Annotated in this window: 46 protein-coding genes (2 of these 46 only partly in view); 27 read left to right on the top strand and 19 right to left on the bottom strand. The window is 64.4% G+C overall.

Going from position 1 to position 57,358, the window contains the following annotated elements:
- Nucleotides 1-7,353, top strand: partial view of a hemagglutinin repeat-containing protein gene (locus NK214_RS15765; RefSeq protein WP_371926276.1) — the 3' portion only. The gene continues 1,539 nt to the left of window position 1, outside the view; only the last 7,353 of its 8,892 coding nucleotides appear in the window; its start codon lies off the left edge, out of view; its stop codon occupies nucleotides 7,351-7,353.
- 11 nt (nucleotides 7,354-7,364) lie between these two features.
- Complete coding sequence (locus tag NK214_RS15760) at nucleotides 7,365-7,844, top strand: hypothetical protein (RefSeq protein WP_253314951.1); 480 nt, start codon at nucleotides 7,365-7,367, stop codon at nucleotides 7,842-7,844.
- Nucleotides 7,845-7,915: 71 nt separating this feature from the next.
- Here the strand turns inward: NK214_RS15760 and NK214_RS15755 are convergent, their stop codons facing one another.
- The 3 genes from NK214_RS15755 to NK214_RS15745 form a co-directional block, all read right to left on the bottom strand.
- Nucleotides 7,916-8,350 carry a hypothetical protein gene (locus tag NK214_RS15755; protein WP_253314950.1) on the bottom strand — a complete coding sequence of 145 codons (435 nt, stop codon included), beginning with the start codon at nucleotides 8,348-8,350 and terminating at the stop codon, nucleotides 7,916-7,918.
- Nucleotides 8,351-8,734: 384 nt separating this feature from the next.
- On the bottom strand, nucleotides 8,735-9,640 hold the full coding sequence (locus tag NK214_RS15750) for a hypothetical protein (RefSeq protein WP_253314949.1): 906 nt from the start codon (nucleotides 9,638-9,640) through the stop codon (nucleotides 8,735-8,737).
- A gap of 117 nt (nucleotides 9,641-9,757) precedes the next feature.
- Nucleotides 9,758-10,537 carry a helix-turn-helix transcriptional regulator gene (locus NK214_RS15745; protein WP_107798728.1) on the bottom strand — a complete coding sequence of 260 codons (780 nt, stop codon included), beginning with the start codon at nucleotides 10,535-10,537 and terminating at the stop codon, nucleotides 9,758-9,760.
- Nucleotides 10,538-10,707: 170 nt separating this feature from the next.
- On the opposite strand from NK214_RS15745, the gene leuC reads away from it, so the two are divergent.
- From leuC to accD, 15 genes are all read left to right on the top strand, one after another.
- A complete protein-coding gene (leuC, locus tag NK214_RS15740) occupies nucleotides 10,708-12,114 on the top strand; it encodes a 3-isopropylmalate dehydratase large subunit (RefSeq protein WP_253314948.1) in 1,407 nt (468 codons plus the stop codon).
- A gap of 19 nt (nucleotides 12,115-12,133) precedes the next feature.
- A complete protein-coding gene (locus NK214_RS15735; protein ID WP_081544472.1) occupies nucleotides 12,134-12,271 on the top strand; it encodes an entericidin A/B family lipoprotein in 138 nt (45 codons plus the stop codon).
- 92 nt (nucleotides 12,272-12,363) lie between these two features.
- On the top strand, nucleotides 12,364-13,002 hold the full coding sequence (gene leuD / locus NK214_RS15730) for a 3-isopropylmalate dehydratase small subunit (RefSeq protein ID WP_235089035.1): 639 nt from the start codon (nucleotides 12,364-12,366) through the stop codon (nucleotides 13,000-13,002).
- A 13-nt stretch (nucleotides 13,003-13,015) separates the two neighbouring features.
- Nucleotides 13,016-13,795, top strand: a complete 780-nt coding sequence (locus NK214_RS15725; protein ID WP_253314947.1) for a class I SAM-dependent methyltransferase — start codon at nucleotides 13,016-13,018, stop codon at nucleotides 13,793-13,795.
- Nucleotides 13,792-14,103 carry a hypothetical protein gene (locus NK214_RS15720; protein WP_107798732.1) on the top strand — a complete coding sequence of 104 codons (312 nt, stop codon included), beginning with the start codon at nucleotides 13,792-13,794 and terminating at the stop codon, nucleotides 14,101-14,103. Before NK214_RS15725 ends, NK214_RS15720 begins: the two co-directional genes overlap by 4 nt.
- Nucleotides 14,104-14,116: 13 nt before the next feature.
- Nucleotides 14,117-15,181 (top strand): 3-isopropylmalate dehydrogenase, encoded by a 1,065-nt coding sequence (leuB, locus tag NK214_RS15715; protein ID WP_043592101.1) that lies wholly within the window; start codon nucleotides 14,117-14,119, stop codon nucleotides 15,179-15,181.
- 180 nt (nucleotides 15,182-15,361) lie between these two features.
- Complete coding sequence (gene asd, locus NK214_RS15710; RefSeq protein ID WP_227103618.1) at nucleotides 15,362-16,474, top strand: aspartate-semialdehyde dehydrogenase; 1,113 nt, start codon at nucleotides 15,362-15,364, stop codon at nucleotides 16,472-16,474.
- Between the two features lie 152 nt (nucleotides 16,475-16,626).
- Entirely contained in the window at nucleotides 16,627-17,637 is a 1,011-nt protein-coding gene (locus tag NK214_RS15705; RefSeq protein WP_107798734.1) for an aspartate-semialdehyde dehydrogenase, read from the top strand.
- A gap of 218 nt (nucleotides 17,638-17,855) precedes the next feature.
- Nucleotides 17,856-20,141, top strand: a complete 2,286-nt coding sequence (locus NK214_RS15700) for a FimV/HubP family polar landmark protein (RefSeq protein ID WP_253314946.1) — start codon at nucleotides 17,856-17,858, stop codon at nucleotides 20,139-20,141.
- A 435-nt stretch (nucleotides 20,142-20,576) separates the two neighbouring features.
- Nucleotides 20,577-23,036, top strand: a complete 2,460-nt coding sequence (locus NK214_RS15695; RefSeq protein WP_253314945.1) for a FimV family protein — start codon at nucleotides 20,577-20,579, stop codon at nucleotides 23,034-23,036.
- Nucleotides 23,037-23,268: 232 nt separating this feature from the next.
- Complete coding sequence (gene truA / locus NK214_RS15690; protein ID WP_107798735.1) at nucleotides 23,269-24,060, top strand: tRNA pseudouridine(38-40) synthase TruA; 792 nt, start codon at nucleotides 23,269-23,271, stop codon at nucleotides 24,058-24,060.
- Nucleotides 24,061-24,062: 2 nt separating this feature from the next.
- The gene (locus tag NK214_RS15685) at nucleotides 24,063-24,692 is read left to right on the top strand and encodes a phosphoribosylanthranilate isomerase (protein WP_227103612.1); all 630 of its coding nucleotides are present in this window, start codon (nucleotides 24,063-24,065) and stop codon (nucleotides 24,690-24,692) included.
- The gene (gene trpB, locus NK214_RS15680; protein ID WP_107798737.1) at nucleotides 24,679-25,881 is read left to right on the top strand and encodes a tryptophan synthase subunit beta; all 1,203 of its coding nucleotides are present in this window, start codon (nucleotides 24,679-24,681) and stop codon (nucleotides 25,879-25,881) included. The genes NK214_RS15685 and trpB overlap by 14 nt, the downstream gene beginning before the upstream one ends.
- 9 nt (nucleotides 25,882-25,890) lie before the next feature.
- Complete coding sequence (gene trpA, locus NK214_RS15675; protein ID WP_107798738.1) at nucleotides 25,891-26,679, top strand: tryptophan synthase subunit alpha; 789 nt, start codon at nucleotides 25,891-25,893, stop codon at nucleotides 26,677-26,679.
- A 74-nt stretch (nucleotides 26,680-26,753) separates the two neighbouring features.
- On the top strand, nucleotides 26,754-27,623 hold the full coding sequence (gene accD / locus NK214_RS15670) for an acetyl-CoA carboxylase, carboxyltransferase subunit beta (protein ID WP_107798739.1): 870 nt from the start codon (nucleotides 26,754-26,756) through the stop codon (nucleotides 27,621-27,623).
- 46 nt (nucleotides 27,624-27,669) lie between these two features.
- Here the strand turns inward: accD and NK214_RS15665 are convergent, their stop codons facing one another.
- The 3 genes from NK214_RS15665 to tsaD form a co-directional block, all read right to left on the bottom strand.
- Entirely contained in the window at nucleotides 27,670-28,428 is a 759-nt protein-coding gene (locus tag NK214_RS15665; protein WP_253314944.1) for an ABC transporter substrate-binding protein, read from the bottom strand.
- A gap of 208 nt (nucleotides 28,429-28,636) precedes the next feature.
- Entirely contained in the window at nucleotides 28,637-30,541 is a 1,905-nt protein-coding gene (locus NK214_RS15660; RefSeq protein WP_253314943.1) for an ATP-binding cassette domain-containing protein, read from the bottom strand.
- Nucleotides 30,542-30,596: 55 nt separating this feature from the next.
- Nucleotides 30,597-31,622: a tRNA (adenosine(37)-N6)-threonylcarbamoyltransferase complex transferase subunit TsaD gene (tsaD, locus tag NK214_RS15655; RefSeq protein ID WP_227103606.1), complete on the bottom strand. Its 1,026-nt coding sequence runs from the start codon at nucleotides 31,620-31,622 to the stop codon at nucleotides 30,597-30,599.
- A gap of 121 nt (nucleotides 31,623-31,743) precedes the next feature.
- Here tsaD and NK214_RS15650 point away from each other — a divergent pair, with 121 nt between their 5' ends.
- A complete protein-coding gene (locus NK214_RS15650; protein ID WP_107798743.1) occupies nucleotides 31,744-32,160 on the top strand; it encodes an OsmC family protein in 417 nt (138 codons plus the stop codon).
- Here the strand turns inward: NK214_RS15650 and NK214_RS15645 are convergent.
- The gene (locus NK214_RS15645) at nucleotides 32,129-32,566 is read right to left on the bottom strand and encodes a hypothetical protein (protein ID WP_146176588.1); all 438 of its coding nucleotides are present in this window, start codon (nucleotides 32,564-32,566) and stop codon (nucleotides 32,129-32,131) included. The genes NK214_RS15650 and NK214_RS15645 overlap by 32 nt on opposite strands.
- 222 nt (nucleotides 32,567-32,788) lie before the next feature.
- On the opposite strand from NK214_RS15645, the gene NK214_RS15640 reads away from it, so the two are divergent.
- The 3 genes from NK214_RS15640 to NK214_RS15630 all read left to right on the top strand — a co-directional run bounded on the left by NK214_RS15640 (nucleotide 32,789) and on the right by NK214_RS15630 (nucleotide 37,154).
- Complete coding sequence (locus NK214_RS15640) at nucleotides 32,789-33,385, top strand: MFS transporter (RefSeq protein ID WP_107798745.1); 597 nt, start codon at nucleotides 32,789-32,791, stop codon at nucleotides 33,383-33,385.
- A complete protein-coding gene (gene hslO / locus NK214_RS15635; RefSeq protein WP_107798746.1) occupies nucleotides 33,382-34,263 on the top strand; it encodes an Hsp33 family molecular chaperone HslO in 882 nt (293 codons plus the stop codon). The genes NK214_RS15640 and hslO overlap by 4 nt, the downstream gene beginning before the upstream one ends.
- Nucleotides 34,264-34,487: 224 nt before the next feature.
- Nucleotides 34,488-37,154, top strand: a complete 2,667-nt coding sequence (locus NK214_RS15630; RefSeq protein ID WP_235089022.1) for a collagenase — start codon at nucleotides 34,488-34,490, stop codon at nucleotides 37,152-37,154.
- 54 nt (nucleotides 37,155-37,208) lie between these two features.
- On the opposite strand, the gene NK214_RS15625 is transcribed toward NK214_RS15630, so the two are convergent.
- On the bottom strand, nucleotides 37,209-38,285 hold the full coding sequence (locus tag NK214_RS15625) for a hypothetical protein (protein WP_235089021.1): 1,077 nt from the start codon (nucleotides 38,283-38,285) through the stop codon (nucleotides 37,209-37,211).
- Nucleotides 38,286-38,395: 110 nt separating this feature from the next.
- Here NK214_RS15625 and NK214_RS15620 point away from each other — a divergent pair, with 110 nt between their 5' ends.
- Together NK214_RS15620 and ribA are read left to right on the top strand one after the other, a co-directional pair.
- Complete coding sequence (locus NK214_RS15620; protein WP_253314942.1) at nucleotides 38,396-39,121, top strand: GAF domain-containing protein; 726 nt, start codon at nucleotides 38,396-38,398, stop codon at nucleotides 39,119-39,121.
- Nucleotides 39,122-39,217: 96 nt separating this feature from the next.
- On the top strand, nucleotides 39,218-39,799 hold the full coding sequence (gene ribA, locus NK214_RS15615; protein ID WP_107798750.1) for a GTP cyclohydrolase II: 582 nt from the start codon (nucleotides 39,218-39,220) through the stop codon (nucleotides 39,797-39,799).
- 64 nt (nucleotides 39,800-39,863) lie between these two features.
- On the opposite strand, the gene NK214_RS15610 is transcribed toward ribA, so the two are convergent.
- From NK214_RS15610 to lptF, 5 genes are all read right to left on the bottom strand, one after another.
- Nucleotides 39,864-40,508, bottom strand: a complete 645-nt coding sequence (locus tag NK214_RS15610) for a HugZ family protein (RefSeq protein ID WP_253314941.1) — start codon at nucleotides 40,506-40,508, stop codon at nucleotides 39,864-39,866.
- A gap of 99 nt (nucleotides 40,509-40,607) precedes the next feature.
- Nucleotides 40,608-42,236 (bottom strand): protease pro-enzyme activation domain-containing protein, encoded by a 1,629-nt coding sequence (locus NK214_RS15605; protein WP_107798752.1) that lies wholly within the window; start codon nucleotides 42,234-42,236, stop codon nucleotides 40,608-40,610.
- A 429-nt stretch (nucleotides 42,237-42,665) separates the two neighbouring features.
- Nucleotides 42,666-45,239: a [protein-PII] uridylyltransferase gene (locus NK214_RS15600; RefSeq protein ID WP_227103596.1), complete on the bottom strand. Its 2,574-nt coding sequence runs from the start codon at nucleotides 45,237-45,239 to the stop codon at nucleotides 42,666-42,668.
- A gap of 1 nt (nucleotide 45,240) precedes the next feature.
- A complete protein-coding gene (gene lptG, locus NK214_RS15595) occupies nucleotides 45,241-46,317 on the bottom strand; it encodes an LPS export ABC transporter permease LptG (RefSeq protein WP_253314940.1) in 1,077 nt (358 codons plus the stop codon).
- Between the two features lie 7 nt (nucleotides 46,318-46,324).
- Nucleotides 46,325-47,425 carry an LPS export ABC transporter permease LptF gene (lptF, locus tag NK214_RS15590; RefSeq protein ID WP_107798755.1) on the bottom strand — a complete coding sequence of 367 codons (1,101 nt, stop codon included), beginning with the start codon at nucleotides 47,423-47,425 and terminating at the stop codon, nucleotides 46,325-46,327.
- Between the two features lie 201 nt (nucleotides 47,426-47,626).
- Here lptF and NK214_RS15585 point away from each other — a divergent pair, with 201 nt between their 5' ends.
- Genes NK214_RS15585 through NK214_RS15570 form a run of 4 tightly spaced genes read left to right on the top strand, consistent with a single transcriptional unit; the run spans nucleotide 47,627 to nucleotide 53,138 of the window.
- Entirely contained in the window at nucleotides 47,627-49,192 is a 1,566-nt protein-coding gene (locus NK214_RS15585) for a leucyl aminopeptidase (protein WP_107798756.1), read from the top strand.
- Entirely contained in the window at nucleotides 49,179-49,601 is a 423-nt protein-coding gene (locus NK214_RS15580; protein ID WP_048412222.1) for a DNA polymerase III subunit chi, read from the top strand. Before NK214_RS15585 ends, NK214_RS15580 begins: the two co-directional genes overlap by 14 nt.
- 2 nt (nucleotides 49,602-49,603) lie before the next feature.
- Entirely contained in the window at nucleotides 49,604-52,585 is a 2,982-nt protein-coding gene (locus tag NK214_RS15575; RefSeq protein WP_253314938.1) for a hypothetical protein, read from the top strand.
- Nucleotides 52,578-53,138: a cob(I)yrinic acid a,c-diamide adenosyltransferase gene (locus tag NK214_RS15570; protein WP_253314937.1), complete on the top strand. Its 561-nt coding sequence runs from the start codon at nucleotides 52,578-52,580 to the stop codon at nucleotides 53,136-53,138. Before NK214_RS15575 ends, NK214_RS15570 begins: the two co-directional genes overlap by 8 nt.
- Nucleotides 53,139-53,244: 106 nt before the next feature.
- On the opposite strand, the gene NK214_RS15565 is transcribed toward NK214_RS15570, so the two are convergent.
- From NK214_RS15565 to glnE, 6 genes are all read right to left on the bottom strand, one after another.
- Nucleotides 53,245-53,853, bottom strand: a complete 609-nt coding sequence (locus NK214_RS15565; RefSeq protein WP_107798759.1) for a hypothetical protein — start codon at nucleotides 53,851-53,853, stop codon at nucleotides 53,245-53,247.
- Between the two features lie 123 nt (nucleotides 53,854-53,976).
- Complete coding sequence (locus NK214_RS15560) at nucleotides 53,977-54,570, bottom strand: TetR/AcrR family transcriptional regulator (RefSeq protein ID WP_107798760.1); 594 nt, start codon at nucleotides 54,568-54,570, stop codon at nucleotides 53,977-53,979.
- Nucleotides 54,570-55,607, bottom strand: coding sequence for a lipopolysaccharide heptosyltransferase II (gene waaF / locus NK214_RS15555; protein WP_253314936.1), 1,038 nt, complete (start codon nucleotides 55,605-55,607; stop codon nucleotides 54,570-54,572). Before waaF ends, NK214_RS15560 begins: the two co-directional genes overlap by 1 nt.
- Before the next feature lie 130 nt (nucleotides 55,608-55,737).
- On the bottom strand, nucleotides 55,738-55,938 hold the full coding sequence (locus NK214_RS15550; RefSeq protein WP_019104039.1) for a zinc-finger domain-containing protein: 201 nt from the start codon (nucleotides 55,936-55,938) through the stop codon (nucleotides 55,738-55,740).
- Nucleotides 55,939-55,981: 43 nt separating this feature from the next.
- Entirely contained in the window at nucleotides 55,982-56,905 is a 924-nt protein-coding gene (locus NK214_RS15545) for a branched-chain amino acid transaminase (protein WP_107798762.1), read from the bottom strand.
- Between the two features lie 244 nt (nucleotides 56,906-57,149).
- Nucleotides 57,150-57,358, bottom strand: the 3' end of a protein-coding gene (glnE, locus tag NK214_RS15540) for a bifunctional [glutamate--ammonia ligase]-adenylyl-L-tyrosine phosphorylase/[glutamate--ammonia-ligase] adenylyltransferase (protein WP_253314935.1). The gene runs 2,482 nt beyond the window's last position; 209 of the gene's 2,691 nt are visible here — the last part of the coding sequence; its start codon lies beyond the right edge, outside the window — the gene reads right to left on this strand; its stop codon occupies nucleotides 57,150-57,152.

Below are 57,358 nucleotides of genomic sequence, written 5' to 3'. Positions count from 1 at the left end.
CTGGAGTTAAGCGGCCAGCTGGACAACAGTCTGCAGGGCAAGGTGCTGTCCAACGGTCAACTGCAGGTGACGGCGGCGGGCCTGCTGAATGCTGGCGGCACGCTCAGCAGTCAGGGCGATCTGCAGCTCAGCGCGAGTGGAGTGCTGGACAATCGCCAGGGGGCTTTGGGCAGCAACGGCGCCTTGAAGTTGGACAGCGCCAGCGTGGACAACGCCGGCGGCCTGATCCAGGCCGGCCACACTTTGGCCTTGGACAGCGGCAGTCTGCTCAACCAGGGCGGCAAGCTGTTGGCGCTGGGCAGCGGCGACAGCCGTGTGACCCTCAGCGGGCAATTGAACAACGGCGGCCAGATCGCCGGCAACGGCGATTGGCGGATCAAGGCGCAAGGACTGGACAATGCCGGCGGCAGCCTGCTGAGCGTGGGCAGCCTGGGCATCGACACCGTGAGCCTGGGCAATTCCGGCTCCTTCCTGGCTGGCAAGGATTTGAGCCTGACCCTCGCCAGCGACTTCATCCACGCGTCGGGCAGCAAGCTGCAAGCCAATGGCAAGCTCAGCATCAGCAGCGGCGGAAATCTGATCAACAGCGGCCAGTTGCAGGCCGGCGGCGATTTGGTTTTGAACGGCGTCAGCTGGACCAATAGCGGCGAGGTCAACGCAGGCGGCAAACTTAGCACTGCACTGAGCCAGGCGCTGAGCAATAGCGGCAAGCTCAGCGCCGGCAGTTTGCAACTGAACGCCGCCAGCGTGCTGAACACCCACTCCATCACCGGCGGCGATATCTCCATCCAGGCCGCCAGCCTGGACAACGGCGGCAACCAGGGGCTGATCGCCTCTGCCGGCAATATGGTGCTGGATATCGGACAAACCTTGAATAATCACGACGGCAGCTGGTTGTATAGCCAGGGCGATATGCGCATAGGCAAGGCAGGGGCGGCCACAGGGCAGGTGATTAACCATGTGGCGACCCTGCAGTCCGATGGCAATATGTTTATTGATGCGGGGAGGGTGAGTAATGAGGCAAATCCAGTAGAAGTGCTGCCAAGTAAAGAAAGTGTCGAAAGCTATAGAAAAACATTATATATGCTTCCTTCTGTGGTTTATGAGCATGTGAGTTGTGGAAAGGATGGCGCTGGTCAATGTGATCGCAGCATGTCCTATGTTGGCTTTGTTTCTTTGAATGGGGTGGCATCAGTTGATGAGGAAAGAAAGTATATTACTGTTAAAGATTCTGTTGGCTCTAAGTTGGTGTCAATTCCATATTTTTTAAAGGTGGGAAGTGGTTGGCAGGCAGGTTATTATTATTTGCCGGGTTATGATCCTAAAAAACATATTCTACCGACTACTTCACGTCAGCTGCTGTCGGGTAATTTGGATCCAATGATTTTTGGTTATGGTGTGGCAGAGTCATTTATATCTGGTGGTGTTGTTGATGGTTATAGCGCCGCGCCGAAAATAAATATTTACCCGCTACCTATTTCAGTGGCTGGTAGGGATGAGGTTGGCGTTCCAGGTGAAATGGCAAGGAATTACTCGGTTTCAGTTAAGACCGATATGGCTGCTGGGGGAGGGGGCGTTGCGAGACTGTTGGTTGCAGGTGATTTATCTATTCAGTCTTCAGGTGTTTTTAATAAATATAGTTCAATTTCAGCTGGCGGTGACTTGGTTTTGGTGGCTGGCAATCAAGTAAATAATGTTGGTCAAAAGCTGTTGAAGACAGTAACCGAAACGACTCAAGCTGTTTTCCCTGCTGGTAGAGTGGGGGCTACAACCGTCACAACGCGTACTGAAGTCCTAGCCTCACTGGACGCGACCATTAGCACCGGCAAAAAACTCACACTACAAGCCCCCACCATTTCCAACGGCAAGGCTTCGCAACTCGATATCTCTCTAACTACCGGCGATAGCCAGTCCAAAGCGACGGCGGTAAACACCACGGCGGGCAAGGCTTTGGCGCAAGCCGATGGCGACATGGCCAGCGCGGGCAAGAATCTGGGCGGCAAGCCGCTGGATGCCGTCGCCTCCGCGCAAACCTTGGTCGGGCAGCTGACTGGCGCGCAAGCGGCGGCGGATCTGCAAAAATCAGCGGTGGGCGGCCTGGCCGGCGCACAGTGGGATGGAGCCAAAGCCGCGGTGCTGCCGCAGCAAGTATTGCTGGAGTCCGCCGGCACCAAGGCGGCCAACCCGGTGGCGGACGGCTATAGCTTGCCCAATAACGGCCTGTTCCAGACCCGCCCGGCGCCGGCGCAGCCTTATTTGGTGGAAACCGATCCGCGCTTTACCCAATACGGCAATTTCATTTCGTCGGATTATCTGCTCAAACAATTGGGCTACGACCCCAGCCGCGTGGAAAAGCGCCTGGGCGACGGTTTCTACGAGCAGCAGCTGGTCAGCCGCGCGGTGACGGAACTGACCGGCAAGCGCTTCATCGGCGGCAACGCCAACGCGACGCAGCAATACCAGCAATTGATGAGCCAGGGCGCGGAATACGCCAAGCAATTCCAATTGACGCCGGGCGTGGCGCTGTCCGCGGAGCAGATGTCCCGACTTACCGCGGACATGGTGTGGCTGGTCAAGCAGAATGTCGACGGTCATGACGTGCTGGTGCCGGTGGTGTACCTGGCCAAGGCGCAGGAGCAATCGCTGCGAGGCCAGGGCGCGGTGCTGGCCGGCAGCCATATGGAGCTGCTGGCCGATGGCTCGCTGATCAATAGCGGCACCCTGAAGGCGGACAACAGTCTGTTGGCGCAGGCGGGCGATATCCGCATCGAAGGCGGCAAAGTGCTGGCCGGCGGCGATCTGGGCCTTGGCGCTCGCCACAACCTGAGCGTTAGCGACGACAAGCAACACAGCCAGGCCGGCAGCGTGATCCAGGCGGGCAGCTTGCAGCTGCAGGCCGGCAATGATCTCAAGCTGCAAGCCGCGCAGCTGCGGGTCAGCGGCGACGCGCAACTGCAGGCTGGCCGCGATCTGGACATCGCCAGCCGCGAAAATCGTTACAGCTATGCGGCCAACACCGGCCGCAGCCAGTACAGTTACCAGCAGGTCGACCATGTCGGCAGCACGCTGCAAGTGGGTGGCAGCCTGAGCTTTAACGCCGGGCACGACCTCACGCTTAGCGGCGCGGACGTCAAAGCAGGCGGCAAGCTGCTCGCCGTGGCCGGCAATGAGCTGACCCTGCAATCCACATTGGACAGCAAGCAAGGCCAGGGCAGTTGGAATGGCTGGGGTTGGGGCGCGTACTCGACGCTGGACCAGATCCGCCATGCCACCCAGCTGCAGGCCGGCGGCGATATGCTGCTGCAAGCCGGCGGCAATCTAGCCCTCAACGGCTCCCAGGCCCAGGCCGGCGGCGGCCTGCTGGCGCTGGCCGGCAAGCAGTTGACCGTACAAAGCGAAGCCAACAGCCGGCAAGATCGTCTCAATGTGCAGATGGGTTCCAAGGGCTATGGTCACAGCTGGCAAACAGACAGCCTTACCGTGGCTGGCCTGACCAGCCAGGGCAATCTGCAATTGCAAGCCGGCGACGCCGCCGTACTGAACGGCGCCAGCCTAGGCAGCCATGGCGGTTTGACGCTGAATGTAGGTCAGGATATTCGCCTGGGGGCGGTGGCTACCCAAAGCCGCAGCGACAACTACTACACCAATGGCGATATCCACAACAACTACGACCTTAGCCAGCACGGCAGTGCGCTGTCCGGCGCCAGCGGTTTGACCCTTAATGCAGGCCGCGATATTGCAACTCAGGCGGCCAACATCATCAGTGACGGTCAATCGGTTTTGTTGGCTGGGCGTGATATAGAGCTGGGTACTGCGGACAATAGACATAGCGACTACCACAAGACCGTGCGTAGTTCCGGGGGCGCGTTTAAGAAAAAAACCGTCACCGATATTAGCTCACACGACAGCACCACGGCGCAGCAGACACTGTTATCCGCCGATGCCATCGTGGCGAAAGGCGTACGCGACATTCGGGCCGTAGGCGCGCAGATTGTCGCTAACAACGATGTGGCTTTGATTGCGGGACGTGATATTACGCTGGACAGTGCCATAGACCGGGCGCGCTCCGAACATATTCATATAGAAAAAACCAGCGGCATGTTCGGCAGCAGCGGAGGCGGTTCGTTCGGCGTTACCGTGGGCAGCCGTACTAAAGGGCTGGAAGAACTGCAGAACAATGCCACTCATGTACAAGGGGTTGTTGGCAGTAACGCCGGCAGTCTGCTGATTCAGGCCGGAGGCAAAATCGACCTGATCGGCACTCAGTTGCAAGCGGCCAAAGATATTCAGATTGATGGTCGAGATGTAAGCGGAGTCGCGGTGGTGGATGCATTGGACAGCCGCACGCTTAGTTACACCGAATCCAGCGGTTTGCGTATCGGAGCCAAAAGCACGGTCAGCCAGGCAGCGGCCAATCTGATGAGCACCGCGGACCGCGGCTCGCAAGTCAGCGACCCTAGGCTTAAAGCGCTTTATGCCGCCAAAGCGGCTTACGCCGCCAAAGACTTGTCCACCATGATGCAGTCCGTCAGTCAAAGCACGGACAAGGGCGGCGGTTTGAAAGGCAGGGTTTCCATCGGCTATGGCTATAGCCGTGAAGAAAGCGAGAGCATCTCCCACGTTGATGTGGTGAAGAAAGCGCAAGCTGCGGCTGGTGGCGAAATAGATATTCGGGCGCGGGGCGATGGGAGCGGAGAAAACGGAGACATCACGCTGACCGGAACGGCTTTGACTGCCAACGCAATTGCGTTGAACGCCGCTCGAGACCTGATTACCCATAGCCAGGAGGCCATCAGCAGCCAGGAAAGCACCTATCGCAAGCTGGATCTGGAGGCGGGGGTCTACATTGGCGGCAGCGTAGGCAAAGGCGGCGGCAAAGGCGGGATTGGCGCTTACGGCTCTGCGGCAATGAGCCAGAGCAGCACCAAGATCAGCAGTCTGACGCATGAGGAAACCACGCTGGACGCCACCGGCAAAGTGCAAGTCAAAACCGGTCGCGACGTTAGTCTGACGGGGACAACCGTACGCGGCGACAGCATCCAATTTGAGGTGGGCAGAAATCTTACATTGACCAGCGAGCAAGATCGGGATCAATACCGGCAAAAGAGCTGGTCCGGTCAGATTGAAGGGCGTTATGCCTATGGCAACGATAGCGGAGTGGACGGCAGTCTGAGCTTCAGTCAAACCAAGAGCGATTGGCGCAGCGTGCAGGAGCAGACTGGTTTGTTTGCCGGAAAGGGTGGTTTTGATGTCGCCGTGGGCGGGCATTCCCAGTTGAATGGCGCGGTGATCACGAGCACGGCGGACGCCGCCAAAAACACGCTGCTTACTAATAGCCTGGGCTTTGCCGGGCTGGAAAATTCCGCGGAATACTCCGCCGTCAGCTTCAGCGCCAGTTTCAGCTCCGGCGGGGATGGCATGGGCGGCGCGCCAAAGGGCGGCATGGTGATGCCAGGTTTGGGCGTTCCGCAGCAGGAGTCCAAATCCAGTACCACGAACAGCGCGATAGCCGGCGGCAGCATTACCGTCAAGCAAGATCAGAGCAGCGGACAGGACAGTACGGCCGGTTTGAGTCGCGACGCCGCAAGCGCAGGTGGGCAATTGGAGCGTATCTTCGACGCCAAGAAAGTTGCGGAGCAGCAAGAGTTCAGCCGCGTTTTGGGGGAAGTCGGTTTCCGCGCCGTGGGCGACTTGTCTAAGGAAATGGGCTGGAAGGACGGTAGTCCGGAAAAAATGGCGTTGCATGCGTTGATGGGGGCGCTGCAGGCTAAGGCGGGCGGGGGCAATATGTTGGCGGGCATGGCGGCGGCCGGCGCCAATGAGTGGATAGGCAGCCAAGTGGCCGATTATCTGCAGAGCAATACCCAGTTGGACGAGCCGCAACGCAAAGCCATTCAGCAATGGGCGGCCGTCGCCACTGGTGCGGTAGTGGGCGGATTGAGCGGCGGCGATGCTGGCGCGGCATTGTCGGGAGGCGCGGTGGCGCTGGATGGGGAAAAGTTCAATAGGCAGCTGCACCCCAGTCAGACCAAGCTGGTGAAGGAAAAAGCAAAACAGTTGGCGGGGAAAGAGGGACTAAGCGCCAAACAATGGGAGGCTCGCCTGTTGGAGCAACTGGCCTTCCAAAATAGCGAGATGTACATTAGCTACCGCAATGACCCGCAGGCGGAAGCCATTTTGAAAGACCTGCAAGGGAGTAGCGGTGTTCGTCTGGATTATCGTGGAACCGCGGACTATAAGAACGATGCATTGAATCTACAGTATCTGCCTCAGATGGCGGATGCTTATGCTCAGTTGCCGCGGCTTAATGGCAGGATGAACCAGGAGCAATTTGCTCGCTATGTTGGGTTGGTGACCGGCGATTTTGCGCATGTTTCCAAGGCGGAGCAAAAACAGGTGGTGTTGCAGTTGCAGGAGGAATATACAGCAACGTTCAAGCAACAATTGGACTTGTATAAAAGCGGAAAAACCGCCTCGCCGCAAGTGATTCAGTTAGATAAGCGTCTGGATCAGCTGAACAAGTTGTTGGGCGCGGCGGAACACGTGGCGGTGACAAGCGGGGCGATTAACGAGTCTCAAACCAGCTTGATGCAAAGGGCAATCGCATCGGGCCTGCTGTTTTCCACCAATGGCGTCGCCCCCAAGCCGCAGGGCAGGCCGGTTGGCGGCGGGACGCTGGTAAAAGCAGGGCCGGCAAAGGAGAAGCCGGACTACCTGTCCGCATCGCCAGTGCCAGCAAAAACGCAAACCAAGCTGAATGCCAACCGAGATGGGGAAAGCTATCATGCAGAAACTTGGTCGTCGTTGAAGGCGGAGGTGGATCAAATCCGGAAGCAGTTGCCTATGATGGATGAGAAAGGGCGTCCCGTTGGCAATGCAGCGGCAGCGGAAATTAATGTCTATGGGGAAGGTAGCTATAGTGTGAAAGCGCATTCCAGGATAGGGAACAATGCGGAGGGGCAAAGAGATGGGTTTGTTAGCTTACCCCCTCGAGAGGATAGAATGTTGAGTCCTGTGTTGGATCCACGTTACCCCATTCCGCGTGAGGTGGATACTGAGTTTAAAATACTGGAGGCTTTTTCGCAAAAATATAGGGGCAATCCACATGTGGCTGGGAGTATTAATCTCTTTACGGAACGCGCACCATGTTATAGCTGCTCTGCAGTAATATCTGAACAATTTTCGAAGCTATTCCCTAATGTGGAAGTGCGTCTCTATCATAATAATGGAAGGGTGGCTGTTTATGAAAGAGGGGGTGGGGGCTATGTTGTGCCATCAGGGGCAGGGGAAAATAAGAAAAAATGGCCGGTGGCGCCGGATTTATCGTACGTGTCCGCAAAACCTAAAAAATAATTGAGGTGTATATGTTTCCAGGAATTGAGGTTGAATCCTTGCTGAAGGATGATGTTTATTTGTTTCCTGCGAGGGATGATATATATCTACGATTTTTAAAGTATTTTGTTGAGTTATTTGACTATCCAAGGGCGAGAGCTGTCTGGGATCAGTCAAACGCTGAAGAAAGAAGTGATAGGTTGTGGTGGGTTATTAATGAGACTTGGGGGTTGTATTGTAAAGCCAATGAGAATCTTCCTGTTATATGGCTGGCTACCGCCAAAAAAGCCTTAGAGTGGGATCACGTGCCGATCAATTTTCATCCTTGGGCCTTGGCGATATTGGAGCATTTTGACTTGGAGCGTTATCATGCGGCCTATCATTTGCCACGGGACGAGTACGAGGCGATTGCCCATGATTTGCCGATAGTGCTGGAAGGTCTGCGCAATTATCCAACGGAAAAGCTGGCTGCGCCGATAGATGAGGATAATTGGGGCTATATCGATTATTAGAGGCTGAAGTTTGCGGCCTTCTATGGCCATGAAAGCGGCGCGCCAATCCGGCGCGCCGCTTTTTTTACGTCTTAGCTATTGCGGCCGGGCGTCTTGCCTTCCAGCTCGGTTTTGGCGACTTGCGCGCGTTGCATCGCGTGCACGCTGTCCACGTGCTGGAAGACGTCGCAGCGCAGCGCGCCCAGCAACATCAGCTGCTCCGCGTAGTTGAAGAAGCCCACCCAATAGCCGCGGGCGTGGTGAGGGTCGCGGAAGTCGATGTCGTAGGCGATTTTGCCGAGCAGGCCCTTGTTGTGGCGGTCCGGATTGTCTTTCAGGTATTGGGCCAGGTGGGCGGCACATTCGCGGCCGTAGGCGCAGGCGTCGACGTAGTCGTCGGCGGGCGGCATCTGCCAATGGTGGGGCTGGCCGCGTTGCGGCAGGTGGCGGACGAAGGGCAGCTGCGTGGCCTGGGTTTCGTGAGGCTTGGGACGGTAATGACGGCGCGGGGGAAGTGCTTGGGACATTAGGGAGACTCCTATGAGAGTGTGCATGATGTCCCCGCTTCTCGGTTCCAGTCGGGAGGCGGGCGCAAGACCACGGGACTGGAACACCGATCACTCTCTTCTCGGCACGGCCGAAGCCGTTCCCGCAGCCTGCGCCCGCCGTATGGGCGTGCTCAGGCGGCGAACAATAAGGGCCGCAAAGCGGCCCGTTCGCTGAGAGTGAAGTTTTTTGGGGTTCCAGTCCCAGTGCCGGATGTGGATCGGCACGCAGGCGATTGTGGCGGCGCGGGCGGGGCGGGTCAAGGGCACGCGGCCGCCAAGTTTTGGGCTTGGGCTTGCGGCCAAGCCGCCCCGGTCCCAGCCGCCGGCGATGCGGCGGGTGCTGGGCGGGGCTTTAGGACGGGCTTAGCCGGCGCGCTTGCCCAAGGTGGTCCGGCGCTGGGCGAAGGCTTCCCGGCTCAGGCGGATGGAGTCGTAATGACGGCGGCTGAGACGGGCGCCGCCGGCGCGGCGCAGCGACAGCCCCAGCGTGTTCTGGTCATTGGCTTCGCGTTCGCCGGATAAGGTTTGGGCGGCGGCTTGGCAGGCGGCTTGCCGGCGGGTGGCGGCCGGGTGCGCCTGGTAGGCGTTGCTGGCCTGTTCCAGCGCTTTGCGCAGCAGTTGCGGTTTGGTTTGCTCCAGCGCGTCGGCTATTTGGTCCGCCGTGGCGCGTATCAGCTCTTGCAGCGCCTGCTGTTGCAGCGGGCGTTTGTTGCTGCAATCCAGCCCTGCCTGCTGGCTGAGTTGCTCCAGTTGCTGGCTGAGGGTGCTGACGCCGCCCTGGCGGAAGCGCTCGGCTTGTTGCGGGTAGAGTTGGGCGGCGGCGGCGATCATGGCTTCGCGGTAAGCCTGGATCAGGGCCTTGGCGTCCGCGCCGGGCATCCTGGCCAGGTCGCGGCGCGCCATGTCTTCGGTGTGGGCGTCAATGAAGGCGTGCACTTCGCGGGCTTGGTGATTGTGCAGCAGTTGGCGCCAGGTATTGAGCGGTTGCTGGTTAAGCCAGTGGGCGAAGCGTTGCTGGGCGGGTTTGAACGCCGGGTCCACGCCGGCTGGCGTGGCGGTGGCGAAGCGGCGTCTGGCTTGGTTCAGCGCGCTGTCGTGGGCGCGGGAGCGAGCGGCGCTTGGGCTGGGCGCGGCGCGCAGCAGGGCGGCGTTGGCGTCGCTGTTCTGCGCGCGTTTGAGTTCGCCGGCCAGCGCGGTTTGCGGCGGAGTGTCCGGGTCCGCGGAACCGCGCGGGTGAATGCAGCTGAGCAATAGGTCTGAAATTTTCATAAGCGCTCCTGAGGCGGGATGGGCGGCGTTTAGCGCCGCCTTTTTGTTGGTGCGGCGCAGTGTGCCCAAACCCGGGAGCGTTCAATATAAAGAAATGGCCATGTCTCCGGCATGCGCTCAGAGCAGCATCACCAGCTTGTACTCCGGCGCCTGGGCCAGTTTGAGGGTGATTTGCTGGTGCTCGATGCGGCCGGCGCTGGGGTGGTGGAACACGCGGCTGCCGCCTTCGCGGCCTTGCACGTCCTGCTGTTGCCAGTATTGGCGGAATTCCGGGCTTTTCGCTTCCAGCGCCGCAATCATCGCGGCCATGGCGGGCTGATTCAGCCGCGGGCTGAGATCGGCGCGCAGTTCTGCGACGATGCGGCCGGCGCGCTCCGCCCATTGGTCGATGAAGCTGCGCGCTTCCGGGGCCAGGAAGATGAAGTCCAGCAGGCTGCGGCTGGCGTCCGGCCGGCCCAGCCAGTCCCGGAACAGCCTTTGGGCCGGCGGGTTCCAGGCTACGGCGCGCCATTCGGCGTCCAGTACGTAGGCGGGGGAATCGATATGGGCGGTGGCCTGCTTTAACAGCGCCTTGGCCTGTTCGGATGGGCCGCGCCATTCCGGTTCCGGGTCTTTGAGGCCTGCCAGATTGAACAGGTAGTCGCGCTCGGCGGCGGTCAGGCGCAGCGCCTCGGCCAGCCGGGCCAGGGTGGGCGCGGACACGGATTGGGTGCGGCCTTGTTCTATCCAGGTCAGCCAGGTGGTGCTGATGTCGCACAGCGCGGCCACTTCTTCGCGGCGCAGGCCTTTGGCGCGGCGGCGCTGGCCGGGCGGCAGGCCGGCTTGTTCCGGGCTCAGGCGCTCGCGGTGGGCGCGGATGAATTGGCCCAGCGGCGCGCTGTCTTTGCTGGCGGTCATGGGCGTAGGGCTCTGGGTATTAGTATCGCTACTAGTATAAGCAACTGGCTTGTTGCTGGGAAAGTTTGGCTCCAAGATAAGTCCACGGAGCAGAGCCTTGTGCCCGGCGCGCGGAAACCCGCGGCGCCGGCGGCAGTCTCAAGTTGAATAACCGGATTCGAGCAAACACCATGACCGCACAGACCTTGTACGACAAATTATGGAACAGCCACGTGGTGCGCCAGGAGGCGGACGGCACGGCCTTGCTGTACATCGACCGCCACCTGGTGCATGAGGTGACCAGCCCGCAGGCGTTCGAGGGGCTGAAGCTGGCGGGCCGCCCGCTGTGGCGCGTGGATTCGGTGGTGTCCACCGCGGACCACAACACGCCCACCGATCATTGGGACGAGGGCATCAAGGACCCGATCTCGCGTCAGCAGGTGGAAACGCTGGATGCCAATATCAAGGCTTTTGGCGCGCTGGCGTATTTCCCGTTCAAGGACAAGGGCCAGGGCATTGTGCATGTGATGGGGCCGGAGCAGGGCGCCACGCTGCCGGGCATGACGGTGGTGTGCGGCGACAGCCACACTTCCACCCACGGCGCTTTCGCCGCGCTGGCGCATGGCATCGGCACCTCCGAGGTGGAGCATGTGATGGCCACGCAGTGTCTGGTGGCCAAGAAGTCCAAGAATATGCTGGTGCGGGTGGATGGCCAATTGGGCCGCGGCATCACCGGCAAGGATGTAGCGCTGGCCATCATCGGCAAGATCGGCACCGCCGGCGGTACCGGCTATGCGATCGAGTTCGCCGGCGAGGCCATCGAGAGCCTGTCGATGGAAGGCCGGATGAGCTTGTGCAATATGGCGATCGAGGCCGGCGCGCGTTCGGGCATGGTGGCGGCGGACCAGAAGACCATCGATTATGTAAAAGGCCGGCCGTTTGCGCCTAAAGGCGAGCAGTGGGAGCAGGCGGTGGCGTATTGGCGCACTTTGCGTTCCGATCCGGGCGCCGTATTCGACGCGGAAGTGGTGCTGCGCGCGGAGGAGATTCTGCCGCAGGTGACCTGGGGCACTTCGCCGGAGATGGTGGTGGATATCGACGGCGCGGTGCCGGACCCGGCGCGGGAAAGCGATCCGGTGAAGAAAAACGGCATTGAGCGCGCGCTCAGCTATATGGGTTTGCAGGCCAACACCCCCATCCACGACATCGCGGTGGACATCGTCTTCATCGGTTCCTGTACCAATAGCCGCATCGAGGATTTGCGCGAGGCCGCCAGCGTGGCCAAGGGCCGCCACAAGGCCGCCAATGTGAAGCAGGTGCTGGTGGTGCCGGGCTCCGGCCTGGTGAAGGCGCAGGCGGAGGCCGAGGGTCTGGACCAGGTGTTCCTGGCCGCCGGCTTCGAGTGGCGCGAGCCGGGCTGCTCCATGTGCCTGGCGATGAACGCGGACCGCCTGTTGCCGGGCGAACGTTGCGCGTCCACGTCCAACCGCAATTTCGAGGGCCGTCAGGGGCAGGGCGGCCGCACGCATCTGGTCAGCCCGGCGATGGCGGCGGCCGCCGCCGTCACTGGTCATTTCGTCGATGTGCGTTCGTTGTAACCGTTCCAAGGAGAGAATCATGCAAAAACTGCTGTTGTTGGTACTGGCCGCGCTGACCCTGAGCGCTTGCAATACGGTGAAGGGCGTGGGCCAGGACGTGTCCAAGGGCGGGCAGGCGATTGAAAACGCCGCCAAGGACGTGTCCAACAAAATGTGATGCGGCGGCCCGCCCCCGGCGTCCGCCGGGGCGGTTGTCTCCTCGCACTCTCTAATGAAGGCGGGCGCTAGCGCCCGGAAACGGCATTGACGATGAAAGCATTTACCACCCTGACCGGTTTGGCCTGTCCCTTGGACCGCGCCAATGTGGATACCGACGCCATTATTCCCAAGCAGTTCTTGAAATCCATCAAGCGCTCGGGCTTCGGTCCCAATCTGTTCGACGAATGGCGTTACCTGGACCACGGCGAGCCGGGCATGGACAACAGCAAGCGGCCGCTGAACCCCGATTTCGTGCTTAACCTGCCGCGCTATCAGGGCGCGCAGGTGTTGCTGGCGCGCGAGAACTTCGGCTGCGGCTCCAGCCGCGAGCACGCGCCGTGGGCGCTGGACGACCAGGGCTTCCGCGTGGTGATCGCGCCCAGTTTCGCCGACATCTTCTTCAACAACTGCTACAAGAACGGTCTGCTGCCCATCGTGCTGGCGGCGGACGCGGTGGATCAGCTGTTCCGCGAATGCGCGGCCGCCGAAGGCTATCAACTGACCGTGGACCTGGCGGCGCAGACGGTGAGCACGCCGGCCGGGCAGGTGTTCTCCTTCGACATCACAGAGCACCGCAAGCACTGCCTGCTGGGCGGCCTGGACGAGATTGGCCTGACCCTGCGGCATGCGGACGAAATCAAGGCTTTCGAAGCCAAGCGCCGCGGCGAGCAGCCGTGGCTGTTCGCCTGAACGGCGGCCGGCGATGAGCGCGCTACAGCAGGGCGGCCACGCGCATAAGCAGCACGTGGAGCAGCAGTTCGGCGGCCAGGCCGCCGCCTATCTGAGCAGCCAGGTGCATGCGGAAGGCGCGGAGTTCGCCGAGCTGCGCCAGGCGGCGGCGGAGCATGGCGCGGCGCGGGTGTTGGACCTGGGCTGCGGCGCCGGCCATGTCGGCTTTCAGGTGGCGGAGGCGGCGCAGGAGGTGGTGGCTTACGATTTGTCGGCCGCCATGTTGGAGGTGGTGGCGGCGGAAGCGGCCCGGCGCGGCCTGGACAGTCTGAGCACGCAGCAGGGCGCGGCGGAGCGGCTGCCCTTTGCCGACGGCGACTTCGATCTGGTGTTCAGCCGTTATTCCGCCCACCACTGGAGCGACGTTGGCCTGGCGCTGCGCGAGGCGCGGCGGGTGCTGAAGCCGGGCGGCCGGCTGGCGTTGATCGACGTGATGTCGCCGGGGCAGCCCTTGCTGGACACGCATCTGCAGGCGGTGGAGGTGTTGCGGGATTCCAGCCACGTGCGCGATTACAGCGCCGGAGAATGGCTGACGATGCTGGCCGAGGCCGGCTTCGCGGTGGACAGCCTGCGCCGCCAGCGGCTGCGGCTGGCCTTCGACGCCTGGACCGCGCGCATGCGCACGCCGCCGGAGATGGCCGCGGCCATCCGCCTGCAGCAGCAGCGCATGGGCCGGGAGGTGCGCGATTATTTCGCCATCGAGGCGGACGGCAGTTTCAGCGCCGACGTGATGGTGTCGTGGGCCAGAACATGAACGCCGCCCGCGGCGACGGCCGTCGCGGCGCGATGGCCTGGCTGCACCGCCATCCCTGCTGGGCCTTCGCGCTGCTGGGTTTGAGCTTTCTGGTGTTCGGCGCGGGCACGGTCAATCTGGCCCTGTTGTTGCAATTGAATTTTAAGCTGTGGCTGGACGCCGGCTGGCAGGCGGCGATGGACGGCGCGTTGCGCCAATTGCTGGAACTGCTGGCGTCCGGCTATGCCGCGATGGCGGCTTATATCGTATTCAAATGTTGCGAGCGGGCGCTGGTGGAGCGGCTGACCCGGCGCGGTCCTCAAGACTGAAAAGGAAAACAGTATGAAAATCGCCATTTTGCCGGGTGACGGCATCGGTCCGGAAATCATCGCCCAGGCGCAGCGCGTGCTGGAAGTGCTGCGCAAGGACGGTCTGCCCATCGAAACCGAACAGGCGCCTTTGGGCGGGGCCGGCTACGACGCCTTCGGCCAGCCGTATCCGGAGTTCACCCAGAAGCTGTGCCGCGAATCCGACGCGGTGCTGCTGGGCGCGGTGGGCGGCCCGGCCTACGACAAGCTGGAGCGTCCGCTGCGGCCGGAGCGCGGCCTGCTGGCCATCCGCAAGGATTTGAACCTGTTCGCCAATCTGCGCCCGGCCATTCTGTACCCGGAACTGGCCAACGCCTCCACGCTGAAGCCGGAAGTGGTGTCCGGCCTGGACATCATGATTGTGCGGGAGCTGACCGGCGACATTTACTTTGGCCAGCCGCGCGGCATCGCCGTCAACGAGCTGGGCGAGCGCGAGGCCTATAACACCATGCGCTACAGCGAGGGCGAGGTGCGCCGCATCGCCCATGTCGCCTTCGGCATCGCGATGAAGCGCGACAAGCGCTTGTGCTCGGTGGACAAGGCCAATGTGCTGGAAACCACCGAGTTCTGGAAAGAGGTGATGATAGATGTGGCCAAGGAGTATCCGCAGGTGGAGTTGTCCCATATGTACGTGGACAACGCGGCGATGCAGCTGGTGCGCAATCCCAAGCAGTTCGACGTGATGGTGACCGGCAATATCTTCGGCGACATCCTGTCGGACGAGGCCTCGATGCTGACCGGCTCCATCGGCATGTTGCCGTCGGCCTCGCTGGACGAAAACAACAAGGGCCTGTACGAGCCCTCGCATGGCTCGGCGCCGGACATCGCCGGGCAGAATCTGGCCAATCCGCTGGCCACCATCCTGTCCGCGGCGATGATGCTGCGCTACACCTTCGGCCTGGAAGACGCGGCGCAGCGGGTGGAAAACGCGGTGAAAACCGTGCTGGCGCGCGGCCTGCGCACCGCCGACATCTACGAGGCCGGCTGCGAGAAGGTCAGCTGCTCGGCGATGGGGGATGCGGTGGTGTCGGCGCTGTAAATGGCAGTGGTCCGCCCGGCTTGCGCCGGGCGAACCGTCTGTTCTGATTTGAATACAATAAAAACGAAATACCCCATTGCCTGACGCTTTATCGCGCTGCACAATGGGGTGACAACATTACAGCCGCCCGCCGCACAGGCGGGCGCGACGATTTGACAGACAGATACCAGGAGAGACCCAGTGAGAGTAGGTTTTGTTGGCTGGCGCGGCATGGTGGGTTCCGTGCTGATGCAGCGCATGCGCGAAGAGAACGATTTTGCGGCGATCGCCGAGCCGGTGTTCTTCACCACCTCCAATGTGGGCGGCAAAGCCCCCGACATCGGCCGCGACGCCCCGGCGCTGAAAGACGCGAAGGACATCGCCGAACTCAAGACCATGGACGTGATCGTCACCTGCCAGGGCGGCGATTACACCAATGAAGTCTATCCGCAGCTGCGCGCCGCCGGCTGGAACGGTTACTGGGTGGACGCGGCTTCCGCGCTGCGCATGGAAGACAATGCCATCATTATCCTGGACCCGGTCAATAAAGCGGTGATCGAGCAGGGCCTGGCGCGCGGCGTCAAGGATTACGTCGGCGGCAACTGTACCGTGTCGCTGATGCTGATGGCGCTGGGCGGCCTGTTCCAGAACGATCTGGTGGAGTGGGCCACCTCCATGACCTATCAGGCCGCCTCCGGCGCCGGCGCGCAGAATATGCGCGAACTGCTGTCCGGCATGGGCGCGATCAACGCCCAGGTGTCCGGCCTGTTGGCGGACCCGGCGTCCGCCATTCTGGATATCGACCGCAAAGTGTCGGACTTCCTGCGCGCGGACGATTTCCCCAGCCAGAACTTCGGCGTGCCGCTGGCCGGCAGCCTGATCCCTTGGATAGACAAGGACCTGGGCAACGGCCAATCCAAGGAAGAATGGAAGGGCGGCGTGGAAACCAACAAGATCCTGGGCCGCTCCGCCAACCCGGTGCCGGTGGACGGCTTGTGCGTGCGCGTGGGCGCGATGCGTTGCCACAGCCAGGCCTTGACCATCAAGCTCAAGCGCGATGTGCCGCTGGACGAGATCGAAGCCATGCTGGCCGCCGCCAATCCCTGGGCCAAAGTGGTGCCCAATACCCGCGAGGCCTCGATGGCCGAGCTGACCCCGGCGGCGGTGACCGGCACGCTGGCCACGCCGGTGGGCCGCCTGCGCAAGATGGCGATGGGCGGCGAATACCTGTCCGCCTTCACCGTGGGCGACCAACTGCTGTGGGGCGCGGCCGAACCGCTGCGTCGCATGTTGCGTATCCTGATTGAGCGCTGACAGGGTAGAATGGCGGCAGCCTGAGGCTCGCCTTGGCGAGCACCTACTGCCGAGCCGCGCGTCAAACGCGCGGCCTAGTTGAAAAGGGCACTGAGGTGCCCTTTTTTGCGCGCGGTATTCTGTTTGCAATGATTGATTGAGAAAGTAAAGCGATGTCGAACTCTATTCAGCTCGCCGTAGTCGGCGCCACCGGCCTGGTGGGCCAGGCGGTACTGGAACTGCTGGCCCAGCGCCAATTGCCCGTTGGCCGGGTCTTTGCCGTGGACGCGGCGGACAAGGAAGGCGAGACCGCCGCCTACGGCAATCTGGAGCTGGACGTGCATCCTATCGACGGTTTCGCCTTTGAAAACGTGGCGTTGGCCATCTTCGCGGCTGGCAGCGAGCTGGCGCGCGAGTACGCGCCGCTGGCGCGCGCGGCCGGCGCGGCGGTGGTGGATTTCAGCTCCGCCTTCCGCGAGGACGACAGCGTGCCGCTGGTGATCCCCGCCATCAACGGCGCCTTGCTGGCGGACGCCGGCGAAGCCGCGCTGGCCGCCGCGCCCAATTGCACGGTAACGCCGCTGGCGCTGGCGCTGGCGGCGCTGCGCCCGTTGGGCTTGCAGCGCGTGTCGGTGGCTACCTATCAATCGGTGTCCGGCAGCGGCCAGGCGGCGATGGAAGAGCTGGCGGACCAGACCACGGCGCTGTTCTCCCAGCGCGAGACCGAAAGCCGGGTCTACGACAAGCGCATCGCCTTCAACGTGTTGCCGCAGATCGGCGCGCTGGACGCGGACGGCGCGTCCGAGGAAGAGCGCTCGGTGGAGCGCGAATTGACGCGGCTGCTGGATCTGCCGCAGCTGCAAGTGGAGGCCACCTGCGTGCGCGTGCCGGTGTTCTTCGGCCACGCCTGGGCGGTGAACGCGGCATTCGAACATGAATTTGACATGGAGCAAGCGCGCAAACGTCTGCTTGCGGCAGGCTTGCAAGTGGTGGCCGCGGACAAGCTGGGCGGCTATGTGACGCCGATGGAAGCCACCGGCAACGAGGCGGTGTGGGTCAGCCGCCTGCGCGGCAAGGGCCGGACGCTGAGTTTCTGGCTGGCCGCCGACAATGTGAAGGCCGGCGCCGCGCTCAATTGCGTGAATATCGCCGAAACTCTGTTAAAGCAGAATGGCTTGATCTGATCCGGCGGTTTGGCTGAAGCCGCGCATCGCGCGGACAGAGGGCGGCATTCGCGAGAGTGCCGCCCTGTTTCATGGCTGCGGCGGAAATCGCGGGTAAACGGCGTCATTATGAAATCTAGCTAAAAACAGCCGCAGGGCCTAAGATTGCAACAGTTACCGTCTGCGCCCGCTGGGCCAGCGCAAATAAAATCAAGATAAACCGTGCCGGAAGGTTGACAGTGACACATCAGGCAAAAATCAGAATCGGCGTTCTGGCGGTGGCTTTGGCCTGCTCCGCCAGCGCCTGGGCAGGGCTGGGGAAAATCAACGTCAGGTCCAATCTGGGCGAGCCGTTCCGCGCCGATATCGAATTGACCGGGGTAAGGGCGGCGGAACTGGAGAGCGCGAGGATAGGGCTGGCCGGGGCGGATACGTTTCAGGATTTGAACGTCGATTACGCCACGGTGCTCAATATGCTGCGCTTCAGCGTGGCGCCCAGCTCGCGCGGCGCCATGATACGCATCAGTTCTTCCGGCCCCATCAACGACCCCTATCTGCGCTTCGTGGTGGAGGCCAAGACCTCGTCGGGACGCGCGGTGCGCGAGTACACCGTGCTGTTGGACCCCAGCAATTACTCTATGGCCTCGCCGTCCGCCAATATTGTGCAGGACGTGCCCAGCTACGCCGACAACAATCTGTCCAGCCGCTACCGCGGCAACGTCGCGCCCATCGCGCGGCCGCAGCCCGGCATTCTCAAAGTGAAGTCCGGCTCCACCCTGCGCGGCCTGGCCGGCAAGGTGAGGCCGCGCGGCGCCACGCTGGACCAGACCATGGCCGCGCTGGCCCAGGCCAACCCCGACGCCTTTGTCGACGGCGACGTCAGCCGCCTCAAGCTGGGCGCGGTGCTGAAAGTGCCGACCAGCCGCAAGATCAAAGCCCTGAGCGCCGCTCAGGTGGCCAGCATTCTGGGCGGCCAGCCCGCTGCGCCGGCGGGCGAAGCCAAGGCCGGCTCCGATGTGCTGAAGCTGGTGCCCAGCGAGCCGGGCGGCGGCAAGCTGACCGATCTCGAGCAGCAAGTGGCGGCGCGCGAGCAGGCGCTGAAAAACGCGGAGGCGCGCATCAGCGCGCTGGAAGAGCAATTGAAGGCCTTGCAGGCCGGCAAGCCCTTGCCGGCCATGCCCAGCTCCAGCCCCAGTGCTGTTCCGGCCGCGGCCGAGCCGGCGGCGGCCAGCGCTCCCGCGCACGCCGCCAGCGCGCCGGCCCCGGCGCCCGCTGCCAAGCCCGCCCCGGCGGAGCACAAGCCCGCGGCCAAGCCGGCGGCGCCGCCTCCGCCGCCGGAACCTTCGCTGCTCGATAAAGTGATAGACCACCTGCCGCTGGTGGGCGGCGGCGTGGCCGGCCTGGGCCTGTTGGGCGCTCTGGGCCTGCTGCTGGCGCGCCGGCGCAAGGGCGGCAAGCCCTTGTCGCTATCCGCCAACAATACCAGCGCCGCCCTGAGCCGCGGCGCGTCTTCCGGCATGGAGCCGCCGTCGGTGGGCGGCGGCCATTCCTTCATGAGTAACTTCACCCAGGCGGCCGGCGCCATCGACGCGGCCGAGGTCGACCCGGTGGCGGAAGCCGAGGTGTACATCGCCTACGGCCGCGACGTGCAGGCCGAGGACATCCTCAAGGACGCGCTGGCCAAAGATCCGTCGCGCCAGGAAGTCAGGCTGAAGCTGATGGAGATCTACGCGGCGCGGCCGGACGTCGCCAGCTTTGAAAAACTGGCGCGGGAAATGCACGCCACCTTCGACGGCCATGGTCCGATCTGGGCCAAGGCAGCGGCGATGGGGCGCTCGATAGACCCGACCAACTCTTTGTACTTGTCGGACGGCGAGGGCGAGGACATCGAAGCCGCGCCCGCGCCGACGTCGCCCCCGGGCGGCATCGATCTGGATCGGGAATTGTTCGGCGAGCCCGAGGCCGCGCCGACGGAGCCGGCCGCCGCGCCTGAACCGGTCGCCGCGCCGGAAGCGGCCGCGCCCGAGAACGATCCCTTGGCCGCGCTGTTCGCCGAACCTCAGGCCGAGGAGGAGAAGGCGGAGGAAGCCAATCTGCTCAATTTCGATCTGGACACGGAACTGACGCCGCCCGCGGCCGAACCCAAGCCGGAGCCCGCGCCCGCGGCGCCGGCGGAAAACAATTTGCTGGACTTCGATTTCAATCTGGAAGGCATGGCGGCGGAAGCGCCGGCCGCAGCGGAAGCGCCGGCGCCGCAAGCGGCCCCGCCCGCGGGCTTCGAGTCCCTGTACGAGGACATGTTGGCGGAAACGCCGGCCGCCGAGGCGGAAGCCCCTGCGGCGGCGCAGGCCGAAGGCATGTCGGTGCTGGACGACCCGCTGGCCACCAAGCTGGACCTGGCCAAGGTATATCTGGACATGGGAGACCGCGACGGCGCCAAAGAAGTATTGCAGGATCTGATCGCCGAGGCGCAGGGGCCGCTCAAGGCGGAGGCCGAGGCCTTGCTGGCCACGATCAGCGCCTGAGATAGAGGCTGAAAGCCGGTTCAAGGTCTCGCGAGCCAAGGCGACAACGGCTGAGAAAGCAGGTGTCCGCTTGGCGCATGAGGATTGCGAAGCGGCGCTCGTCGTGAACGTCCGACGCGGCGCTGCGGACATGGGGCAGCTTCAAAGGCAATGAGCGGCGGGATGGAGTCACTCCTCCCGCCGCTTGACGATCTCGCGCCGGTGCGTGGTTTTTAGGCGAAAAACCGGAAAATGTGTGGCTTTTTTGGCCATTGCCTGGATGCAATGAGGCGGGGACGCCCGATTTATCCTCGCTAAGTGGTTGTTGTATAGTTTCGTTGCAATAATTAAAACGTTATAAGGGCCTGTCGAGACCCGGCTGCCGGCCAAGGCAAGCGGCGCGGCGGCTTCGAAGAATGAGGGTGGGGAAATTCGTTCATGTCTTTCAAGACACGCATGAGTCAAATCGCGTCGCTGCTGGCCGGTCTTGGTCTGGCGGCGGCCGCTACGGCCGGCTTGGGGCCGATCCGGGTGTTGTCCGCCGATGGCGAGCCTTTCCTAGCGGAAATTCCGGTGGTGGACGAGGAGCCCTCCGACAATGTGCTGGTGGGCCTGGCGGATCGCAACCGCTATCCGCTGTTGTCCACTTATAGCGGTTCCGCCGGCAGCCTGCAGTTTTCCATCGTCCGTAAACCGGACGGCAATGTTCAGAAAATCCAGGTCAAGGGCGCCGCCAGTTATCCGGAGCCGCTGCTGCGCTTCGCCGTGGATCTGAGTTGGCCGGCCGGCCGGCTGGTGCGCGAGTTCGAAGTGGATTATCGGCGAGACGGCCCGCGCAACAAGCCCGCGCCGGCGCGGGAGGAGGGCAAGAAGCCGCTGGCTGGCGTCGACGCCTCGCCGCGGCTGGATTCCTTGGGCCTGAGCGACGCCCGCTTGCGTTCCCGTCTGGGCGAACCCTTGCTGTTGGAGCTGACTTTGCAGGGCAGCGCCTTGGATCAGGCGGACCCGCCGCGGCTGGCCTTGTTCGCTGTGGCGGCGCAGGGCGAGCCCAACGCCCAGCAAGTGCGTCTGGTGGCTTCCATCGTGCCCCACGTCGAAAAAGTGGCCAAGGGCCGCTTTAATGTGCAATTGCGCACCGAGCAGCCGGTGACCGAGCCGATGCTGGCCTTCCGGCTGGAGGTGGCGGCGGGCAAGCTCAAGGCGCAGAAAAACTACTCGGTGTTGCTGGACCCCCATTCGGCGGTCAAGCCGGCCCCCGTCGCCAAGACGCAGGGTTTGAAAGTGTACCGGGTGCTCAAGGGCGACACGCTGTCCGGCATCGCCAGCCGCGTGCGCGGCGGCGGGGAGTCGGGCGCGGTGGCGCAGCAACTATTGCAAGGCAATCCCGAGGCCTTCATCGCCGGAGACGCCAACCGCCTGCGCGCCGGGGTGGCGCTGGAATATCCATCGGAGTGGCAACTGCGCGGCCAGAGCGCCGCCCGCGCCGCGGAGCCTAAGCGGCCGGCGGTTTCGCCCGAGGCCCGCGCAGCTGAGAAAAGCGCGCCGCAAGACAGCAAGCCCCAGGCGCGAGCGCCGCAGGAGCATCAGCCGCCGGCGCAGAAGTCCCCGGAACGCAAGCCGCCGGAAGCCGCGCGGCAGGAACACAAGCCGCCGGAATCCAAACCTCAGGAGCACAAACCCGTAGAGGCCAAATCGGCGGCCAAGCCGGCCGCTCCGCTCGCGCCGGCGCATCCGCCTGTCGCCAAGGAAGCGTCCAAACCGGCTTCGGCGGCGGAAGCCCCGAGGCAAGCGGCCGCGCCGTCGCAGCAGGAACGGCATTTGCAGCAGATGCTGCAGCGGCAAGACCAGGCCCTGCAGCAAGCCGAGCAGCGGGCCAAGGCGCTGGAACAGAAAATCCAGGATTACCAGCGCCAGGCGGCGGCCAAGGCCGCGCCGGCCCCAGCGCCGGCGGAAAGAGAGCCCGGCCCCGAGTCCGCGCCGGAGCCCAAGGTCGAGACCAAGCCGGAACCCAAGCCGGAACCCAAGGTGGCGGCCGTCAGTTCCATGCCGGTCGCGGCGGCGTCCGCGCCGCAGGCGGCGACGCCGGAACACGCGGAGAAGCCTCCGGTTGTCGAAGCGGCCGCTCAGCACGAGCCGCCGCCGGCCACGCCTGTCGACAGCAAGGCTGCGCCGGTCACGGCGGCGGCCAATGGCTGGACGGACGAATTGGCCGCGGCCTTGTCCGACGAGTCCATGCGCTGGAAGCTGGGCGGGGCCGCGGCGGCGTTGGGCCTGGTGGCCTTGCTGCTGGCGCGGCGCAAACGCAAGGGCGGCGGCAAGGACGAGCCCGCCGCGCCGGCCTTGAGCGGCACGGCGGCGGGCGCGTCGATGTTGGGGCCGTTGACAACCTTGATGAGCTCCTTGAAGAAGGGCGACGGCATCGACCTGTCCTCGGTGGACCGGGTGGCCGAAGCCGACGTCTACCTGGCCTACGGCCGCGACGACCAGGCTTTGGAGATTCTGCGCGAAGGCTTGGCTCACGAGCCGATGCGGCAGGATTTGCGCTACAAATTGCTGGAAGTCTTGTCCACCCAGCAGGACAAGCAGATGTTCATCGCCGAGGCCACCACCGCCAAGGGCGTGTTCGGCAAGGACAGCACCTTATGGATGAGGGTGTGCGAAATCGGCCAGACCGTCGCGCCAGGCCATCCGCTGTTCGCCCAGGCCAAGCCCGAGCCAGCGGCGGATGCGCCGCCGCCCGCGGCCTCCGAGCCTGCGCCTGTGGCCGCTCCCGCGGCCCCCGTCGCGGCAGCGCCCACACCCGCCCCGGCAGCCGCGGCGAGCCCGGACGAGGAGAAAATGGAGTTGGCCAAGTTGTATCTGGAGATGGGCGACAAAGAAACCGCGGACGCCTTGATGAAGGAGGCCGGCCGCTAAAGCGCCGGTCGCGCCCGCGCGCATGGAAGAGGTCGGCCGCGCTTGACGCGAGCCGGCCTCTTTTCGTTTTGCTTCGACGGCGTCTTATGCCGCGGTTGGGCGCTTTTCTCGTGCGTTCGCAGCAAACGTCATCGTTTGGTCGTGGCGCAAACCGGGCAGGATAAGGTAGAGTGAGTGCTTTATTGCTGAAACGACGCGGCGCGCCGCGTCGGAGTTTGAAGAAGGTGTGGGTATGAGGATAGCGCTCGGCATCGAGTATGACGGTCGGGCGTTCGCCGGCTGGCAGACTCAGCCGCATGGCAATACGGTGCAGGACAGATTGAATCAGGCGATCGCGCAGATCGCCGGCGTGGAGGCCGTCGGCACGCTGGCCGCGGGCAGGACCGACGCCGGCGTGCATGCGGCCATGCAAGTGGTGCATTTCGACAGCCCGGCCGAGCGGCCGCTGAACGCCTGGGTGCGCGGCGTCAACGCCTTGCTGCCGGCTGAGGTGGCGGTGGTGTGGGCGCGGGAGGTGTCGGCGGATTTTCACGCGCGTTTTTCGGCGTTTTCCCGCAGTTACAGCTATTTTCTGCTGACCAGCCCGGTGCGGCCTTGTCTGCTGGCCGGCAAGATGGGCTGGTTTCATCAGGCGCTGGACGTGGCGGCGATGCGAGAGGCGGCGGCCCATCTGTTGGGGCGGCATGATTTTTCCAGTTTCCGCGCTTCGGAGTGCCAGGCCAAATCGCCGCTCAAGGATTTGCAGCGGCTGGACATCAGCGAGCAAGACGGCCTGATCCGCTTCGATCTGCTGGCGGACGCCTTCCTGCATCATATGGTGCGCAATATCGTCGGCGCGCTGGTCTACGTGGGCAAGGGCGCTTTGCGCGCGGATGAGATGGCGGGCTTGCTGGCCGCGCGCGACCGTACCTTCGCGCCGCCCACCTTCATGCCGGACGGTTTGTACCTGACCGGCGTGGGTTATCCGGAAACATACGATTTGCCGTCGCAGGCGGACGCCGCGCGGCTGGCTTTGTGGAGATGAGAGTGGGCGGCACGACCCGAATCAAGATTTGCGGCATTACCCGGCCGGAAGACGGCGTCGAGGCCGCGCGGCTGGGCGCCGACGCCATCGGCCTGGTGTTCTACGCCAAGAGCCCACGCCATGTCGACCTCGAGCAGGCGCGCGCGGTGATCGCGGCGCTGCCGCCCTTCGTCAGCGTGGTGGCCTTGTTCGTCAATCCGGAGCCGGAGTACGTGCGCGAAGTGCTGGCCGCCTGCGCGATCGATATCTTGCAGTTCCACGGCGAGGAAGACGCCGCCTTCTGCCGCTCTTTCCAGCGGCCTTATCTGAAAGCGGTGCGGGTGAAACCGGGCGTGGACCTGGCCGAGATCGCCGCCGCCTACCCGGACGCGCGCGCGGTGCTGAGCGACGCCTTCGTCGAAGGCGCGCACGGCGGCACCGGCGCCACCTTCGACTGGAGCTTGCTGCCGGAGGCCTTGCCTCTGCCGCTGATCCTGTCCGGAGGCCTGGACGAACACAATGTGGCGGCGGCGGTGGCGCAGGTGCGCCCGGCCGCGGTCGACGTCTCCAGCGGTGTGGAGGCGTCCAAGGGAATCAAAGATGCCGCCAGAATGGCGGCGTTCATATCAGGAGTTAGACATGGATCGTTATGACCTGCCGGACGCCCAGGGCCATTTTGGCCCGCATGGCGGCGTCTATGTCGCCGAAACCTTGATGGCGGCGCTGGACGAGCTGAAAAACGAGTACGCTCGCGTCAAGGCCGACCCGTCGTTCTGGGAAGAATTCCGCCACGAGCTCAAGCACTACGTCGGCCGGCCCAGCCCGGTCTACCACGCCAAGCGCTGGTCCGAGCAACTGGGCGGCGCGCAGATCTATCTGAAGCGCGAAGACCTGAACCACACCGGCGCGCACAAGATCAACAACGCCATCGGCCAGGCGCTGCTGGCGCGGCGCATGGGCAAGAAGCGGGTGATCGCCGAAACCGGCGCCGGCCAGCACGGCGTGGCCTCCGCCACCGTGGCGGCGCGCTACGGCATGGAGTGCGTGGTGTATATGGGCGCTGAGGACATCAAGCGCCAATCGCCCAATGTGTTCCGCATGAAGCTGCTGGGCGCCACCGTGGTGCCGGTGGAGTCCGGTTCCAAGACGCTGAAGGACGCCTTGAACGAGGCGATGCGAGACTGGGTGACCAATATCGACAGCACCTTCTACATCCTGGGCACCGCGGCCGGTCCGCATCCCTATCCGATGCTGGTGCGCGATTTCGTGTCGGTGATCGGCGAGGAGGCCAAGGTGCAGATGCCGGAAGTGATCGGCCGCCAGCCGGATGTGGTGGTGGCTTGCGTCGGCGGCGGCTCCAACGCCATCGGCATGTTCTATCCGTATATCGGCGTGGACGGCGTGCGCATGGTGGGCGTAGAGGCCGGCGGGCTGGGCCTGGATTCCGGCAAGCACGCAGCGCCGATTTCCGGCGGCGCGCCCCTGGGCGTGCTGCACGGCGCCAAGAGCTATCTGATGCAGGACGAGAACGGCCAGGTGGTGGAAACCCATTCGGTGTCCGCCGGCCTGGATTATCCGGGCGTGGGGCCGGAGCACAGCTATCTGAAGGACATCGGCCGCGCCGACTACGTGGCGATCAACGACGACGAGGCTTTGCGCGCCTTCCACGACTGTTGTCACTTCGAGGGCATCATCCCGGCGCTGGAATCCAGCCACGCGCTGGCCTGGGCCGTCAAGGAAGCGCCGAAGATGGGCAAGGACCAGGTGATTCTGGTCAATCTGTCCGGCCGCGGCGACAAGGACATCAACACTGTGGCCGGTCTTGCCGGCATCACTCTGTAAGGAGGCGCTATGTCACGTATCGCCAAATGTTTTGAAGCGCTGGCCGGCGGCAAGGCGCTGATCCCCTTCATCACCGCCGGCGACCCGTCGCCGCAGCTGACCGTGCAACTGATGCACGGCCTGGTGGAGGGCGGCGCCGACATCATCGAGCTGGGGGTGCCGTTTTCCGATCCGATGGCCGACGGCCCGGTGATCCAGCGCGCCTCCGAGCGCGCTCTGGTCCACAAAGTGGGTTTGCGCCAGGTGCTGGAGCTGGTGGCGGCGTTCCGCCGCGACAACGATCACACCCCGGTGGTGCTGATGGGTTATCTGAATCCGGTGTTCGCCATGGGCTATCAGGACTTCGCCGCGGCGGCCAAGGCCGCCGGCGTCGACGGGGTGCTGACTGTGGACAGCCCGCCGGAGGAATCCGCCGATCTGTCGGCGGCCTTGACCGCCAACGGCCTGGATCCGGTATTTCTGATCGCGCCCACCACGCCGCCGCAACGTGTGGCGGAAATCGCCAAACTGGCGCGCGGATACGTCTATTATGTGTCTCTGAAGGGGGTGACCGGCGCTGGGCATCTGGACATTGACGACGTAGCGCGTAAAATTGCTGCCCTTAGAGAATATTTGACCGTACCGATAGGCGTCGGCTTTGGCATTCGCGACGGTGCGACAGCCAAGGCGATCTCTGCCGCCGCAGACGCGGTGGTGGTGGGCAGCCGTTTGGTGCAGGAAATTGAGGCGGCGACACCCGAAACCGCCAAAGAGCGGTTAACCCGTCTGGTGGCCGAACTGAAGGCCGCCATCCGATAGAACACTGCGGGGGCTCAGCCCCCGTTTTACTGTGCCCGCCGTTTGGCGGCGGGCCCAAGAATCAAGGAGTCAGCATGAGCTGGTTGAATAAGCTCCTGCCGCCGAAGATCAAGCGCGACAACCGCGCCGACAAACCTTCCGCGGTACCGGAGGGGCTTTGGAGCAAGTGCCCGGAATGCGAAGCCGTGTTGTATTACACCGATCTGGAGAGCAATCTGCAGGTGTGTCCCAAGTGTAATCACCACCATCCGCTGACCGCGCGCGAACGTCTGAACCTGCTGCTGGATGAAGAAGGCCGTCGCGAGTTGGGCGAAGAGGTCAAGCCGGTGGATATCCTGAAGTTCAAGGACAGCAAGAAATATCCGGACCGCCTGACCGCCGCCAAGAGCGACACCGGCGAGGACGACGCGCTGGTGGTGATGCAGGGCAGCATCGAATCGATGCCGGTGGTGGTGGCCGCGTTTGAATTCAAATTCATCGGCGGCTCCATGGGATCGGTGGTGGGCGAGCGCTTCGTGCGCGGCGTGCGCGCCGCGGTGGAGGCCAAGGCGCCCTTCATCTGCGTGGCCGCTTCCGGCGGCGCGCGGATGCAGGAAGGCTTGAACTCGCTGATGCAGATGGCCAAGACCAGCGCGGCCTTGCAGCTGCTGACCGACGCCAAGCTGCCCTTCATCTCGATCCTGACCGACCCGACCATGGGCGGCGTGTCCGCCTCCTTCGCCTTCCTGGGCGATGTGGTGCTGGCCGAACCCAAGGCGCGCATCGGCTTCGCCGGCGCGCGGGTGATCGAGCAAACCGTGCGCGAAACCTTGCCGGAAGGCTTTCAGCGCGCCGAGTTCCTGCTGAGCAAGGGCGCGGTGGACATGGTGGTGGACCGCCGCGAGCTGAAGCGCAAGCTGGCGGAGCTGTCCACGCTGCTGATGAAGGAGCCGGCTCCGGTCTGATCCGCAGCCAAGCCGCATTGAAAAGCCGCCAGAGATGGCGGCTTTTTTATTTGGCGCGGCAGGTTTGCACCGCGCGATTGAATTGCGTCAGGAACTGCGGCGATTCGCGGGCGAGAAAGGCTTTGCCGAAGTAGACGCCGAAGGGCAGGCTTTGCGCCAGTTCGCTGCGCAGCTGCTCCTGCACGCCCATCTTGGCGATCAGCGCGTCCACCACGTAGGCGTTGCCGAGAATGGCGTCGACGCGGCGGCTCAGCAGCATCTTGACCAGCTGTTCGCTATTGGGCGGGGTGGAGGTGAGCTGGTAGCCGTGTTCGCGCAGCCAGTCGTCCATATTGGAGCCGTTGAAGGCGGCGGTGCGGCCCTGGCGCTTGAAATCGCTGCCGGACGGGGATTGCGGATTGTCCTTCAGCAGATACCAGCGCCGCTCGTAAGGCAGGACGGGAGCGGACAACACCGCGTAGCCGTCGCGCTCCGCGGACGGCGTGGCGGTGAAGAAGGCGTCGGCTTGCTGGTGCTGTACCTGCCATTGCGCGCGCGGCCACGGCAGGAAGGCGATGGAGTAGGGGCGTTGCAGTTGTTTGAGCGCGCATTGCACCACTTGCACCGCCAGGCCGTCGGCGCTGCCGTCTTCCTTGCGGAAGGAAAGCGGAGCTTGCTGATGGGTGTTGAGCCGGATGGGGGGCTCGGCGGCGGCGGCGCCGGCGAGCAGCAGGCCGGCAAGCAGGACGCGTCGGATGGGCGACGGGCATGCGTGGCGGCGGGGAAGGCGTTGCGCGGCCTTGCGTAAAAAATGGGCGGCAGTCATTTGTTTTTTGCAATCATGGAGTTGCCGGTCTTATCCACATGCTGTCACCAGATTTGCCCATTGGCAAGGTGGGAAAGTTCCCCGGATTTGCCTTTTTTATAAGCGTAAGAGGCAAGTGGCTAATTGCAAAAGTTTTTTTGGCGTCCGGCCGGGGTTATCCACACAGTTATCCGGCGATTGCTGTGGAAAACCCGGGCCGCCGCCGCCTTCATTCCGCCTGTTCCAAGGCCTCCAGTTCGGCCTGGGCGTCCAGCCAGGCTTCCTCCACTTCGGCCAGACGGGTCGCCACCTCGCCCTGGCGGCGCACCGCATCGGCCAGCCGTTGCCGGTTGGCGTCCTCGTAGGCGTCGGCGGAGGCCATGAAGCCGTCCAGTTCGGCTTTCGCCGCGCTGAGCTGGTCCAGTTCCTTTTCCAGCTTGTTCAGCTTGTTCTGCAGCGGTTTGCGCAGCAGGGACAGCCGCTGCCGCGCTTCCGCCTCCTGGCGTTTCTGTTCCTTGCGATTCAGGCCCTGGGCGTCTCCGGACGAGGGCTTGCCGGCGTCGGCGAGCAGGGTCAGCCGCCACTGGCGATAATCTTCCAGATCGCCGTCGAAGGGCTGCACCTTGCCGTGGCTGACCAGCCAGAAGATGTCGGTGGTGGCTTCCAGCAGGCTGCGGTCGTGGGACACCACGATCAGCGCGCCGCTGAAATCCTGCAAGGCCATGGTCAGCGCGTGGCGCATTTCCAGGTCCAGGTGGTTGGTGGGTTCGTCCAGCAGCAGCAGATTGGGTTTTTGCCAGACTATCATCGCCAGCGCCAGCCGCGCTTTCTCGCCGCCGGACATCGGGCCCACCGGATCGGTGGCGGCGTCGCCGCGGAAGTTGAAGCCACCCAGGAAGCTGCGCAACTCCAGTTCGCGCGTGGTGGGCGCCAGTCTTTGCATATGCTGCAGCGGCGTTTCGTCTTCGCGCAGGGTCTCCAGCGTGTGCTGGGCGAAGTAGCCTATCTTCAGCGTCTGCGCGTTGACGACTTCGCCGCGCAGCGGCGCGAGGTCGCCGGACAGCAGCTTGACCAGGGTGGATTTGCCGGCGCCGTTGACGCCGAGCAGGCCGATGCGCGCGCCGGCCTCCACCGATAGATTCAGTCCGCTAAGAATGGCGGTGGAGCCGTAGCCGACGTCGGCCTGTTCCAGCTTCAGCAGCGGATTGGGCAGGTTGTCCGGGCTGTCGAAGTGGAAGTCGAACGGCGAGGCCACGTGGGCCGGCGCGATGCGCTCCAGCTTTTCCAGCGCCTTGACCCGGCTCTGCGCCTGGCGCGCCTTGGACGCCTTGGCCTTGAAGCGGTTGACGAAGGATTCCAGGTGGGCGATCTGGCGCTGCTGTTTTTCGTATTCGCCTTGCTGGCGCGCCAGTTTTTCCGCGCGCATCACTTCGAACTGGCTGTAGTTGCCGGTGTACAGCGTCAGTTCCTGGTTGGCGACTTCGACGATGTGGTCGCAGACGCTGTCCAGGAAGTCGCGGTCGTGGGAAATCATCAGCAGGGTGCCCGGATAGCCTTGCAGCCAGTCTTCCAGCCACAGCACGGTTTCCAGGTCCAGGTGGTTGGTGGGTTCGTCCAGCAGCAGCAGGTCTGAGCGGCACATCAGCGCCTGGGCCAGGTTGAGGCGCATGCGCCAGCCGCCGGAGAAGCTGGCCACCGGCCGTTGCTGGGCGTCCACGTCGAAGCCCAGGCCGGTCAGCAGCTTGCCGGCGCGCGCCGGCGCGGCGTAGGCGTCGATGCGCGCCAGTTCGCCGTGCAGATGGCCGATGGCGTTGCCGTCGTGCCGCTCTTCGGCGTCCCGCAGCCCCTGTTCCAGCTGGCGCAGCTCATGGTCGCCGTCCAGCACATAGTCCAGCGCCGAGCGTTCCAGCGCCGGCGTTTCCTGCGCCACATGGGCGATGGTCCAGTGCGGCGGCAGCAACGCGTCGCCGCTGTCGGCGTGCAATTCGCCCATCAAGAGCGCGAACAGGCTGGATTTGCCGGCGCCGTTGGCGCCGGTGAGGCCGGTCTTGTAGCCGGGGTTGAGCGTCAGGTTGGCGCCTAGCAGCAATTCTTTCAGGCCGCGGCGCAGATTGAGGTTTTTGAGTTGAATCATAGGAGTCCGAACGGCCGCGCCGGCGTTCGCGGCCGGCGCGGCGCATGGGTGTGGGTCAGGCCGGGGGCAGCGCGCTGAGATCCCAGCGCGGCTTAATCGAGTAACTGCCGGGGGCTTGGGCGTGTTTCAGCCGCATCGCGCCGGCGAAGGCGATCATCGCGCCGTTGTCGGTGCACAGCGCCAGCGGAGGATAGAAGACTTCGAAGCGGCGACGGCGCGCGGCCTCGTCCAACGCGGCGCGCAGCTGCTTGTTGGCGCCGACGCCGCCGGCCACCACCAGCCGCTTCATGCCGCACTGCTTGAGCGCGGCCAGCGATTTCTTGGTCAGCACTTCGACGATGGCTTCCTGGAAGGCACGGCAGATGTCCTTGCGCGTCTGTTCGTCGATGTGGCCGTCGGCGTCCGCCACCTGCTTGCTCAGCGTCAGCACCGCGGTTTTCAGCCCGGAAAAGCTCATGTCCAGATCGCCGGAGTTCAGCATCGGCCGCGGCAGGGTGAAGCGGGCCGGGTCGCCTTCCTCGGCCAGCCGCGACAGCAGCGGGCCGCCGGGATAGGGCAGGCCCAGCAGTTTGGCGGTCTTGTCGAAGGCCTCGCCGGCGGCATCGTCCAGGGTTTCGCCCAGGATTTGGTAGTCGCCGACGCCGCGCACCGCCATCAGCTGCGTGTGGCCGCCGGAAACCAGCAGGGCCAGGAAGGGGAACTCGGGCTTGGGCTCGGCCAGCAGCGGAGACAGCAGATGGCCTTCCAGATGATGGACGCCCAGCACCGGGATGTTCAGGCCGAAGGCCAGCGCGTTGGCCACGCTGGCGCCCACCAGCAGCGCGCCGCCTAGGCCGGGGCCCTGGGTGTAGGCGATGGCGTCGAGGTCGGCCAGGGTCTTGCCGGCCTCGGCCAGGCAGGCCTCGGTCAGCGGGATGGCGCGGCGGATGTGGTCGCGGCTGGCCAGCTCGGGGACCACGCCGCCGTACTCGGCGTGCATGGCCATCTGAGTGTGCAGTTGGTGGGCCAGCAGGCCGCCGTCTGTGTCGTACAAAGCGACTCCGGTTTCGTCGCAGGAAGATTCAATACCTAGTACCAGCATGTTTGGGCGCAGCTCGGATATAGCGGGACAATCTTTCTATTTTACCGGTGAATCTTTGTTCGCCCAAATCCGGATGTTAGGCTAGGCCGTTTCGGAATTCCTACTATGAGGAGAGGCGGGGATGAAAGCCAGGTTGAAGTGGGTGGACGGCGTGTGTTTTCTGGGCGAAAGCGGCAGCGGTCACGCGGTGGTGATGGACGGCGCGCCGGAGGGCGGCGGCAGGAATCTGGGGCCGCGGCCCATGGAGCTGTTGCTCTTGGGCACCGCCGGCTGCACCAGCTACGATGTGATCACCATTCTGAAAAAATCGCGGCAGCAGGTCAGCGATTGCTGGGTGGAGATCGAGGCCGAGCGCGCCGAGGAGGAGCCCAAGGTGTTCACCCGCATTCATTTCCACTTTGTGGTGAGCGGGCGCGAACTGAAGGCGGACGCGGTGGAGCGGGCGATCAGGCTGTCGGCGGAGAAATACTGTTCCGCCTCCATCATGCTGGGCAAGACCGCCGACATCAGCCACGATTTCGAACTGCGCGACGCCTGAGGGCGTGGCCGACGGCGGGCGGGCCGGCCAGCAGTTCCGCCGCCAGGTTCAGCGCCGCGTCGCAGTCCGGGCGGTGGCGCAGCGGATAGCCCCAGAATTTTTCGAAGCGCGGCGCGAACTCGTCCAGATAGCGCTGTTGGTCGGTCAGAGGAGCGATCACGATGGTGCCCCGGATCAGCTGGCGGATTTGCAGCCGGTTGTCCTTGACCCACAGCGCCGCCATCTTGCGGATGATGCGCGCGTGCAGGTCCAGCTCGGTGGGGGCCGGTTCCTTGGCGATGAAGACGAAGGGACGTTGCTGGAGCAGCAGCTGGTCCAGCGTGGCGAAGATGTCGGTGGGCTGCTGTCCATCCGGGCGGCGGCGATCCAGCCAGACGATGGGAAAGTCTTGAGCGTGGAATTGCATGGCTTTTTTGTAAATGAGAATCAATATCATTGTATCGATAAAAACCCGCTTTGTCATCTCGTCGCGGCCGCGCTGCGGCCTTGAGATTCGCGCCGGCGGTCCCCATCTCCCCCAAAGCCGGCCGCGGGCGCAAAGCTTGGGTTGCCGGGCGTAAGCCGATACAATAGGCGGTTTTGCGCGGCTGCCGAACCCGGGGCCGCCATCGACGAAAAAGGCGCAGGGATGACTACCATCGTGGCGGTAAGAAAGGGCGATCAGATTGCGATCGCCGCAGACAGCCAGACCACTTTTGGCGACGACCAGAAGCTGCTGGCCGGCTATGATTGTTTCCACAACAAGATTTTCCAGCACGGGGACAGCTATCTGGCCATCTCCGGCTCGGCCGCGCACGACCTGGTGCTGCAAGGCGCGCTGAAGGAGTTGAAGAAAAAAGACTTGAGCAGCCGCCAGGGCATTTTCGAGACCTTCCGCAAGCTGCATCCCAAGCTGAAGGACGGTTTCTACCTGCGTCCCGAGGAGGACGAGGAAGATCCGTACGAATCCAGCCAGATGATGGTGGTGATCGCCAACCGTCACGGCATTTTCGGGGTTTACCCCATGCGCGAGATCTATGAGTTTTCCCGCATCTGGGCGATAGGCTCCGGCCGCAAGTTCGCGATGGGCGCGATGTACGCGGTGTACGACCAGGCGCTGAGCGCGCGCGAAATCGCCGAAATCGGCGTGCGCGCCGGCTGCGAATTCGACGTCAGCTCCTCGATGCCGATGACGGTCTATACCGTAGAGCTGGCGGCGGACAAGGAAAAGAAAGACACAGCATGAGCACACAAGACAGATTGCAACGATTTTTGTTTGACGGCGCGCCGGTGCGCGGCGCCTTGGTGCGCCTGGACGGCGCCTGGCAGCAGGTGTTGGCCCGCCGCAGCTACCCGCCGGCCATGAAGAAGATCGTCGGCGAAATGATGGCGGCGGCCGAGCTGATGGCCGCCAACCTCAAGTTCGACGGCGCGCTGATCCTGCAGCTTCACGGCGCCGGCGCCCTGAAGCTGGCGGTGGTGGAGTGCAATAACGACCGCACCATCCGCGCCACCGCCAAGTGGGACGACGGCATTGCCGACGACGCTTCCATCCAGTCCTTGCTGGGCGGGCACGGGCGTTTTGTGGTGACGCTGGAGCCGCGCGTGGACAAGGCGCAAACCTGGCAGGGCATCGTGGCGCTGGAGGGCGACAGCATAGGCGAGATGCTGGAGAACTATATGCTGCGCTCCGAGCAGCTGGAAACTCGGCTGATCCTGGCCTCCAGCGACGAAACCGCCGCCGGCATGCTGTTGCAGAAACTGCCGGAAGGCCATGGCGATCCGGAAGGCTGGGAGCGCATCCAGATGCTGGGCGCCACGCTGAGGGCGGACGAACTGCTGGGCCTGCCGGCCGAGGACGTCCTGCACCGCCTGTTCCACGAGGAAACGGTGCGGGTGTTCGATCAGGAGACGGTGAGCTTCGCCTGCAACTGCAGCCGTGAACGCGTCGGCGACATGCTGAAGATGTTGGGCGGCCAGGAGGTGGGCGAGGTGTTGCTGGAACAGGGCAGCGTGGAAATCGTCTGCGACTATTGCAACCAGCATTACGTTTACGACGAGGACGACGCCAACCGTCTGTTTGATTACGACGTGATCGCCGCCGCGCGCGAGGCCAGGCATTGACGCCTGTCCCTTTGGCTGGGCAACAAACTTTATCGAAGCCGCTTGCGCGGCTTTTTTTACGCCCTTTTTTCGGTGAAAAACAGGGTAAAAATACCAATGTTGTAATTATGGTTTAAATTGAGTGTTTTATTTTAAACTGAATTCTCATGACGATGGCTATTCTATATGATTTGAAATGCGCATCTGAATATTGATGCGACATTATTAATGTCTTGGATAGCGTCATGATAAAAACAGCTTCGCTCAGCGGCGTGCGCGCACTGAGTCTTTCCGTGATGGCGGCCGCCTTATTGGCCGGTTGCGTCAGCGATTCCGAAAAAACAGCGGTCAGCCAGCCGGCGCCGCAGGCCAATCTTCCTCAGGCCGGCCACTCCTCGCATTCTCCGGCTTTGTCGGAGAAACCGTCTTATCCGCACGGCCTGCCGCCCGGCGCGCCGGCCGACGGCGCCGGTCCCGGCGCCAAGCCGCAAGGTCCGATGCAGCAGACCGGCGCGCGCCGCGCCAAGGAGGCCGCGGCCGGGCCGCAGTACGCCGCCTGCGAGGAGGCCAAGCTGGGCCAGTTGTCCGGCGCGGCGCTGGCGCGCTATGTCGCCAGCGTGCAGGGCACGTGCATGAACCGCCTGTTCCAGGCGGACGCCTTCAGCTACCGGGTGGTGTCGCCGGCGAATATGCGGGAAGTGGCGGCCGAGGCCCGCGCCCGCGCGCAAAGCTGGGACGGCAAGAGCGCCAACGGCTTGTGGCCGCTGGCGGTGTTCCTGAAAGCCGGCTACTTCACCCAGTACAGCCACGCCGCGGAAGTGGGCGATTACGGCCGTCCGGTGGACGAGCCGGTGATGCAGGCGGTGAGCGCGCTGGCGGAAAACCCGGCGCTGTGGAGCGAGCCGGTGCGCGACGGCAGCGGCGACCACGACGCCTGGTATCTCGCGACCGATCTGCGTCAGTCGGTGGCGGAAACCATGATTCTGGCGGATTCGGTGCGCAAGCAGGAATACGCGCTGCCGCTGCTGCAGCGCTTCTTCGGCCGCTACAACGCCGCGGCTAAGAACAACTGGGCGCGCATCGCGCTGCATCCGATGCAGACCACCCTGTTCAATATGCATTACACCGAGGGCTTCGCCGACAAGGCGGGCGCCGGTCAACTGGACGCGCTGGCGACCAGCCTGGCAGGGCTGACCCGCGCCGGACAGCCGGCCTTCGCCGACGAACAGATGTATCTGAACACCGTGCGCGAAACCGGCCGTTTCATGCAATACCCGCGCACCGCCAAACTGGCGGAAGACGCGGTGGCCGGCCTGCTGGGCGGCGAGAAGTTCGGCGCTTCGTGGGCGGAAGCGGTGTACGCCTTGAAGAAGCTGGGCAAGGTGCCGTGCGAGCGCTACGGCATCTGCCAGGCGGAACAGGAGCTGAAAACGCATCTGTTCCCGCATAGCTGGAGCTTCGACAACGGCAATCTGGTGTTCGAAACCCCGCTGGCGCTGGCCGAAGTGGAGCCGCTGTACTACGCGATGAAGCAGGTGCAGGCGCAATTGGGCCGGGTCAGCGGCATCAGCCAGCCGGTGAACGGCGACACCAACGCCAAATTGCGCATGGTGATCTACGGCAGCAAGACCGCCTACCAGCGCTTCCAGGGCCTGCTCAATGAATTGTCCACCGACAACGGCGGCATTTACATCGAAAAGGACGGCACCTTCTACACCTTCCAGCGCGAAGTGCCGCGCGAGAGCTATCTGAGCCTGGAAGAACTGGTGCGCCACGAGTACGTGCACTATCTGTCCGGCCGCTTCATCCAGCCGGGCATGTGGGGCAGCTCGGACTTCTACCGCGACGACCGCCGCATGGCCTGGTACGACGAGGGCTTCGCCGAATTCATGGCCTGGAGCACGTCGCGCGACGGCATCAAGGTGCGCGGCCACGTGGTGGACGTGGTGGCCAACGGCTGGCCGCAAAGCTATCTGGAACCGTCCCGCATCATGCGTTCCAGCTATAGCGACGGTTGGGACTTCTACAGCCATTCCGCCTTGTGGTTCTACTACCTGAACCAGCAACAACCGGGCCGCATCGCCGAGATCCTGGCCTCGCTGCGCGCCGACGACGTCAAGCGCTTTGATGCCCTGGTGGCGGAAATGGGCCGCGACGCCGGTCTGGTGCAGGGCTTCCACGATTATGTGGGCCGCCAGGTGGAGGCGCAGCGCGCCGGTCAACTGGGCAATACCTCGACCGAGCGGGGCGTGGACTGGCTGAAACAGGCGGAGTGGCAGGCCGGCGAGATCGGCGCGATCGAGGGCGCGATGCGCCGTCATCTGCCGGTGGCGTGCCGCGTCTGGGCCGACGGCGAACGCAGCGCTCTGCGCCGCTTCGAATGCGACGGCGTCTTGTCCTTGCGCTCCGGCACCGCCACCATGGCGCGCCAGGAGCTGGACAAGACCCTGGACTCCGCCTTGCAGAACCTGCTGCGCGGCAGCGGCATCAACAATATGATGGCGCTCAACTGCGCGGCCACCGACTACGACTTCAAGGCCAAGCGCGCGGCGCTGCGCTGCGAAGGCCCGCTGGGTCCGGCCGCGTCGCAGCCGTCGAAGCCGGGCGGCGGCGACGCCCAGCTGGGTTTGGCCAAGCTCAGCTATTCCAGCCCTGTGCGCTGCCTGCGCGGCCAGCTGCAAGGCGTGGGCGAGCCGGACGGCTATAGCCTGGTGAGCGGTCCCAAGCTGGGCCGCGCCGTCATGGCCGACCACGGCGCCTTCAACTACCGCCGTGATCAGGATCAGCCAGGCGTGGCCGACCAGATCACCGTGCGCGTGCGCAAGGGCGCGCAAACGCGGGACGTGGTGGTGCAGTTGCTGGCGACGCCGGTGAATATGTCGGACGAGGCGTGCTGGGCCCGCGCCGGTTGAGGCGTGTCTGAGGCATGAATGAAAAGAGCCGGGAGATTCCCGGCTCTTTTTGTTTTAGAGCGCTTGAACCTGGCCCAGGTCCGGCCGCTCCAGCCACGCCATGAAGGCGTCGCCCAGCCTTTGACTCTCGGCGGTGGCCTGGCGCCAGACTTGCTGACGCTGCGCGTCCCGGCCCAGGTAGCGGTGGAAGTCGTTGCGGTCCGGCAGTTTGCCGCCGGGCAGGCGCGCCAGGTAGTCGCGCGACGGCGAGATCAGCACGGTGTTGGCGTGGTGGGCCGGATTGGACCGGCGCCAGGGCAGGAATTTGTCGAACCAGCCGGGCACGATGCGCTCGGTGAAATGAGGGTAGAGCACGATGTCGTCGCCCTGGGCGAAGGGAAAGTCCAAGTGGTAGTCGGTCAGGCCTCCGTCGCGATAAGTGGCCGCCGGCGCGCCCGGCAACTGTACGCCGTTGAGCACGCCAGGAATGGCGATGGTGCCCATCAGCGCGGCATCCAGGTTGTCCATTCCCAGCGGTTGGCACAGCGTAGGGATGTCGTCCGCGGGCTTGAAGCGCAAGTCGCTGCGCGGGTCGTGGCAGATCACCCGGCTGAAGGCGTGGCGCAGCAGGCCGCGGGACACGGCGTTGAGCGCGGCGCTCAGCGCCAGGCCGCCCAGCAGCGCCGCGCGCGCCTCGCTGGCGAGCAGGCCGTGGGAACGCACCAGCAACAGGCTAAGCTGATAGTGAGGGTGATCGATCAGCGCGCCGCGCGCCTCGGGCGGCAGCACCTCGTCCAGCATCAGGCGGGTCTGGCGGGTGATGTCGGCCACGCCGATCTTGGCCGCGTAGGTTTCAGCGGTGTAGCGCTCCGCTAGCCGGGCCAGCGCCTGACGCGGTTCGGCCTGCATCGCGCAGGCGAAGCGCCAGCCGCCGATGGAGGCGCCGACCAGCTCGCGCCGACGCGGGCTGCGGTTCAGCCATTCGAACACCGCCTGGTCCAGGCCGGTGATGCCTATCGCCTTGGGGCCGCCGGCGGCGCCGGGCAGGGTGGCCACGCTGGCGGCGGGCAGGCCCTGGCGCGCCAGCAGCTTGCGGGCGTGCGCGCCGGCCTTGATCACGAGAGGCGGGTAGGGAATATGAATGGCGGGCATGGTGTTTTATTCTGGGCTGGGGTTGGCCAGCGCGGGGCGGTTTTTGGTATCCTGCTGGGTTTCGATATTCATTCGCATCGGGCGGCGCGGCCGCCTTCAGGAGCACAGTCATGATACCCGTAAGCCAACTGACCGACTATCTGCGCGAGCAGAGCCTGGATCTGGATCGCACCGAGCTGCAGATCGCGGTGCTGACCCTGTCCGCGGTGTTGAACGCGGACAAGCCGGCGGCGCGGCAGGATTTGTACCGCTACCGGGTGCCCAAATTGAGCGAGGACGGCAGTTGCTCCTTGTTCGAGGAACTGGCCGACGAGCCTTACGACCTGGCGCCGCTGTTCGGCGGCGAAAGTCCGGAGGCGACGGCGGCCCTGCGCAATCTGCTGGCGCTGGTGGAGTCGGTAAACCTCAAGGTGGGCGCGGACTGGCTGGGCGTGTATCGCAAGATAGGCAAGGGCCAGCAGGCCAAGCTGGTCAAGCTGGCTTATCAGGGCGTGCCCAGCCGCGCGGAGTTTCCTTTGACCGAGGCATTCGCCGAGTACAGCAACAACAGCCGGGTGGGCCTGACCGGCTGGGCGGTGCTGATCGAGGACGTCAAAGCCTGGCGCGCCGAGGGCGGCGGCTATTACGAGTGCGACCCCAAGGTGATGAGCGAGGTCTGCCTGCCGGTGCTGGGTCAGGACGACAATGTGCTGGGCATTCTGGACGCCGAGGCGTCCAGCGCCGGTTTCTTCACGCCGGAGCGGCTGGTGTGGCTGGCCGCGTTGGCCATTGTGCTGGCCGAGCCTTTCGCCGCCTTGCCGCTGGCGCTTGAAAATCCGGAAGCCGACCACAGTTAATAAAGATTATCGCGCGCGGATTCAGGCGCGTTCATCAGGTTTAGCGGAGAAACAATGTCATTGCCTGCTGTCGAGCTCAGCGCTGATGAGCCGAGGATGGAGTACATCGCCAGTTGCAAGCTGCCCACCCCCTGGGGTGAGTTCACCATGCATGGTTTTGAGGAAGTGGGGGGGCGCGAGCACGTCGCGCTGACCCTGGGCACGATAGACGACGGCGAGCCGGTGCTGTCGCGCCTGCATTCGGAGTGCCTGACCGGCGACGCGCTGTTTTCACTGCGCTGCGACTGCGGCTTCCAACTGGAGGCGGCCTTGTCCGCCATCGCCGCCGAAGGCCGCGGCGCCCTGCTGTATCTGCGTCAGGAAGGCCGCGGCATCGGCCTGATCAACAAGATCCGCGCCTACCAGCTGCAGGACGGCGGCGCGGATACCGTGGAAGCCAACGAGCGGCTGGGCTTTCCCGCCGACATGCGCGACTTCCGCATCGCCCGTCATATGCTGGACCAGCTGGGCGTGTCGCGGGTGCGGGTGATGACCAATAATCCGCGCAAGATCGAAACCCTGCGCAATGCCGGCATCGATGTGGTGGAACGGGTGCCGCTGGAAGTGGGACGCAATCCGCACAACGACCGTTATCTGGACACCAAGGCCAGCAAGTTGGGCCATATGTTGTTCAAGTGAGCGGCTGCGCCGGAACGGCGCAGTCGGGGGGATGTGCGAGCGGGAGCCGACAGGCTCCCGTTTTTCATGCCAGCGCCGCGCAGAGCGCTGTCCAGCGGGCGGCCAGCTCGTCCGCCGCCAACGCGGCGGGAAAGGCCAGCCGGCGGCGCGCGGCGGCGATCTCGTAATCGATGCCGTGGCAGTCGGCCCCCAGCAAGCGGACACCGGCGGGCAAGGGGGCGCTCTGCGTCAGCAGCTCCGCCTCTTGTTCCGGCTCCAGCGTCGGGCCGCCCAGCCACTGCTCGGCCTCCAGCCAGCCCATGCGGCCGAAGCCTTCGATATAGCGCAGCCGTTGCGGCTGCAATCGGTAGAAGGCGAAGTCCAGCTGCAGCCAGTCTTCGGCCTCCGGCTGGTAGCGCAGATGGCGCGCCAGTTCCAGCGGCGTGGGTTGGAAGGCTTCCATATCGCCCAGCAGGGTCAGGCGCGCGCCGCTCTGACTGGACGCCGCCGCCGGGTCCAGCAAGGCCACGCTGCAGCGCGGATCGGCTTGCAGATTCTTGCTGTGCTCGGCCAGCGCGCTGAGGCAGAGCGTGGGGCGGTGGCGCAGGTCGGGCACGCAGGGTATCGGCGTGGCGTAGGGATAGCCGGCCAGTTGAGTGCTGTGGGTGGCCAGGCTGGCGTGGACACAGCGGTGCAGCAGATGGACGGCGGCTGAGGGCGGGATTTTCATGTTTGGTTTCCGGCGCGAAGTGGGCCCATCTTAGCCGCCGCCGCCGCCGGGCGCAAAAAAGCCCCGGAGGACCGGGGCTCAAGGCGAGAGAGCGCTGCTTTAAAAACCGGGGGTCCGCGCGATGAAGGCGTTCAGATTGGCGATGTTCAGGCTGCCCCAGCCGGTGGTGTAGTCCCAGCCCTTGGCGGCGCTGTAGGCACCGTTGCTGCCGCTGGTGACGTCGTGGTACAGCGCGGGGTTGGCCTTGAAGTATTTGTAGATCGACGGCGCCGGCGAGTGGATGTTGTTGCCGTTGGCCGACTCTATCCGCGCCCAGAAGCCGGTGAACAAGGGCGCCGCCAGACTGGTGCCGCCGATCTGCGAAGTGCCGCCGTTGACCAGGACCAGCGCGCCGCTATTGGGGTCGGCGTCGAAGGAGACGTCGGGCACGCCGCGCTTGGTCTTGGAAATGGTCAGCACGCCGGCGCTGCTTTGCCAGGCCGGAGCGTTCTCGGTATAGCTGGGGCCGCCGCCGCCGCCGTTCCAGGTGCTTTCCGACAGATACGCGGTTTTGCCGCTGGTGGACAGGGTGGTGCCACCCACCGCGATCACGTAGGGCGACACCGCCGGGTAGCTCTGGCGCGCGGTGCGGCCGCCGCACTCGTAGGAGCCGGAGTCGCCGGTGGACACCGAGAAGGTCTGACCCTGGGCCACCGCCGCCTGGAAGATCTGGTCGGCGCTGGCGGTCATGCCGTCGCTCTGGGCGCTGGTCTCGCATTCGCCCAGCGAAACGTTGACCACCTTGGCCGTGCCGTCGCTGACCGCGGCGTTGAAGGCGGCGGTGATGTCGGCGTTGGTCATCGACGGCGCCACGTAGAAGTTCATCTGCTGCACCGCGCCGCCGGCGGCGGCGAGGATGTCCTGGCTGTCCAGGTTCCATTCCTCGGTGCCGGAGGTGTCGCTGCTGGGCGTGCCGCTATTGATCACCGAGGTGGCCACCGCGCCGTAGCCTGCGCCGCTGGCGAAGTCCTGCAGATCGCTCAGCGTCTGGCTCAGGTCGCCTTCGGCGATGATGCCGACGGTGGTGTTGCTGGCCGGCGGCAGGCTGTTCGCGTTGTAGATGGACGGGAAGTCGGTGGGAGCGTGGCCGCTGACGCTGGTCGTCTTGAAGGCCTGCGGCGTCGGATGGCGCAGCGCGGTGTGGAATTGATGCACGTTCTGCAGGCCGTGGACCGCCAGCACGATGTCGGCCAGCGCGCCGGGCACCTGGGCGTTGGCGACATTGGCGAAGGCCTGGCGGCCATTGATGTCGTAGCGGTGCAGCGAGGTCTGGAAGCCGGCCTTGACCGTGGCGGCGCTGCCGTCGGCGGTGATCAGCAGCCGGTTGGGCGCCACCTTGATGTTGCGGAAGCCGCTGGCCTGCAAGTGTTTGACCACGGTTTGCGCCTGGGCCTCGGTGGGGGAGAACTGGCTCAGAAACTCGGCCTTGCTCAGGTAGCGCTTGCTGCGGCCTTGAAGGATGTCCTGGGTCAGCGCGTCCAGCTGCGCCTTGTTGCGCACTTTCAGCGCCACCGCGACGTGGACGCTCTGGCCGGCGGCGACTTCGCCGCTGTCTTGCGCCTGCGGGGTCAGCGTCTGTACCGGGTGAGCCAGGGTGTTGGTGGATTGCCAGTTGAGGTTTGCTGCTTGCGCCGCGATGCTGAAGAAAGCGGCGGACACCAGTGCGGCCGTGTATTGCTTGGCAAACATTCACTTCTCCTCTGAAGAAGTACCGCGCGGGCCTGCGCTTGGGCAGGGCCCTTGGACCGGGCTTGTAGTCGCTCGACGGCGCGCCTTTGGTCCAGGTTGGTTGCCCTTGGTGCGGAAGGGCTGCTCCCGATGGGGAACGCTGAATGTGTAATCCCAAATCTCAATCGATGACAAGTAAATTATTGATCAGCGTCAAATCTGTATGCAAAACGCAAAAAAATGACAATGGCAATGCTTTTTTCTGATTGATCTAATGAGTATGCCTGATGGTTTGCGGCTTGCGTTTTGGGTCTATTCAAGACCTGGTGCGCAAGATAGGGGTAGGCGGGGAAGCGCTTTGCTCATGAGCGGCATGAGTATTTCGAAGAGTCGCCGCCATGGCCGCAAACGCTTTGTCTGGCGCCTGCCCGCCTGGCGTTAAACGGGCGCTTACAGCCGTAGCGCGGCCAGCAAGGCGTTTTCCAGCGCCAGCACGGTTTTGTCGTCGCTAAGACCGGGGCCGGAGATCAGGAAGGAGTCCTCGGCGCGGCTGCCCAAGGTCATGATCTTGGCGGATTGCACATTCATCCGGTAGTCGGACAGCACTTTGGCGATGCGGGCCAGCAGGCCGGGGCGGTCGCCGGCGACGATGGACAGCACGTAGAAGCTGGCCTTGTCGTCCGGGCGGATCAGGATTTGCGGCGTGATCGGGAAGTGCTTGAGGTGGCGGCTGATGCGGCCGGAGGCGGGCAAGCTCAGTTCGCCCTCCTGGCGCAGGCATTCGGCCAGTTCGAACTCGATGAAATTGATCATGTCGCGGTAATCGCCGTCATGATGCTCGGGCACGAAGACGTGGAAGGTGTCCAGCGCGTAGCCGTGGCGGGTGGTGTAGACCTTGGCGTCGGCGATGCTGTAGTGGGTGCGGCCGAAGAAGGCGCAGGCGCGGGCGAACAGTTCCGGCCGGTCCCGGGTGTAGATCAGCACCTGTATGCCCTCGTGGTCGTCGGACAGCCGGGCGCGGACCAGGGGCTGCTCGGCGTGGACGAAGCGGTTGAGCAGGCGCGCGTGCCAGGCGATCTCCTTGGCCTCGTGGCGCAGGAAGTAAACAGTGTCCAGCTCCTGCCACAGCGCGGCCTCCACGCCGCCGGGTACCGCGTGCAAACGCAGCAGCGCCTGGGCCTGGTGTTTGCGTTCCTCCAGCTCCGAGGCGACGTCCAGCTGGCCGCCGCGCACCAGTTGGCGCATCGCCGCGTGGTAAAGGTCTTCCAGCAGCTTGGCTTTCCACGCGTTCCAGACTTTGGGGCTGGTGCCGCGGATATCGGCCACGGTGAGCAGGTAGAGCGCGGTCAGCCGGCGCGGCGTGCCGACCAGCTCGGCGAAGCGGCGCACGGTTTCCGGGTCGTAGATATCCTGCTTCTGCGCCACGCTGGACATGGTCAGATGTTGGCCCACCAGCCAGGCCACCAGCTCGCCGTCCTCGGCCGGCAAGCCGTGCTGGCGGCAAAAGTCCGCCGCGTCCACCGTGCCCAGCGCCGAATGATCGCCGCCGCGGCCCTTGGCGATGTCGTGGAACAAGCCGGCCAGATACAGGGTTTCCGGGCGTTCGAAGTCGTTGATCAGCCGGGACATCAGCGGGTATTCGTGGGTGAAGGCGCTGCTGGCGAAGCGGCGCAGATTGCGCACCACCATCAGAATGTGCTCGTCCACGGTGTAGACGTGGAACAGATCGTGCTGCATCTGGCCGACGATGTGGCCGAAATTGGGCAGGTAGCGGCCCAGCACCCCGTATAGATTCATCCGCCGCAGGCAGCGCGTCAGCCCGTTGGGCTCGCGGAACAGTTGCAGGAACAGCTCGCGGTTGCGCGGGTTGTTGCGGAAGCGCTCGTTGATGTGGCTGCGCGCGTGCCACAGCGCGCGCAACATGCGCGGCGCGAAGCCGCTCAGTTCCGGGTTGCGCTGCAGCATCAGAAAAGCTTCCAGGATGGCGGACGGGTATTTTTCGAACACGTCCGGCTGGCGGATGCCCAGCATGCCGTTGACCGAGTAGAAGCGTTCGTTCAGGTTCTGAGTGACGCGCGGCACTTGCGAATAAATCCGGCCGCGCAGATTGGGCAGCAGGATGCCGTTGAGCTGGTTGACGGTCTTGGCGGCGCGGTAATACAGCTGCATCGCCTGTTCGCTGGCGCGTTTGGCCGGCGTGTCCTGCAGGCCCAGCGCCTGGCCCAGCTGTTGTTGCAGATCGAAGATCAGCCTGTCCTCGCGCCGGCGCGCCAGCAAGTGCAGTTCGATGCGCAGGCCCAGCAATTGGCGTTCGCTGTGCTTGATCAGGCGCGCTTCGGCCAGGGTCAGGATGCCGCGGCGCACCAGCGCGTCCCAATTGTCGCCCAGGCCTATGGCCTTGCTGATCCACAGAATGGTGTGCAGATCGCGCAGCCCGCCTGGGCTTTCCTTGATATTGGGTTCCAGATTGTTGCCGACGCCGAAGTGGCGGGTGTGGCGCTGCTGTTGCTCCTGGGTCTTGCCCTCGAAAAAGGCCAGCGGGTCGCGTTGGCGGTCCAGCAGCGCGCTCATGCGCCGCCAGGGCGCGGCGTCGCCGGCGATCAGCCGGTTTTCCAGCAGATTGGTCTCAATGGTGATGTCGCCGCGGGCCTCGGTCAGGCATTCCTCGACGGTGCGCACGCTGTGGCCGATTTCCAGGCCCACGTCCCACAGCAGGCTGATGAAGGCGCCTACGCGTTCGCCCAGCTCCGGCGACGGCGGCTGGTCCAGCAGCACCAGCAGGTCGATGTCGGAATAGGGGAAGAGCTGGCCGCGGCCGTAGCCGCCCACCGCGATCAGGCTGGCGGCGCCGTCCAGGCCGGACTGCGCCCACAGCGCCTGCAGCGCGGCGTCCACGGTCTGGCTGTGCCGTTTCAGATATTCCTGGGGATTGCGCTGCTGCCGGTATTGCTCGGCCAGCGCCTGACGTTTGCCGGCCAGCTCCTGGCGCATGCGGGCGAGGGATTCCGCGGCCGGCGAACTCATGTCAGCGCCTTTCCTGTCTGGCGATGATGGCGACGCCGGCCACCAGGAACAGCAAGGTGGGCAGGGTGGCGGACAGGATGGGGTTCCAGTCGTACAACAGGCCCAGATGGCCGAACAGGCGATTCACGAAGTGAAAGGCGATGCCCAGGCAGATGCCGCCGAACAGACGGATGCCCAGCTGGCCGTGGCGGCGCTGCTGCGGGGTGAAGGCCAGGGCCACCAGCGCCATCGAGATGCAGGCCAGCGGATAGAACAGCTTGCTCCACAAGGCGATTTCGTAGCGCTGGGTTTGCTGTTTATTGCTGCGCAAATGCTCCAGATAGGTCAGCAGCGCGCTGGCCGACATCTGTTCCGGCACCACCAGCAGCACGGACAGGATTTCCGGCTCGACGATGGATTTCCAGGACAGCTCGGGGTAATGACGGCTGACGGCCTGGTCCGCGGTCAGCGTGGTTTCGCGCACATTGATCAGCCGCCATTGCTGCTCGTCTTTGGAGAAGGAGCCGCGTTCGGCGTAACGGGTGCGCACCAGGCGGAAATTATCGTCGTAGGTGTAGATGCGCACGCCCAGCAGCGAGGTGTCCGGCAGCATTTCATGGACGTTGATGAAGTTCTGATTGTCCTTGACCCAGATGCCGGAACGGAACTCCTGCGCCACCATGGAGTGGGTGGCGGACAGCTTCAGGCTCTGCGCCTGCTGGCCGGTGCGCGGCGCCACCACCTCGCCCAGCAGCACGGTGAGCAGGGCGAAGCCGAGGCCGAATTTCAACAGCGTGGCGGCGATTTGCGGCAGGGTCACGCCGCTGGTGCGTATCACCGTGTATTCGCTGTTGGTGGCCAGCTGGGTCATCGCCACCATGCCGCCGATCAAGACCGCCAGCGGCATCAGTTCATAGGCGTGGCCGGGCATCAGCAGCGCGACATAGCCCAGCATCTTGCCCAGGGTGTAACTGCCCTTGCCCAGATTGGGCACCTCGGCCAGCAGGTCGAAGAAGCCGTACAGGCCCAGCAGGGCCAGCAGGGTGAACAAGGTCGCCTGGCTCAGGGTGGCGACGATGTAGCGATGAATCAGTTTCATGACGGGATCAGGATTTCCGGAACAGCAGGGACAAGGCCTGGCCGATGGGACGGGCCGGGCGGTTGCGGTAGCTCAATAGCGCCAGCGCCAGCGCCAGCATGGCCAGATGCACCAGAAGCACCAGCCAGACGCCGGCCTTGCCCTGGGCCACCCAGTTGCGGGCCACGGTCAGTCCGTTCTGATAAACGAAGAAAACCAGCAGCGACAGCAAGAGATTGTAGGTCTGGCCGCTGCGCGGGTTGAAATAGGACATCGGAATCGCCAGCAGCGCCAGGATCACGCAGCTGATCGGCATCGACAGCCGCCAGGCCAGCTCGGCGCGGTAGTCGGCGGAGTCCTGGCTCAACAGCTGGGCGGTGGGAATGGCCTGGCGATTGCCGGACGGGCCCGGCATCTGCTGGCTTTCGCCGATGCCGGCGGTGTAGCGCTGGAATTCCGCCACCTCGTAGTTGGCGCTGCCGGGTTCGCCGACGTAGCGTTGGCCGTGTTCCAGCACCACCACGCGCTCGCCGTCCGGCTTAGTGGTAATAAAACCGGATTTGGCGAAAATCGTCGCCACTTTGCCGTCGGTGATTTCCTGCATGAAAATATTGGTGGCCGCGCCGTGCTCGCCGGAGTAGTTCTCGATGAAATACACCTTGTTGGACGAGGCCGATTCCTTGAACACGCCGGGAGAGATCGCGGAAACCTCCTCGCGGCGTTTGATCTGTTCTGCATAGTCCTGGCTGCGCTGGTCGGCCCAGGGGCCGATGAACAGGGTGACGCCGGCGATCAGCACCGCCAGCGGCAGGGTGAAGCGCATCACCGGCCACACCCAATTGCTCAGAGACAGGCCGGAACTGAGCCAGACCACCATCTCGTGATCGCGCCAAATACGGGTCAACACCACTAAAATGGTGGCGAAAACCGTCAAAATCATCAATACCGGGAAAAAGCCCAGCGTAGTGAAGCCAAGCACCGCGGCAACGGCCTCGTTGGCCATCTGTCCTTCGGCCGCGCGGCCCAGCAGATTGACTGCCTGAGTGGAAACGATAATCGCCAGGAGCACGATGAAAACGCCTAAAGCGCTCAAAGTCAGCTCGCGAGTCAGGCTTTTTTGAAAAACCATTTATTCAGTGCCTTTTTGACTTTTCATGAAAAGCATTGTGATAATTCCGGGGACCATCCAGAAACGTCAAAAACGGACGATTTCGGAATCAACAACAAAATCCGTCTTCACCGGAAGGCCGGGCCGTCAGGATTCTACCCGCGCATCGACGGCCGGTTAAGAGGTGGAGCTACAGACACTCGCTCTACACGGGAGTTCTCAATGGAATTTAACATAAAAAGCGGCAGTCCGGAAAAGCAACGGGTAGCTTGCGTTATCGTCGGCGTGTACGAATCCCGCAAGCTGACCTTCGCCGCGGACCTGCTGGATCGCATCTCCAACGGCTTCATCAGCGACGTGCTGCGTCACGGCGATATGGAGGGCAAACTGGGCAGCACGCTGGTGCTGCATTCGGTGCCGCACACCCTGTGCGACCGGGTGATGCTGGTGGGCCTGGGCAAGGAGCGGGAGTTCCGCGCCAAGGAATACCGCGAGGCGGTGCGCGCCTCGGTCAAGGCCTTGACCCAGACTTCGGCGGTGGAGGCGGTCAGCTACCTGAGCGAACTGACAGTCAAGAAACACGACGTCGAGTGGATGATAGAACAGGCGGCGGTGGTGACGCTGGACGCCTTGTACCGTTTCGACCGCTTCAAGAGCAAGGTGGACGAATCGGTGCGCGAGCCGCGCAAACTGACGCTGGCGGTGCCGCGCCGCAGCGATCTCGCCGACGGCGAAAAAGGCCTGCAGCGCGGCCTGGCCATCGGCAGCGGCATGAAGCTGGCCAAGGACCTGGGCAATCTGCCGGGCAATGTCTGCACCCCCAGCTATCTGGGCGAAGAAGCGCGTCAGATGGCCGCGGCCTTCGGCGCCGACGCTGAAATCCTGGGCCCCAAGGACATCGCGGAACTGGGCATGGGCTCCTTCCTGTCCGTGGCCAAGGGTAGCGTGGAAGAGGCTCGCCTGATCGTGCTGCGCCATCACGGCGCCAAGGACAAGGGTGACAAGCCCATCGTGATGGTGGGCAAGGGCATTACCTTCGATTCCGGCGGCATCTCGCTGAAACCGGGCGAGGGCATGGACGAGATGAAGTACGATATGTGCGGCGCGGCCACCGTGCTGGGCGCTTTCCGCGCCGCGGTGGAAATGAACCTGCCGCTGAACCTGGTTGCCATCGTGCCCACTTGCGAGAACATGCCCAACGGCAACGCGCTGAAGCCGGGCGACATCGTCACCTCGATGTCCGGCCAGACCATCGAGATTCTGAACACCGACGCCGAGGGCCGGCTGATCCTGTGCGACGCGCTGACCTACGCCGAGCGCTTCGACCCGGCCACCGTGATCGATGTGGCCACGCTGACCGGCGCCTGCGTGATCGCGCTGGGCCATATCGCCACCGCGCTGTACAGCAATCAGGACAGCCTGGCGCGCGAACTGCTGGCCGCCGGCGAGGAAGTGGCCGACCGTGCTTGGCATATGCCGTTGTGGGACGAGTACCAGGACATGCTGAAGAGCCCGTTCGCCGACATGGCGAACATCGGCGGCCGTCCGGGCGGCAGCATCACCGCGGCCTGCTTCCTGTCGCGCTACGCCAAAGCATACGACTGGGCGCATCTGGACATCGCCGGCACCGCCTGGAAGGGTGGCAAGGACAAGGGCGCCACCGCGCGTCCGGTGCCTTTGCTGGTGCAGTTCCTGCAAGACCGCGCCGACATCGCGCTGGGCAATGTGGTGCGCCGCGGCCGTCCGCGCCGCGAAACCCCTGAAACGGTGGACGATGAGCAGGATTGATTTTTACACCAAAGTGGCCGACCCGCAGGGCTTCGCCTGCCTGCTGGCGGCCACGGTGATGCGCAAGGGGGAGAGGCTGCTGATCTGGTTCGACAGCGAGCAGCAGCTCGACACCTTCAGCCGGCAGCTGTGGAGCTTCGGCGATACCCGCTTCGTGCCGCACTGCAGGCTGGGCGCCGACGAGGCGGCGGACACGCCGATCTGGCTGACCGCCCGCCTGCCGGACGCGCTGGAGCACCCGGTATTGTTGAACCTGGGTTCGAATTTGCCGGAGCGGATGGAGCGCTTTGATCGTATTCTGGAAATAGTCGGACGCGACGAAGCGTCGCTGGAGACGGCGCGCCTGCGGTTCAAGGCGTATCGCGAGCGCGGTTATGCAATCGAACATCACGACATGAGCAATAAGTGACCATGAGCGAGCCGTCAAAGCCCAAAGAGCCTGACTGGTCCGGCCTCAACCTGCCGGTGTTGACCGAGGTGGTGGATGAGTCGCAAGTGCCTACCTTGGGCGACGAAGTCATCGACATCCCCGATTTTGATTTCTCCAGCGAACTGGACGCGCTGGCCGACCAGTTGGGCGAGCCGCCGCAGGACCTGCCCGCCGAACTGGAAATTCCCGAACTGAGCCTGGAGGAGCTGATCGCCGCTCCCGTTCCCGGCGAAGAGCCTTTGCTGGACCTGGCTTCGCTGCCGTCGCTGGATCTGGACGACATGCCGGCCTCCGAACTGGGCATCGAGCAAGTGCTGCCCGGCTGGAACCCCGCCGCGGCCTTGCCGGAGGCGGCGCTGCCAGCGGCGGAAGCCGGCGATTTCGAATTTTCGCTGCAGCCGGCCGGCGAGGAGCCGCCGGCGGAGGCTTTGGCCGACGAGTCCGCGTCCATCGCGGAAGAGCCGCCGGCCGCGGCGCCTGCTCCGGCGCTCGATGCCGTGCCGCTAGTCGCCGAGGCTGAGCCGGCAATGGCCGCCGTGTCTGCGGCCGCCGAACCGGAGCCCGTTGGCATCGAGATTCCGGACGCGGAGGCGCCGACCGCCGTACCGCCCGCGCCGGATGTCGGCGTGGCCGAGACGCTGATCGAGCCGCCCGCGCCGACGCCTTTCACTTCCATTTCCTTGGATAGCCTGCCCACCGGCGTGCTGGGCGGCGGAGTCGGGCCGGAAACCCAGGTGGACAGCTTGCTGCCGAATTGGCCGGAGAGCCCGGCGGAGGAAGCCGCCCCCGTCTGGCCGGAACCCGCCGAGGCCCCGTCCGCCGGCGCGCCGGCGGACGATCTGGAACAATTTGCGCCGCTCCAGGGCGAGAGCGCCGTCGAAGCGCCGCCCGAGATGGATGTGCTGCCTGTGCCGGCGTTTGACGTCGCGCCGGCCGTAGCGCCCGAAGCGGTGTTTGAACCGGCGGTGGCGCTTCCCGATGCGATGATTTCGCCGGAGTCCGCCGTCGCCGCGGCGCTTGCCGCGCCGGGAGAGGAGCCCTTGCTGGCCGAGATCGACCAGGCGCTGGCGGGCTTGCAGACGGAGCCTGTCTTGGCGATGCCGGAGGCCGTTGAGGCGGAGGCGCATGAGCCTCCGGCTGAGACGGAAGCGCCAATGATGGACGCCGCGTTTGCCGAAGCGGCGGCAGAGCCGGTGTTGGACGAGGCGCTGGAACCGCAAGTGGCCGAGCTGGAAGCCCCGCATCTGGGCGCTGGGTTTGCCGAGCCGGTGGAGGCCGAAGCGGTAGCCGAGCCTGTGCTGGACGAGGCGTTGGAGCCGCAAGCCGCCGAGTTGGAAGTCCCGCATCTGGACGCTGAATTTGCCGAGCCGGCGGAAGCCGAAGCGGTAGCCGAGCCTGTGCTGGACGAGGCGCTGGAGTCGCAAGCTGCCGAACTGGAAGCCCCGCAGCTGGACGCTGGGTTTGCCGAGCCGGCGGAAGCCGAAGCGGTAGCAGAGCCTGTGCTGGACGAGGCGTTGGAGCCGCAAGCCGCCGAGTCGGAAGTCCCGCAGCTGGACGCTGCGTTTGCCGAGTCGGCGGAAGTTGAAGCGGTAGCCGAGCCTGTGCTGGATGAGGCGCTGGAACCGCAAGTCGCCGAGTTGGACGTTCCGCAGCTGGACGCTGAGTTTGCCGAGCCGGCGAAAGTCGAAGCGGTAGCCACGCCTGTGCTGGACGAGGCATTGGAGCCGCAAGCCGCCGAGTTGGAAGTCCCGCAACTGGACGCTGGGTTTGCCGAGCTGGCGGAGGCCGAAGCGGTAGCCGAGCCTGTGCTGGACGAGGCGCTGGAGTTGCAAGCCGCCGAGTCGGAAGTCCCGCAACTGGACGCTGTGTTTGCCGAGCCGGCGGAAGCCGAAGCGGTGGCCGAGCCTGAGTTGGGCGAGGTGCTGGAGCCGCAAGCTGCCGAACCGGAAGTTCCGCAGCTGGATGTTGCGTTTGCCGAGCCGGTGGAAGCCGAAGCGGTAGCCACGCCTGTGCTGGACGAGGCGTTGGAGCCGCAAGCCGCCGAGTTGGAAGTCTCGCAGCTAGACGCTGGGTTTGCCGAGCCGGCGGAAGTCGAAGCGGTAGCCGAGCCTGTGCTGGATGAGGCGCTGGAGTTGCAAGCTGCCGAACCGGAAGCCCCGCATCTGGACGCTGCGTTTGCCGAGCCGGCGGAAGTCGAAGCGGTAGCCGAGCCTGTGTTGGACGAGGCGCTGGAGCCGCAAGCCGCCGAGTTGGACGTCCCGCATCTGGACGCTGTGTTTGCCGAGTCGGCGGAAGTTGAAGCGGTAGCCGAGCCTGTGCTGGACGAGGCGCTGGAGTCGCAAGCCGCGGAACCGGAAGTCCCGCAACTGGACGCTGCGTTCGCCGAGCCGGCAATGCCCTTGGCGGACGCCGAGCCCGAGTCCTTGGCCCTGGCCGAGGGCGAGATTCCCGAACTGACGGTGCTGGAGTCCGAGCCCGAGACCGAGACGGATGGGATGGGGGCCGCGGAGTTGGCGGCGGGAGCCGGGGCGCTGGCGGCCGCGGGCCTGGCGCTGGCTGCCGGCGCGGCGTCGTCGGGAGAACCCGAGCGGGAAGCCGTTTCCGACGCGCCGCCGGCGCGCGGCGTGGAAGTCTTGAAAGTGTCCGAGGTGGCTTCGGCCGCCGCGGCCGCCGCGATGATGGCGCCTCAGGCGGTGAATGCGCCGCCGGGCACGGTGGCGGTGATAGACGAGCAGGCCTTGTTGCAGTCCATGTACGAGAAAATGCTGCCGCGGATGAAGGTGGAGTTGTCCTTGTGGTTGCAGGACGCTTTGGAGTTGCAGGCCAAGCAGATGTTGTCCGGCGTGATGCATCAGCTCAAGGAGGATTACGAGATGTTGTTCGGCGAGGCCTTGAAGGAGAGCTTGCGCCAGACCATCAATTCTTTGGGCAAGATTGAAAAGGATGGGAAACGCGATGAGTGATAGGTTATCGCATATCGTCACCCGCACCGGCGACGACGGCAGCACCGGCCTGGGCGACGGCAGCAGGGTGGGCAAGGACAGCTTGCGCATTTGCGCGCTGGGCGAGGTGGACGAATTGAACTCGGTGCTGGGCGTGTTGCTGGCGGAGACCTTGCCGGACGAGGTCAGGACCTGGCTGTCCGAGGCGCAGCACGATTTGTTCGACCTGGGCTCGGAGCTGGCGGTGCCCGGCTACAGCGCCTTGGGCGCCGAGCACGTGCAGGCGCTGGAGGCCGTGGTGGCCTTCCTCAACGAGGATTTGCCGCCGCTGAAGGAGTTCATCCTGCCCGGCGGCTGCCGGGCGGCGGCGCTGTCGCACCAGGCGCGTTCGGCATGCCGCCGCGCCGAGCGCGCGGTGGTGGCGCTGGCGCAGCGGGAGACGGTGTCCGACGCCGCGCGCCGTTATCTGAACCGTCTGTCCGATCTGCTGTTCGTGATGTCGCGTTATCTGAACCGTCAGGCCGGCGAGCCGGACGTGCTGTGGCGACCGGGGCGCAAAACCGGAGAGGCCTGAGAGGCTGTTCGATGTCTGCTGCGCGTCGGCGGGATGGTCCGAGCGGCGATCCGGCAAGAAAAACGGCAATCCGCATGGATTGCCGTTTTTTTTCAGTGAGGAGGCCTCAGGCCACTTCCGAAACCCGCGGACGGTAGGTGCTGTTCTGCAGCAGGGACTGGGTGGTCTGGTACTGAGTGACCGCCAGCTGGCCGCTGGCGTTCTGCTGTTGGGAACGGGCCACCGCGTTGTTCGCGTTGTTGTTGGTCTGATTGGTCTGCTGTTCCGCCTGATTGTTGGCGGCTTGCTGCTCATTGGCCGCCGGCACCGTGTTCGGGCGCGGCGGCGTCGCCGGCGGGGCGCTGGCGGCGCGATTGGCGCTGGCCGCTTCCGCCGCGCGCTGTTGAGCCCGCGGGGTGTCGTTGGCCGCGGCGGCCGGCGCGGCGGAGCTGGCCAGGGCGGCGGTTTGCGCCTGTTCCTGGCTGACCCTTTGCTGCTCGCCGTTGCGGGTTTGCGCGGCATTGGTCTGCGCGGTGTTCAGCTGGCGTTGCAGCTGCTGTTCAACCCGCGCGGTGTCGGGGTTCTGCCGGACCGCGGCCTGGCTGACGTTTTGCTGGGAAACCGCAGGAGTGGCGGACCGCGGTTCTTCCAGCGTCTTTTGCTCAGGCCGCGTGTTCTGCAGCGATTGCAATTGCTGCAGAGAGTTGAGGCTGCCTATGCTGCCGGTGCTTGCCATATCGCTCTCTCCAAACCGTGGGTGCCGTTGCCGTCGCGCAGGACGGTATAGAGCCCAGTTGCCCTATATCGCTGATTCTAGAATCTTTTTTACCGGATTGCCGAATTTTTTCAGGCCTAAAGGTCAGATTTGTGGCAGTAATACCAATTCCAGCATGCGTTCGGCCAATTGATCCACGCTCAGCGGCCCTTGGGAGCGGTACCACTGCACCGACCAGTGCAGGCTGCCCAGCAGGGTGCGGCGCAGCAGCGCGGTGTCGGGCTTGACCAGGCCGGCGGCGGCGGCTTCGTCCAGCGCTTGCTGCCACAGCGCTTCGTAGCGGTCGCGCAACACGATCAGGCCGGGCCGGGCGGCGGCGGACACGCTGCGCCATTCGTACAGCATCACTTCCAGCGCCGCCTGATTGTCTCCCAGCAGCGAATTGAGGTGGACGCGGAACAGCGCGGCCAGCTTGGCCCGCGGCGATCCGGCCGCGTCCAGCGCGCGCTTCAGCTGTTCGGTGGTGCTGGTGATGCCCAGCGCCATCACCGCGACCAGGATCTCCTCCTTGGTGCGGAAGTGGTAGAACAGGCTGCCGGACTGCATGCCGACCGCGTTGCCCAGGTCGCGCACCGTGGTGCGCTCGTAGCCCTGGTCGCGGAACAGTATCGCCGCGGCGCGGATCAGCTCCATGCGGCGGCTGTTTTCTTCGACGGGTGCGGTGTTGTCTGTGCTCATTATTGTGTTTTTTCTTGGGAGTGGGCGGGCAGCAGCGGAAGCGCGGCTTGCCAGACCCGTTCCGGCTCCATTTTTTCCAGGCAATCGGTATGGCCGTACGGACAGGTCCGTTCGAAACAGGGGCTGCAATCCAGGTTGAGGGAGACGATGGCGGCCCGCGTCGACAAGGGCGGCGTGAAGTCGGGGCTGGAGGAGCCGTACAGCGCCACCAGCGGCTTGTCCAGCGCCGCGGCCACGTGCATCAGGCCGGAATCGTTGCAGACGGCGAGCCGGGTCAAGCCTATCAGGTCTATCGCTTCTTCCAGGCCGGTGGCGCCGCAGAGGTTGACGGCCAGGCCGCCGGACAGGCGGCTGATGTCGTCGCCCACCTCGCGGTCCTTGCCGGAGCCGAACAACCACACCACGTAACCGGCGGCGTCGAAGCGGCGCGCCAGTTCGGCGAAGTGCCGGGCCGGCCAGCGCTTGGCCGGGCCGTACTCGGCGCCGGGGCAGAAGGCGACCGCGGGCCGGCCGGCGTCCAGTTGCAGCTTGTCCAGCGCCGCCCGCTGGCTGGCGTCGGTGAGCGCCAGCCGCGGATGGCTGAGCGGCCGCGGCAGCGGCTCGCCCTTGTCTTCCGCCAGCGCGCAAAAGCGTTCCACCATCATGGGCAGCGCCTGCTCGTCCAGTTCGCGCGCGTCGTTGAGAACCCAGTAGCGCGATTCGCCGAGGAAGCCGGTGCGCAGCGGGATGCCGGCGAACAGCGGAATCAAGGCGGATTTCAGCGAGTTGGGCAGCACGATGGCTTGATCGAAGCGTTCGGCGGCCAGCTGGCGCGCCACTTTCCAGCGCTCGCCCAGGCGCAGCGCGCCGTGGCCGAAGGGGTTGAGATGGGCCTTGGCCACTTCCGGCATCCGCGCCAGCAAGGGCAGGGTCCAGGCCGGCGCGAACACGTGCAGCTCCAGATCGGGGTGGCGTTGGTGCAGTCTTTGGTACAGCGGTTGCGCCATGACGCTGTCGCCGACCCAGGAAGGGCCGATGACGAGGATTTTCTTCTTCATTGCAGATGTTCCGATTGCAAACCGAAACCGGGGCGCGGCCCGGCTTGGGTTTGCAGACGAGGCGGGCCGGCAAGCAAAAAAGGTGCGGCTCGCGCCACACCTTAGCTGCGTTGCCGGCGCGGAGCCGGTCTCAGTGGTGGCCGCCTGCCGGGCCGTTCAGCTTGTAGCGGGTGCCGCAATAGGGGCACAGGGCTTCGCCGGTTTTGTGCACGGGCAGGAACACGCGCGGGTGGGAGTTCCAGGACACCATGTCCGGCATCGGGCAATGCAGCGGCAGGTCGTGCTGGGTGACTTCGATCACGCGTTGAGTGTTTTCTTTCTGTTCAGCCATTCTGTATTCCTTGCGGAGCCGCCGCGCGGGCGGCTCGTCTTGCTTAGTTGACGTAGGTCAGCCAGTGCTGGTGTTCGGCATCCAGTCCTTTGACGATGTCGAAGTAGCGCTTCTGGATTTCGGCGGTGATGGTACCACGATTGCCGTCGCCGATCGCGCGTCTGTCGAGTTCGCGGATCGGGGTCACTTCGGCGGCGGTGCCGGTGAAGAAGGCTTCGTCCGCGCTGTAGACCTCGTCGCGGGTGATGCGCTTTTCTATCAGTTCCAGGCCCATTTCCTTGGAGATCTGCACCACGGTGTCGCGGGTGATGCCTTCCAGCGCGCTGGTCAGGTCCGGAGTGTACAGCTTGCCCTTGCGGATGATGAAGATGTTTTCGCCGGAACCTTCCGCCACGAAACCGTCCACGTCCAGCAGCAGCGCCTCGTCGTAGCCGTCGGCGGTGGCTTCGTTGTTGGCCAGGATGGAGTTCATGTAGTTGCCGTTGGCCTTGGCCTTGCACATGGTGATGTTGACGTGGTGGCGGGTGAAGGAGGAGGTCTTCACGCGTATGCCTTTTTCCAGGCCTTCGTCGCCCAGATAGGCGCCCCAGGGCCAGGCGGCCACGATCACGCGCACGTCGTTCTTCAGCGGCGCCACGCCCAGCTTGCCGGAGCCGTAGAAGGCCATCGGGCGGAAATAGCAGGATTTCAGGCCGTTGGCCTTGACCACGTCCAGATGGGCCTGGCTGATCTGTTCCGGCGTGAACGGCAGCGCCATGCCCAGGATCTTGGCGGAGCGGAACAGCCGCGCGGTATGGTCTTCCAGACGGAAGATGGCCGGACCCTTGGGGGTTTCGTAAGCGCGCACGCCTTCGAACACGCCCATGCCGTAGTGCAGGGTGTGGGTCAGCACGTGGGTGGTGGCGTCGCGCCAGTCCACCATTTCGCCGTCATACCAGATTTTTCCGTCACGATCAGCCATCGACATCTTGGTGTTCTCCAATATTGTGTTTTCGCTTTGGGATGGGGCCGGATCTTGTCCGACCTCAGAACCTTTTCAAAGTCTCGCGAGCAAGGGCGAGACAAGGCGAAAACGAGCGAAAAAGCGGAATGTACACGTGGTACATGAGCATTTTGAGCTGGTTTTCAACGCCGTATCGCTGAAGCGCAGCAGACTTTGAACTAGGTTCTTATCCAATGAGTTTATCTCGCCCTCATGACGCTGTGAACCGTTATTTGAGCGCTTGCTCGAATACCCGCTGCCATAGCGCGCGGCACTGGCGATAGTCCTCCAGCAAGGCGGCGTCCGGCGTCACCGTCTGCTTTTCGTTGAGCCGGGCGGCGTGTTGCAGCCGGCGGTAGTGGCGGTAGGCGTTGCGCGCGGCTTCGGCGTCGGCGGCGGGGATCAGCCCGGCCTCGGCGGCGGTGGCCAGCAGCGCGA

It is taken from the genome of Chromobacterium sp. S0633, assembly GCF_024158805.1.
GTDB lineage: Bacteria > Pseudomonadota > Gammaproteobacteria > Burkholderiales > Chromobacteriaceae > Chromobacterium.
The sequence above is the reverse complement of the archived record's forward strand: the minus strand, read 5'-3'. Positions and strand labels throughout refer to the sequence as shown.

Excerpts from the sequence above, each read along its gene's own strand:
- NK214_RS15755 (WP_253314950.1), bottom strand. The coding sequence starts at position 8,350 with ATGTCCCAAGCACTTCCCCCGCGCCGTCATTACCGTCCCAAGCCTCAC.
- NK214_RS15580 (WP_048412222.1), top strand. The coding sequence starts at position 49,179 with ATGAGCAGGATTGATTTTTACACCAAAGTGGCCGACCCGCAGGGCTTC.
- lptF (WP_107798755.1), bottom strand. The coding sequence starts at position 47,425 with ATGGTTTTTCAAAAAAGCCTGACTCGCGAGCTGACTTTGAGCGCTTTA.
- NK214_RS15695 (WP_253314945.1), top strand. The coding sequence starts at position 20,577 with ATGAGTCAAATCGCGTCGCTGCTGGCCGGTCTTGGTCTGGCGGCGGCC.
- NK214_RS15625 (WP_235089021.1), bottom strand. The coding sequence starts at position 38,285 with ATGCCCGCCATTCATATTCCCTACCCGCCTCTCGTGATCAAGGCCGGC.
- tsaD (WP_227103606.1), bottom strand. The coding sequence starts at position 31,622 with ATGCTGGTACTAGGTATTGAATCTTCCTGCGACGAAACCGGAGTCGCT.
- truA (WP_107798735.1), top strand. The coding sequence starts at position 23,269 with ATGAGGATAGCGCTCGGCATCGAGTATGACGGTCGGGCGTTCGCCGGC.
- leuD (WP_235089035.1), top strand. The coding sequence starts at position 12,364 with ATGAAAGCATTTACCACCCTGACCGGTTTGGCCTGTCCCTTGGACCGC.
- NK214_RS15600 (WP_227103596.1), bottom strand. The coding sequence starts at position 45,239 with ATGAGTTCGCCGGCCGCGGAATCCCTCGCCCGCATGCGCCAGGAGCTG.
- trpB (WP_107798737.1), top strand. The coding sequence starts at position 24,679 with ATGGATCGTTATGACCTGCCGGACGCCCAGGGCCATTTTGGCCCGCAT.
- NK214_RS15550 (WP_019104039.1), bottom strand. The coding sequence starts at position 55,938 with ATGGCTGAACAGAAAGAAAACACTCAACGCGTGATCGAAGTCACCCAG.
- NK214_RS15620 (WP_253314942.1), top strand. The coding sequence starts at position 38,396 with ATGATACCCGTAAGCCAACTGACCGACTATCTGCGCGAGCAGAGCCTG.
- NK214_RS15610 (WP_253314941.1), bottom strand. The coding sequence starts at position 40,508 with ATGAAAATCCCGCCCTCAGCCGCCGTCCATCTGCTGCACCGCTGTGTC.
- waaF (WP_253314936.1), bottom strand. The coding sequence starts at position 55,607 with ATGAAGAAGAAAATCCTCGTCATCGGCCCTTCCTGGGTCGGCGACAGC.
- NK214_RS15605 (WP_107798752.1), bottom strand. The coding sequence starts at position 42,236 with ATGTTTGCCAAGCAATACACGGCCGCACTGGTGTCCGCCGCTTTCTTC.
- NK214_RS15735 (WP_081544472.1), top strand. The coding sequence starts at position 12,134 with ATGCAAAAACTGCTGTTGTTGGTACTGGCCGCGCTGACCCTGAGCGCT.
- NK214_RS15565 (WP_107798759.1), bottom strand. The coding sequence starts at position 53,853 with ATGGCAAGCACCGGCAGCATAGGCAGCCTCAACTCTCTGCAGCAATTG.
- hslO (WP_107798746.1), top strand. The coding sequence starts at position 33,382 with ATGAGCACACAAGACAGATTGCAACGATTTTTGTTTGACGGCGCGCCG.
- NK214_RS15720 (WP_107798732.1), top strand. The coding sequence starts at position 13,792 with ATGAACGCCGCCCGCGGCGACGGCCGTCGCGGCGCGATGGCCTGGCTG.
- trpA (WP_107798738.1), top strand. The coding sequence starts at position 25,891 with ATGTCACGTATCGCCAAATGTTTTGAAGCGCTGGCCGGCGGCAAGGCG.
- NK214_RS15545 (WP_107798762.1), bottom strand. The coding sequence starts at position 56,905 with ATGTCGATGGCTGATCGTGACGGAAAAATCTGGTATGACGGCGAAATG.
- NK214_RS15570 (WP_253314937.1), top strand. The coding sequence starts at position 52,578 with ATGAGTGATAGGTTATCGCATATCGTCACCCGCACCGGCGACGACGGC.
- NK214_RS15585 (WP_107798756.1), top strand. The coding sequence starts at position 47,627 with ATGGAATTTAACATAAAAAGCGGCAGTCCGGAAAAGCAACGGGTAGCT.
- NK214_RS15725 (WP_253314947.1), top strand. The coding sequence starts at position 13,016 with ATGAGCGCGCTACAGCAGGGCGGCCACGCGCATAAGCAGCACGTGGAG.
- NK214_RS15750 (WP_253314949.1), bottom strand. The coding sequence starts at position 9,640 with ATGAAAATTTCAGACCTATTGCTCAGCTGCATTCACCCGCGCGGTTCC.
- NK214_RS15560 (WP_107798760.1), bottom strand. The coding sequence starts at position 54,570 with ATGAGCACAGACAACACCGCACCCGTCGAAGAAAACAGCCGCCGCATG.
- NK214_RS15630 (WP_235089022.1), top strand. The coding sequence starts at position 34,488 with ATGATAAAAACAGCTTCGCTCAGCGGCGTGCGCGCACTGAGTCTTTCC.
- NK214_RS15760 (WP_253314951.1), top strand. The coding sequence starts at position 7,365 with ATGTTTCCAGGAATTGAGGTTGAATCCTTGCTGAAGGATGATGTTTAT.
- leuB (WP_043592101.1), top strand. The coding sequence starts at position 14,117 with ATGAAAATCGCCATTTTGCCGGGTGACGGCATCGGTCCGGAAATCATC.
- NK214_RS15745 (WP_107798728.1), bottom strand. The coding sequence starts at position 10,537 with ATGACCGCCAGCAAAGACAGCGCGCCGCTGGGCCAATTCATCCGCGCC.
- leuC (WP_253314948.1), top strand. The coding sequence starts at position 10,708 with ATGACCGCACAGACCTTGTACGACAAATTATGGAACAGCCACGTGGTG.
- accD (WP_107798739.1), top strand. The coding sequence starts at position 26,754 with ATGAGCTGGTTGAATAAGCTCCTGCCGCCGAAGATCAAGCGCGACAAC.
- NK214_RS15640 (WP_107798745.1), top strand. The coding sequence starts at position 32,789 with ATGACTACCATCGTGGCGGTAAGAAAGGGCGATCAGATTGCGATCGCC.
- NK214_RS15660 (WP_253314943.1), bottom strand. The coding sequence starts at position 30,541 with ATGATTCAACTCAAAAACCTCAATCTGCGCCGCGGCCTGAAAGAATTG.
- NK214_RS15575 (WP_253314938.1), top strand. The coding sequence starts at position 49,604 with ATGAGCGAGCCGTCAAAGCCCAAAGAGCCTGACTGGTCCGGCCTCAAC.
- lptG (WP_253314940.1), bottom strand. The coding sequence starts at position 46,317 with ATGAAACTGATTCATCGCTACATCGTCGCCACCCTGAGCCAGGCGACC.
- ribA (WP_107798750.1), top strand. The coding sequence starts at position 39,218 with ATGGAGTACATCGCCAGTTGCAAGCTGCCCACCCCCTGGGGTGAGTTC.
- NK214_RS15645 (WP_146176588.1), bottom strand. The coding sequence starts at position 32,566 with ATGCAATTCCACGCTCAAGACTTTCCCATCGTCTGGCTGGATCGCCGC.
- NK214_RS15665 (WP_253314944.1), bottom strand. The coding sequence starts at position 28,428 with ATGACTGCCGCCCATTTTTTACGCAAGGCCGCGCAACGCCTTCCCCGC.
- NK214_RS15650 (WP_107798743.1), top strand. The coding sequence starts at position 31,744 with ATGAAAGCCAGGTTGAAGTGGGTGGACGGCGTGTGTTTTCTGGGCGAA.
- NK214_RS15705 (WP_107798734.1), top strand. The coding sequence starts at position 16,627 with ATGTCGAACTCTATTCAGCTCGCCGTAGTCGGCGCCACCGGCCTGGTG.